53 protein-coding genes and 1 pseudogene (2 of these 54 cut by a window edge) are annotated in these 55832 nt (G+C 62.1%); 29 read left to right on the top strand and 25 right to left on the bottom strand.

Features of this window, described 5'->3' with window-relative positions; genetic code table 11:
- Window positions 1-241: the 3' portion of an aspartate aminotransferase family protein gene (locus AC2CQI_RS05965; RefSeq protein ID WP_484579506.1), read on the top strand. Its footprint begins 1106 nt before the window's first position; 241 of the gene's 1347 nt are visible here — the last part of the coding sequence; its start codon lies beyond the left edge, outside the window; its stop codon occupies window positions 239-241.
- Window positions 242-330: 89 nt separating this feature from the next.
- Window positions 331-519: a PDZ domain-containing protein gene (locus tag AC2CQI_RS05960; protein WP_484579505.1), complete on the top strand. Its 189-nt coding sequence runs from the start codon at window positions 331-333 to the stop codon at window positions 517-519.
- 97 nt (window positions 520-616) lie between these two features.
- Here AC2CQI_RS05960 and AC2CQI_RS05955 read toward each other — a convergent pair whose 3' ends face one another.
- Both AC2CQI_RS05955 and AC2CQI_RS05950 read right to left on the bottom strand, forming a co-directional pair.
- Window positions 617-1531 carry a LysR family transcriptional regulator gene (locus AC2CQI_RS05955; protein ID WP_075803380.1) on the bottom strand — a complete coding sequence of 305 codons (915 nt, stop codon included), beginning with the start codon at window positions 1529-1531 and terminating at the stop codon, window positions 617-619.
- A 125-nt stretch (window positions 1532-1656) separates the two neighbouring features.
- Window positions 1657-2649 (bottom strand): LLM class flavin-dependent oxidoreductase, encoded by a 993-nt coding sequence (locus tag AC2CQI_RS05950; RefSeq protein ID WP_484579504.1) that lies wholly within the window; start codon window positions 2647-2649, stop codon window positions 1657-1659.
- 250 nt (window positions 2650-2899) lie between these two features.
- Between AC2CQI_RS05950 and nemA the strand changes: the two genes are divergently transcribed.
- Window positions 2900-4003 carry an N-ethylmaleimide reductase gene (gene nemA / locus AC2CQI_RS05945; protein ID WP_484579503.1) on the top strand — a complete coding sequence of 368 codons (1104 nt, stop codon included), beginning with the start codon at window positions 2900-2902 and terminating at the stop codon, window positions 4001-4003.
- Window positions 4004-4068: 65 nt separating this feature from the next.
- On the opposite strand, the gene AC2CQI_RS05940 is transcribed toward nemA, so the two are convergent.
- Both AC2CQI_RS05940 and AC2CQI_RS05935 read right to left on the bottom strand, forming a co-directional pair.
- Complete coding sequence (locus AC2CQI_RS05940) at window positions 4069-4371, bottom strand: AzlD family protein (protein WP_484579502.1); 303 nt, start codon at window positions 4369-4371, stop codon at window positions 4069-4071.
- On the bottom strand, window positions 4368-5087 hold the full coding sequence (locus AC2CQI_RS05935) for an AzlC family ABC transporter permease (protein WP_484579501.1): 720 nt from the start codon (window positions 5085-5087) through the stop codon (window positions 4368-4370). Before AC2CQI_RS05935 ends, AC2CQI_RS05940 begins: the two co-directional genes overlap by 4 nt.
- Before the next feature lie 118 nt (window positions 5088-5205).
- Here AC2CQI_RS05935 and AC2CQI_RS05930 point away from each other — a divergent pair, with 118 nt between their 5' ends.
- The 4 genes from AC2CQI_RS05930 (at window position 5206) to AC2CQI_RS05915 (ending at window position 9810) form a co-directional block, all read left to right on the top strand.
- Window positions 5206-5670, top strand: a complete 465-nt coding sequence (locus AC2CQI_RS05930; protein ID WP_484579500.1) for an Lrp/AsnC family transcriptional regulator — start codon at window positions 5206-5208, stop codon at window positions 5668-5670.
- Window positions 5671-5950: 280 nt separating this feature from the next.
- Window positions 5951-6670, top strand: coding sequence for a gluconate 2-dehydrogenase subunit 3 family protein (locus AC2CQI_RS05925; RefSeq protein ID WP_075803378.1), 720 nt, complete (start codon window positions 5951-5953; stop codon window positions 6668-6670).
- Window positions 6671-6706: 36 nt separating this feature from the next.
- A complete protein-coding gene (locus AC2CQI_RS05920) occupies window positions 6707-8476 on the top strand; it encodes a GMC family oxidoreductase (protein ID WP_484579499.1) in 1770 nt (589 codons plus the stop codon).
- An 11-nt stretch (window positions 8477-8487) separates the two neighbouring features.
- Window positions 8488-9810 carry a c-type cytochrome gene (locus AC2CQI_RS05915; RefSeq protein WP_484579498.1) on the top strand — a complete coding sequence of 441 codons (1323 nt, stop codon included), beginning with the start codon at window positions 8488-8490 and terminating at the stop codon, window positions 9808-9810.
- Between the two features lie 73 nt (window positions 9811-9883).
- Here the strand turns inward: AC2CQI_RS05915 and AC2CQI_RS05910 are convergent, their stop codons facing one another.
- Window positions 9884-10927 (bottom strand): hypothetical protein, encoded by a 1044-nt coding sequence (locus AC2CQI_RS05910; protein WP_075803375.1) that lies wholly within the window; start codon window positions 10925-10927, stop codon window positions 9884-9886.
- A 108-nt stretch (window positions 10928-11035) separates the two neighbouring features.
- On the opposite strand from AC2CQI_RS05910, the gene AC2CQI_RS05905 reads away from it, so the two are divergent.
- Both AC2CQI_RS05905 and AC2CQI_RS05900 read left to right on the top strand, forming a co-directional pair.
- Window positions 11036-11587: a hypothetical protein gene (locus tag AC2CQI_RS05905; RefSeq protein WP_484579497.1), complete on the top strand. Its 552-nt coding sequence runs from the start codon at window positions 11036-11038 to the stop codon at window positions 11585-11587.
- A gap of 302 nt (window positions 11588-11889) precedes the next feature.
- The gene (locus AC2CQI_RS05900; protein ID WP_484579496.1) at window positions 11890-12858 is read left to right on the top strand and encodes a DNA-binding protein; all 969 of its coding nucleotides are present in this window, start codon (window positions 11890-11892) and stop codon (window positions 12856-12858) included.
- Between the two features lie 3 nt (window positions 12859-12861).
- Here AC2CQI_RS05900 and AC2CQI_RS05895 read toward each other — a convergent pair whose 3' ends face one another.
- A complete protein-coding gene (locus tag AC2CQI_RS05895; protein ID WP_484579495.1) occupies window positions 12862-13365 on the bottom strand; it encodes a GNAT family N-acetyltransferase in 504 nt (167 codons plus the stop codon).
- A gap of 123 nt (window positions 13366-13488) precedes the next feature.
- On the opposite strand from AC2CQI_RS05895, the gene AC2CQI_RS05890 reads away from it, so the two are divergent.
- Window positions 13489-13695, top strand: coding sequence for a hypothetical protein (locus tag AC2CQI_RS05890; RefSeq protein WP_086937223.1), 207 nt, complete (start codon window positions 13489-13491; stop codon window positions 13693-13695).
- A 35-nt stretch (window positions 13696-13730) separates the two neighbouring features.
- Here the strand turns inward: AC2CQI_RS05890 and alkB are convergent, their stop codons facing one another.
- On the bottom strand, window positions 13731-14378 hold the full coding sequence (alkB, locus tag AC2CQI_RS05885) for a DNA oxidative demethylase AlkB (protein ID WP_075803370.1): 648 nt from the start codon (window positions 14376-14378) through the stop codon (window positions 13731-13733).
- Between the two features lie 184 nt (window positions 14379-14562).
- Between alkB and AC2CQI_RS05880 the strand changes: the two genes are divergently transcribed.
- Both AC2CQI_RS05880 and AC2CQI_RS05875 read left to right on the top strand, forming a co-directional pair.
- Window positions 14563-15624: an MBL fold metallo-hydrolase gene (locus AC2CQI_RS05880; RefSeq protein ID WP_484579494.1), complete on the top strand. Its 1062-nt coding sequence runs from the start codon at window positions 14563-14565 to the stop codon at window positions 15622-15624.
- Between the two features lie 195 nt (window positions 15625-15819).
- Window positions 15820-17160, top strand: coding sequence for a diguanylate cyclase (locus AC2CQI_RS05875; protein WP_484579493.1), 1341 nt, complete (start codon window positions 15820-15822; stop codon window positions 17158-17160).
- A gap of 1 nt (window position 17161) precedes the next feature.
- On the opposite strand, the gene AC2CQI_RS05870 is transcribed toward AC2CQI_RS05875, so the two are convergent.
- From AC2CQI_RS05870 to pmrG, 3 genes are read right to left on the bottom strand one after another with little or no spacing between them, the layout of a single operon-like run.
- Window positions 17162-17881 (bottom strand): TorF family putative porin, encoded by a 720-nt coding sequence (locus AC2CQI_RS05870; RefSeq protein WP_484579492.1) that lies wholly within the window; start codon window positions 17879-17881, stop codon window positions 17162-17164.
- On the bottom strand, window positions 17796-18722 hold the full coding sequence (locus AC2CQI_RS05865; protein WP_484579491.1) for a phosphatase PAP2 family protein: 927 nt from the start codon (window positions 18720-18722) through the stop codon (window positions 17796-17798). The genes AC2CQI_RS05870 and AC2CQI_RS05865 overlap by 86 nt, the downstream gene beginning before the upstream one ends.
- Before the next feature lie 2 nt (window positions 18723-18724).
- On the bottom strand, window positions 18725-19414 hold the full coding sequence (pmrG, locus tag AC2CQI_RS05860) for a lipopolysaccharide core heptose(II)-phosphate phosphatase PmrG (RefSeq protein ID WP_484579490.1): 690 nt from the start codon (window positions 19412-19414) through the stop codon (window positions 18725-18727).
- A 281-nt stretch (window positions 19415-19695) separates the two neighbouring features.
- On the opposite strand from pmrG, the gene hflK (AC2CQI_RS05855) reads away from it, so the two are divergent.
- The 4 genes from hflK (AC2CQI_RS05855) to AC2CQI_RS05840 are packed head-to-tail and all read left to right on the top strand — an operon-like array spanning window position 19696 to window position 25647.
- Entirely contained in the window at window positions 19696-21666 is a 1971-nt protein-coding gene (gene hflK / locus AC2CQI_RS05855; protein ID WP_484579489.1) for a protease modulator HflK, read from the top strand.
- Window positions 21663-22676 carry a protease modulator HflC gene (hflC, locus tag AC2CQI_RS05850; RefSeq protein ID WP_484579488.1) on the top strand — a complete coding sequence of 338 codons (1014 nt, stop codon included), beginning with the start codon at window positions 21663-21665 and terminating at the stop codon, window positions 22674-22676. Before hflK (AC2CQI_RS05855) ends, hflC begins: the two co-directional genes overlap by 4 nt.
- The gene (hflK, locus tag AC2CQI_RS05845) at window positions 22669-23700 is read left to right on the top strand and encodes a protease modulator HflK (protein ID WP_484579487.1); all 1032 of its coding nucleotides are present in this window, start codon (window positions 22669-22671) and stop codon (window positions 23698-23700) included. Before hflC ends, hflK (AC2CQI_RS05845) begins: the two co-directional genes overlap by 8 nt.
- A 9-nt stretch (window positions 23701-23709) precedes the next feature.
- Complete coding sequence (locus AC2CQI_RS05840) at window positions 23710-25647, top strand: heavy metal translocating P-type ATPase (protein ID WP_484579486.1); 1938 nt, start codon at window positions 23710-23712, stop codon at window positions 25645-25647.
- 98 nt (window positions 25648-25745) lie between these two features.
- On the opposite strand, the gene AC2CQI_RS05835 is transcribed toward AC2CQI_RS05840, so the two are convergent.
- Together AC2CQI_RS05835 and AC2CQI_RS05830 are read right to left on the bottom strand one after the other, a co-directional pair.
- Window positions 25746-26360: a class I SAM-dependent DNA methyltransferase gene (locus AC2CQI_RS05835; protein WP_484579485.1), complete on the bottom strand. Its 615-nt coding sequence runs from the start codon at window positions 26358-26360 to the stop codon at window positions 25746-25748.
- Window positions 26361-26557: 197 nt separating this feature from the next.
- Window positions 26558-27142 (bottom strand): aldehyde dehydrogenase family protein, encoded by a 585-nt coding sequence (locus tag AC2CQI_RS05830; RefSeq protein ID WP_484579484.1) that lies wholly within the window; start codon window positions 27140-27142, stop codon window positions 26558-26560.
- Between AC2CQI_RS05830 and AC2CQI_RS05825 the strand changes: the two genes are divergently transcribed.
- From AC2CQI_RS05825 to AC2CQI_RS05815, 3 genes are all read left to right on the top strand, one after another.
- Entirely contained in the window at window positions 27123-28007 is an 885-nt protein-coding gene (locus AC2CQI_RS05825; RefSeq protein WP_484579483.1) for a LysR family transcriptional regulator, read from the top strand. The two genes, AC2CQI_RS05830 and AC2CQI_RS05825, sit on opposite strands and share 20 nt — an antisense overlap.
- Window positions 28008-28133: 126 nt before the next feature.
- Window positions 28134-29069 carry a coiled-coil domain-containing protein gene (locus AC2CQI_RS05820; RefSeq protein ID WP_484579482.1) on the top strand — a complete coding sequence of 312 codons (936 nt, stop codon included), beginning with the start codon at window positions 28134-28136 and terminating at the stop codon, window positions 29067-29069.
- A 22-nt stretch (window positions 29070-29091) separates the two neighbouring features.
- The gene (locus AC2CQI_RS05815) at window positions 29092-29403 is read left to right on the top strand and encodes a hypothetical protein (RefSeq protein ID WP_484579481.1); all 312 of its coding nucleotides are present in this window, start codon (window positions 29092-29094) and stop codon (window positions 29401-29403) included.
- A gap of 228 nt (window positions 29404-29631) precedes the next feature.
- Here AC2CQI_RS05815 and AC2CQI_RS05810 read toward each other — a convergent pair whose 3' ends face one another.
- From AC2CQI_RS05810 to AC2CQI_RS05800, 3 genes are read right to left on the bottom strand one after another with little or no spacing between them, the layout of a single operon-like run.
- Window positions 29632-30621 carry a hypothetical protein gene (locus tag AC2CQI_RS05810; RefSeq protein WP_484579480.1) on the bottom strand — a complete coding sequence of 330 codons (990 nt, stop codon included), beginning with the start codon at window positions 30619-30621 and terminating at the stop codon, window positions 29632-29634.
- A 3-nt stretch (window positions 30622-30624) separates the two neighbouring features.
- Window positions 30625-32589 (bottom strand): hypothetical protein, encoded by a 1965-nt coding sequence (locus AC2CQI_RS05805; protein ID WP_484579479.1) that lies wholly within the window; start codon window positions 32587-32589, stop codon window positions 30625-30627.
- Between the two features lies 1 nt (window position 32590).
- The gene (locus tag AC2CQI_RS05800) at window positions 32591-34840 is read right to left on the bottom strand and encodes a sugar kinase (RefSeq protein WP_484579478.1); all 2250 of its coding nucleotides are present in this window, start codon (window positions 34838-34840) and stop codon (window positions 32591-32593) included.
- Between the two features lie 357 nt (window positions 34841-35197).
- Between AC2CQI_RS05800 and AC2CQI_RS05795 the strand changes: the two genes are divergently transcribed.
- The gene (locus AC2CQI_RS05795; RefSeq protein ID WP_484579477.1) at window positions 35198-36358 is read left to right on the top strand and encodes a PDDEXK-like family protein; all 1161 of its coding nucleotides are present in this window, start codon (window positions 35198-35200) and stop codon (window positions 36356-36358) included.
- Between the two features lie 122 nt (window positions 36359-36480).
- Complete coding sequence (locus AC2CQI_RS05790) at window positions 36481-36660, top strand: hypothetical protein (RefSeq protein ID WP_484579476.1); 180 nt, start codon at window positions 36481-36483, stop codon at window positions 36658-36660.
- A 60-nt stretch (window positions 36661-36720) separates the two neighbouring features.
- Here AC2CQI_RS05790 and AC2CQI_RS05785 read toward each other — a convergent pair whose 3' ends face one another.
- From AC2CQI_RS05785 to AC2CQI_RS05765, 5 genes are read right to left on the bottom strand one after another with little or no spacing between them, the layout of a single operon-like run.
- A complete protein-coding gene (locus AC2CQI_RS05785) occupies window positions 36721-37425 on the bottom strand; it encodes an NAD(P)H-dependent oxidoreductase (protein WP_484579475.1) in 705 nt (234 codons plus the stop codon).
- Between the two features lie 9 nt (window positions 37426-37434).
- The gene (locus AC2CQI_RS05780) at window positions 37435-39069 is read right to left on the bottom strand and encodes an ABC transporter ATP-binding protein (protein ID WP_484579474.1); all 1635 of its coding nucleotides are present in this window, start codon (window positions 39067-39069) and stop codon (window positions 37435-37437) included.
- Between the two features lie 2 nt (window positions 39070-39071).
- Window positions 39072-39899: an ABC transporter permease gene (locus tag AC2CQI_RS05775; protein WP_075803352.1), complete on the bottom strand. Its 828-nt coding sequence runs from the start codon at window positions 39897-39899 to the stop codon at window positions 39072-39074.
- A 3-nt stretch (window positions 39900-39902) separates the two neighbouring features.
- Entirely contained in the window at window positions 39903-40862 is a 960-nt protein-coding gene (locus AC2CQI_RS05770) for an ABC transporter permease (RefSeq protein WP_075803351.1), read from the bottom strand.
- 51 nt (window positions 40863-40913) lie between these two features.
- Window positions 40914-42515: an ABC transporter substrate-binding protein gene (locus AC2CQI_RS05765; RefSeq protein ID WP_484579473.1), complete on the bottom strand. Its 1602-nt coding sequence runs from the start codon at window positions 42513-42515 to the stop codon at window positions 40914-40916.
- A gap of 181 nt (window positions 42516-42696) precedes the next feature.
- Between AC2CQI_RS05765 and AC2CQI_RS05760 the strand changes: the two genes are divergently transcribed.
- Entirely contained in the window at window positions 42697-43137 is a 441-nt protein-coding gene (locus AC2CQI_RS05760; protein WP_075803349.1) for an RrF2 family transcriptional regulator, read from the top strand.
- A gap of 473 nt (window positions 43138-43610) precedes the next feature.
- Here the strand turns inward: AC2CQI_RS05760 and AC2CQI_RS05755 are convergent, their stop codons facing one another.
- Together AC2CQI_RS05755 and AC2CQI_RS05750 are read right to left on the bottom strand one after the other, a co-directional pair.
- On the bottom strand, window positions 43611-44363 hold the full coding sequence (locus tag AC2CQI_RS05755) for a class II aldolase/adducin family protein (protein ID WP_075803348.1): 753 nt from the start codon (window positions 44361-44363) through the stop codon (window positions 43611-43613).
- A gap of 62 nt (window positions 44364-44425) precedes the next feature.
- Complete coding sequence (locus AC2CQI_RS05750; RefSeq protein WP_484579472.1) at window positions 44426-45469, bottom strand: ABC transporter substrate-binding protein; 1044 nt, start codon at window positions 45467-45469, stop codon at window positions 44426-44428.
- Window positions 45470-45620: 151 nt separating this feature from the next.
- Here AC2CQI_RS05750 and AC2CQI_RS05745 point away from each other — a divergent pair, with 151 nt between their 5' ends.
- Window positions 45621-47573, top strand: a complete 1953-nt coding sequence (locus tag AC2CQI_RS05745; RefSeq protein WP_075803346.1) for an oxidoreductase — start codon at window positions 45621-45623, stop codon at window positions 47571-47573.
- Window positions 47574-47618: 45 nt separating this feature from the next.
- A complete protein-coding gene (locus tag AC2CQI_RS05740) occupies window positions 47619-48224 on the top strand; it encodes a cupin domain-containing protein (protein WP_075803345.1) in 606 nt (201 codons plus the stop codon).
- Between the two features lie 98 nt (window positions 48225-48322).
- Here the strand turns inward: AC2CQI_RS05740 and AC2CQI_RS05735 are convergent, their stop codons facing one another.
- Window positions 48323-48847 carry a hypothetical protein gene (locus AC2CQI_RS05735; protein WP_144443570.1) on the bottom strand — a complete coding sequence of 175 codons (525 nt, stop codon included), beginning with the start codon at window positions 48845-48847 and terminating at the stop codon, window positions 48323-48325.
- Window positions 48848-49270: 423 nt separating this feature from the next.
- Here AC2CQI_RS05735 and AC2CQI_RS05730 point away from each other — a divergent pair, with 423 nt between their 5' ends.
- From AC2CQI_RS05730 to dapA, 4 genes and pseudogenes are all read left to right on the top strand, one after another.
- On the top strand, window positions 49271-50818 hold the full coding sequence (locus AC2CQI_RS05730; RefSeq protein WP_075803343.1) for a tail fiber protein: 1548 nt from the start codon (window positions 49271-49273) through the stop codon (window positions 50816-50818).
- Window positions 50819-50956: 138 nt separating this feature from the next.
- Window positions 50957-51559: pseudogene (locus tag AC2CQI_RS05725) on the top strand (histidine phosphatase family protein); the annotation flags it as partial.
- Between the two features lie 356 nt (window positions 51560-51915).
- Complete coding sequence (locus AC2CQI_RS05720; RefSeq protein WP_484579471.1) at window positions 51916-52320, top strand: ACT domain-containing protein; 405 nt, start codon at window positions 51916-51918, stop codon at window positions 52318-52320.
- Between the two features lie 270 nt (window positions 52321-52590).
- Entirely contained in the window at window positions 52591-53454 is an 864-nt protein-coding gene (gene dapA / locus AC2CQI_RS05715) for a 4-hydroxy-tetrahydrodipicolinate synthase (protein WP_075803341.1), read from the top strand.
- Here dapA and AC2CQI_RS05710 read toward each other — a convergent pair.
- The gene (locus AC2CQI_RS05710; protein WP_484579470.1) at window positions 53451-54647 is read right to left on the bottom strand and encodes an N-acetylmuramoyl-L-alanine amidase; all 1197 of its coding nucleotides are present in this window, start codon (window positions 54645-54647) and stop codon (window positions 53451-53453) included. The two genes, dapA and AC2CQI_RS05710, sit on opposite strands and share 4 nt — an antisense overlap.
- A 123-nt stretch (window positions 54648-54770) precedes the next feature.
- Window positions 54771-55523, bottom strand: coding sequence for an SDR family NAD(P)-dependent oxidoreductase (locus AC2CQI_RS05705; RefSeq protein WP_075803339.1), 753 nt, complete (start codon window positions 55521-55523; stop codon window positions 54771-54773).
- Window positions 55524-55626: 103 nt separating this feature from the next.
- Between AC2CQI_RS05705 and AC2CQI_RS05700 the strand changes: the two genes are divergently transcribed.
- Window positions 55627-55832, top strand: the 5' portion of a protein-coding gene (locus AC2CQI_RS05700; RefSeq protein ID WP_484579469.1) for a LysR family transcriptional regulator. The gene runs 715 nt beyond the window's last position; only the first 206 of its 921 coding nucleotides appear in the window; the start codon lies at window positions 55627-55629; the stop codon falls past the right edge of the window.

The following is a 55832-nucleotide window of genomic DNA, read 5'->3' as shown; positions in this document are numbered from 1 at the left end:
CGGGGTCGAACTGGTCAGTGATCGCACGACCCGCCAGCCGGCAGCCCTGGAGGCGCGCAGGGTGGTCAACAGCATGCGCGAGAACGGCGTGCTGATCAGTGCTGCCGGCCCGCTGGAAAACGTCCTGAAGATCCGCCCGCTGCTGACCTTTACCCAGGAACATGCGGACTTGCTCATCCAGGCGGTGGATGTTGCCCTGGAGGATCTGCACAGCGGTTTTCAGGCGCCAGAAAACAGGTAGTGGCAAAACGCCTATGCTTGCTTTAGCTTTCCGCGCAAAGCCCGATAAACAGGGCACTTGCGGTTTGTTGAAAGGGGAAGGGTGCCTGGGTGGTTGCGGTTACGCCAGGCAGCGCGGCGGCGAAGGCGGGGATCAAGCCGATGGATGTGATCCTGGATATCTCCGGGCAGATGGTGGCCGGGCCTGACGAGGTGATGGCGATCAGCGGCAAGATGCGTGCGGGGTATGCGGCGAAGGATGTGTGGCGGGCGCGCAAGGCGCAGGAGTTGCGCTGGTGATTCCGGCCGGTTGAGAGGACATGACGCGGACTATGTGGGAGCGGTTTCACATAGTCCGCGTTGTGTTTTAGTACTGAGCTATCTGTAAGCGTTACGATCAATCACACACCCAGGGAACACCGGCGGACCAGCGCTCTACCAACAAATCAATGAACGCTCGGGTGCGTGGCGAGAGATGGCGCTTGCTTGGATAGATCAGGCGAATCGGATCGGGCTCGGCACGGTAGGGCTGCAACACTTCTACCAACTTTCCTGCCCGCAAGTCCTCACCCGTGATGTAGGTCGGCAGGTGGATCAACCCGAAGCCTGATAGTGCCGCTTCCCGCAGCGCTTCTGAACTGTCGATGTGCAAACGCCCCGGACCTTCATGGAGGTAGAGACCATCGTCAGTCTGAAACCGCCAGGGAGTAGGACGCTGGCTACCAGAAACCAGAATCGTGTCGTGTTCGGCAAGGTCCCTTGGCGCCAGAGGTATCCCACGCTGCTCAAGATAAGCCGGTGAAGCACAGGTCACGAACTGCTGCCAGCCAATGGTCCGCGACAGGATCAGCGAGTCATCCTTGAGGCCGCCGATCCGGATAGCGACGTCGATCCCTTCCTCGATCAGGTCGACGAAACGGTCATTGAACAGGATATCTGCACGCAGCGCCGGCCATTGTTTCAGGAAGTGGTCGATCACCGGCAGGATGTGTCGTTGCCCAAACGACAGTGGTGCGGTCAGGCGCAAAGTCCCGGTGGGCTGGTTTTTGCGCTGAGCCATGGCCGCGTCCACTTCCTCCAGATCGTCGAGGATTTGCCGCCAGCGATCGTAGACCACCGCACCTTCATCGGTGAGGCTGAGTTTGCGGGTCGTACGGTTGAGCAAACGCAAGCCCATGCGAGACTCGAGCCGCACGATACTTTTGCCGACGGCCGAACGCGTCAGGCCCAGCGACGTTGCAGCTGCGGTGAAACTCCCGGTTTTGGCCGAGGCAAGAAAAGCGGAGATGTCACCGAGGCGGTTGGGTTCCATAGGGCGTTCCGGGCCGTAGCGGAGTAGGTGTGGACGATTACTGTAAGCGGGAATACCGTTCCCTGATTGTTGGCGAATCTTAGCTATTTGCTCGATCCACTGCTCGGATCTGGTTAACCCTACTTTTATCGGTTCATCTCCAGCTCCTCACCAAGCGCTTGTGCGGCATAACCGTGAGAGCGCATGCGCGCTTGCACATCGTAGATCCGCGCATCGATCACCAACTCATCCGCACCCGTTTCCCGGACAAGGGCTCGCATCCAATCCCCCACGACGGCCTTCTCGCCGGCCACGGTGCACGCGAGTACCGCATTGACGATTTCCCGCTCGTGCGCTGACAAGCCTTCCATGAAACCTTCGACGGGTTTCTGCAGCAGGCCTGGACGCCCCATGTGCAGATCGAGCATCCAGCGGCGATGAGAGCTTGCCAGGTAGTTCGCTTCCTCGTCGGTGTCCGCAGCAAACACGTTGACGCCTATCATTACGTAGGGCTTGGCCAGGTACCTGGACGGCGTGAAATGCTTGCGATAGTGGGCGATAGCCTGATGTAAATAACGCGGGGCGAAGTGCGAGGCGAACGAGTAGGGGAGGCCGAGGCGAGCCGCCAGGTCTGCACCCATCAGGCTTGATCCCAGAATCCACAGCGGTACGGCGCGTGGCTCGGAGAGCGCTCGAGCAGGTCGCTGGCCGTTGTCCTGTAAATAGTCAGTCAGCTCCTGAACATCCTGCTCGAAGTCACGCTCGGGTGCACCACGCCTAAGCGCCTGCACTGCGGCCCCAGCGCTACCGGCCGCCCGGCCCAGGCCAAGATCGATACGCCCGGGGAACAGTGTGTCCAGCGTGCCGAACTGCTCGGCGATGGCCAGGGGTGAGTGGTTCGGCAGCATGATGCCACCAGCCCCCACTCGCAGCGTCTGGGTGGCTGAAGCAATCTGGCTGATGATCAGCGCAGTTGCCGCCGAGCCGATGCCGGGAAGGTCATGATGCTCTGCGATCCAGTAACGGGTGTAGCCCTCCTGCTCGACGTATTGAGCCAGCCGTCTGGTCTCGTCGAGAGCAGTGGCAAAGGTTTTGTCCTGACCGATCATGACCAGATCGAGGACGGATAATGCAGTCATGAAATGCTCCTTGAATCAGGGAATGGCGATTTGGTCGCGCGTGCAACATATGAGAAGGATATCGACAGGAAAGGGGAATGTGCTTCCCCTATTAGGGGCGACAATTGACCAAAACCTCCCCACCCTCAGGATCAAGATCGTCAGCGACGCGGGGACTAATGAGCCCATGACTGTAGCGGCCCATTCCCGAATCGCTTCTGTAAGGTGCCCATTCGAAATTTATTGGCACCCACAGATCGGGGATTTCACGATGTCACTGCAACAGCTTTTTCAACCTCTCGCGATTGGGCCGCTCACCCTTCGAAATCGGATTTTCATGGCACCGCTTACCCGTTTGCGCAGCACCGAGCCAGGTGATATCCCAACGGCGTTGATGGCTGAGTACTACGGCCAACGTGCCAGCGCAGGCCTGATCATCAGCGAGGCGACCCAGATCTCGTTCCAGGCCAAGGGCTACTCTGGCGCGCCGGGCATTCATACCCCGGAGCAAATTCGTGGTTGGCAATCGGTCAACAAGCGCATTCATGATCACGGTGGTCACAGCGCCGTTCAGGTGTGGCACACCGGACGGGTCTCGCACAGTTCGCTGCAGCCTGGAAACCAACAGCCCGTCGCACCTTCACCACTTGCTGCGCAGACACGGACCTCTATCCGCAATGAAAAGGGTGAGGTTGTCCGAGTCGAGACTTCGACACCACGAGAGCTCACGCGCGACGAAATTCAGCAGATCATCGCTGACTTTGCACAAGCGGCTCGGAATGCCGGAGAAGCAGGCTTCGATCTGATCGAGTTGCATGCGGCTCATGGCTACCTGCTGCACCAGTTCCTTTCGCCGGGCTCCAACATCCGTACCGACGAATATGGCGGCAGCGATGAAAATCGGGCCCGGATCGTACTCGAGGCTGTCGATGCCGCCATCGCCGCCTGGAGCGCGGACCGTGTGGCCATTCGTATCTTCCCGCTGGGGCCGTTCAATGGCGTGGACAACGGCGAAGACCAGGAGGAGGCCGCTCTTTATCTGATAGGGGAATTGGCCAAGCGCAAGCTCGCTTACCTGCACATCTCCGAGCCGGATTGGGCGGGGGGCAAGTCGCTGCGCAATGAGTTCCGCCAGGCTATCCGGGCAATCTACCCGGGCATCATCGTCGCCGCCGGCGGCTACACCCCTGAAAAGGCAGAGAAGCTGATCGCCAGCGGGCTGATCGATGCGGTTGCATTCGGCCGGATGTACATCGCCAACCCGGACCTTGCCGAGCGTCTTCAATCCGGCGCTGAATTGAACGTCCATCGCCCTGAGTATGACTATGCCAACGGTCCGGTCGGTTATACCGACTATCCCCCGATGAGTGCCTGATCCGAGGCTTCGTTGCCATAACGGGCCGCCATGCGGCCCGTTTCGTTTCGAAAAGAGCCACTGATTCAGCCGGGAAACAGCATCCGTAGAGTCCCCGTGATCACAACGGCAAATAGCACTACCGGCAAGATCGAATAGCGCGTAGCGGCATAGAGTGTAAGACCTAGCGCGAGCAGGTCTGCCGGGTGGCCACTAACGAATTTCGGTGCGATAACGGCAATGAGCACGCAGCCCGGCGCAGCTGCCAGCACCTGAGTGAGTTGCGGCCCCAAGGTGCGATTTCGCAGTAGCAGGAAACCCGTCACCCGAGTGAGGTAGGTCACCGCAGCCATGCCCAGGATGGTCACCAAGGTTGCACTGTCGATCATGGCTTGCTCCAGAGGTAAGCGCTGACCAGGCCAGCGATCGTACCCGCCAGCACATACCAGCCGCCAGGAATCAGCAGATAGAAGGTTGCTGCCGCGATCAGGCTGAATAGCCAGGGAACGGCGGCATGAACGCCTTTCCACATGCCTTTCAACAGCACCAGGAATACGGCAGCGAACGCCATGTCGAAGCCGTAGTCACGCAGATCTCCCAGTAGTGGACCGATCATTGCGCCGAGGGAGGTGAAAGCAACCCAGGTACTCCAGAGGCACAGCGATATGCCCATGAAGTACCGAAGACTGAAGTGGCCACGCTGCCGAGTATCGGCCAGCCCCATAGCCCAACTCTCGTCGCACATGAAGAACAGGGCACCCAGGGCTTTTCGCAGCGGAAGGTGACGCAGGTGGGGCGCCAGGGTTGCGCCCATGAGCATGTGGCGACTGTTGACCAGCAGGGTCATGGCCACGATCACCAGGATGGCCGGGGGAGAGGTCCACAGCTCGATCGCTGCGAACTCCGAGCCTCCGCCGAAATTCAGGCCGGTCATCAAGGCCACTTCGACAGCGGCGAGGTGGTGCTGTGACGCCTGAGCGCCAAGCACCAGTGCGAAAGGAATAAATCCCAACAGCACGGGTACAGCCGCCGTGGCTCCACGACGGAACTCACTGAGATCGTTCTCGGCGGGAGCGTGATTTGAAACGGTTTCCAGCACATTCATGACAGCCTCCTGTGGAGGCAAATTATTTCAATTATTCAGTGGAAGTTGATTGCGTAATTGCAGGAATACCAGGAGCATTTGGCACCCAATGCCAGTAACCACCAAATCGGAGTTTTCAATGCCAATCAAGCTCGACGCTATCGACCGTCGCATTCTCCGCGCGCTGCAACGGGACGGGCGCTTGCAGAATCAGGAGTTGGCCAAACTGGTGGGATTATCGGCTTCACCCTGTTTGCGGCGGGTACGGCTCCTGGAAGAGGCGGGCGTGATCCAGCGTTACGTGGCGCTGGTTGACCCGTCCAAAGTGGCGCTGGGCCTGACGCTTTTCGTGCGCGTATGGCTCAAGCGCCAGGATCAGGAAACCACTGATGCCTTCGTTCAAGCCGTGCTTCAGTTGCCCGAGGTCGTGGAGTGTCATGTGATGGCCGGCGACTGTGACCTGCTCCTGCGGGTTGTGTCAGCTGATCTGGAGGCCTATCGCCGGTTTCAGATCAGCCACCTGAATAGCCTGAGCATGGTGCAGAACGTGAAAACCGAAGTGCCCATGGAGAAGATCAAGCTCACGACGGAATTGCCGGTCTAGCCAACGGCGATGTGTCTACCACAACTGTTTCCAGACAGGGCCTGAAACCTGAAGGACATCACGCCCCTGCGACACTCGTACCCTTGACACGACCCTTGAAATAATTTGTTACCTAATCGATAGGCTGCTACCATTCCCTTTCCCGTGAGGTACGACAACTGATATGCGTATGCGCGGATGAGTGCTTGCAATGCATTCCAAGCCGTCGCAGTAGAGCAGGGCACAACCTGCCGTCCCCTGGATTTCACGGGTTTGAGTGATTAGCCATAGGTAGACCTGCATGTTGTTAACCAAACCGACTTCGCGACGGAAGTTCCTGCTTTCGTCGCTGATCGCCTTGCCCGCGATGGGCATCACCGTCAACGGCCTCAGTGCCGCGATGGCGGCGGAAATGGCGGCGCCGAGCCTCGACAGCTACACCCCGATCTTCTTCACCCCGGCGGAATGGACCTTCATCCTCGCCGCCTGCGATCGCCTGATCCCTGCGGATGGCCGTGGCCCTGGTGCACTGGAGACCAACGTGCCGATCTTCATCGACCAGCAACTGGCCGGTGACCTGGGCAGCGAGATCTATCTGGAAGGGCCGTTCGACCTGAATGCGCCGGCCACGCTTGGCTATCAGCTGCCGTATACCCCGCAGCAGATCTACCGCAAAGGCATTGCCGCACTGGAAAGCTGGTGCCAGGCCACCCATGGCCAGCACTTCGCCCTGCTCGAACTGGGCAAGCGCGATGACGTGCTGAAGAAACTGCAAGCCGGCCAGGTCGACTTCGCCGCGCATGGCGAGGAAGTCCTCAAGGCCAGGCTGTTCTTTGGTGAACTGCTCAACCACACCCGCCAGGGCTGGCTCGCCGACCCTATCTACGGTGGCAACAAGGGCATGAAGGCGTGGATCGCCATCGGCTTCCCCGGTGCCCGGGCCAGCTACCTGGAATGGGTTGCCCAGCACAACGTCCCGTACCCCCTCGGCCCGGTCAGCCTGACCGGCCAGCGCGGTTGATCCTTTCGCTTCGCGTTACAGCATTCAAGGTTTCTTATGCCACACATTACCAATGACGAAGTCGACGTCGCCGTCGTCGGCCTGGGCTGGGCCGGCTCGCTGATGAGCATCGAGCTTGCCCAGGCAGGCTTGAAAGTGCGCGCCTTCGAGCGCGGTGAAGACCGCAGCAACGCCGATTTCGCTTATCCGAAACCGGCCGACCAATACGCCTACGGCGTGCGCAACAAGATCATGGTCACACCAAAGGATGGCGCGCTTACCGTTCGCCATAACCTCAACGGCACGGCCTTGCCGACCCGCCAGTGGGGCGCCTTCGTGCCCGGCACGGGCGTGGGTGGTTCGGGCCTGCACTGGACCGGCGTGCTGATCCGCCCGACACCGACCGACATCAAGCTCAAGACCTACGCCGACCAGGCGTATGCCCCGGGCGTCCTGCAAAGCGACATGACCATCGGCGACTTCCCGTTCACCTGGGACGAGATCGAGCCGTACCTGGACAAGTTCGACAAGATCTGCGGCCTGTCGGGCAACACCGGCAACCTCAACGGCCAGATCCTGGTCGGCGGCGATCCGTTCGAAGGCCCGCGCTCCAACCCGTACCCGTTGCCAGCGCTGGAAGACACGCTGAACAACAAGCTGTTCGCCGATGCCGCGCGCAAGCTCGGCTACCACCCGTTCCCCAACCCGTCGGCCAATGTGTCGCGGGCCTGGAGAAACCCGTACGGCAACCAGATCGCGCCCTGCAACTACTGCGGCTACTGCAGCAAGTACCCGTGCCTGAACTACTCGAAGGCCTCGCCGCAGACCGCAGTGATGGATGCGCTCAAGCGCATGGACAACTTCGACTACCGGGTCAATGCCAACGTATTGCGCGTCGAGCTGCACGCGGACGGCAAGACCGCCAAAGGCATCACCTACATCGATGGCCAGGGCAACGAAGTGTTCCAGCCGGCGAAGATCGTCGTGCTGGCGGCGTTCCAGTTCGTCAATGTGCGCCTGATGTTGCTCTCGGGCATCGGCCAGCCGTACAACCCGGTCACCCGCAAGGGCACCATCGGCCGTAACTACGCGTTCCTCAGCAACGGCGGTGCCACGCTGTTCTTCAAGGACAAGCACTTCAACCCGTTCGCCACGGCCGGTGCCACCGGGCAGATGTTCAACGACGTCTCGCCTGGCAACTACGACGGCCCATCGCTGGGCTTTATCGGCGGCGCCAAGATCCACAGCTCGCAAGCCACCGGCACGCCAATCGGCACCGCGTTGCCGTCCGGCACCCCGGAGTGGGGCCAGGGCTGGAAGGAGGGCATGCAGGACTGGTATGGCCACTCGATGAAGATCAGCATCTCCACCGGCTGCATGTCGTACCGCGACCACTATGTCGACCTCGATCCCACCTACAAGGACCCGTGGGGCCAGCCGCTGCTGCGCATCACCTTCGACTGGAAGGAGAACGAGCTCAAGCTCCAGCAGCACCTGCGCAAGATCGTCCTGGACATCACCAGGGAGTTGAACCCGGACAGCTACAGCGAAAGCTTCCTGGGCATGGATTCGCACTGGGACATCACCAAGTACGTGTCCACCCACAACGTCGGCGGCGCGATCATGGGTGACTCGCCGGAAACCAGCGCGCTCAACCGCTACCTGCAGAGCTGGGACGTGCACAACGTGTTCGTGCCGGGCGGCAACGCCTTCCCGCAGAACTTCCAGGCCAACCCGACCTCGATGATCGGCGCACTGACCCTGTTCGCGGCCCAGGCCATCAAGGACCTGTATCTGAAAAACCCGGGCCCGCTGGTGCAGGCGTAAGGAGCGAGAGCATGACAAACAAATCCCGTTCCATCCTCCCGGTAGTGCTGGGTCTCGCTGTGTTGGCCGCGGTGCTGGCGTGGATCGTCGCCAGCCTGCTCAACCGCTCCGGCGACGCCGAGGCCAGGCTGACCCAGGCCATCACCCCGGCATTGATCGAGAAGGGCGCCTATCTGGCCCGTGCCGGTGACTGCGTGGCCTGCCACACCAGCCACGACGGCGGCAAGCCGTTCGCCGGCGGGCTGGGCATCGCCTCACCAATCGGCACTATCTACTCGACCAACATCACCCCGGACAAGCAGACCGGCATCGGCAACTGGACCTACGGCGAGTTCGAGCGTGCGGTACGTCGCGGCATCGGCCACGATGGCAGCGCGCTGTACCCGGCGATGCCGTTTCCGTCCTATGCCAGGGTCAGCGATGCCGACACCGAGGCGCTCTATGCGTACTTCATGCAGGGCGTGGCCGCGGTCGAGCAGCCGAACAAGGCCAACGACATCCCCTGGCCGCTGTCGATCCGCATGCCACTGGCCTACTGGCGTGCGCTGTTCTCGCCTGCCCCGGAAGCGGTCGTGGCCAGCGCCGCAGACACCCCGATCGGCCGCGGCGCCTACCTGGTGCAAGGCCTTGGTCACTGCGGCTCGTGCCACACTCCGCGTGCGCTGACCCTGCAGGAAAAAGGCCTGGACCAGTCCGCAGCTACCTACCTTACCGGTACCGAGCTCAACGGCTGGAACGTGCCGGCCCTGCGTGGCATGCCGCACTGGAGCGAAGAAGAACTGGTCGAGTACCTGGGCAGCGGACGTAATGCCAAGGCCTCGGTGGCTGGCGAGATGACCGACGTGATCGCCAACAGCACCTCGCACATGAGCGACGCCGACCTGCAGGCCATGGCGGCCTACCTGAAGTCGCTGACACCGGCGAAAGGCCCGGCGTACCAGCAGTTGGCCGAGCGCAGTGCTGCGACCACCGCCAAGTTGACCGCCGCAAAGGACCTCACCCTGGGTGAGCGGTTGTACATCGACAACTGCGGTGCTTGCCACTTCGTCTCGGGCGAAGGTGCACAGCGCGTGTTCCCGCGTCTGGACGGGGCTTCGGTGGTCAACGCGGCCAACGCCGATGCGTTGCTGCACGTGATCCTCGCCGGCGCCGCGACGCCGTCCACCGAGCGAGCACCGTCGGTGCTGCCGATGCCTGGCTTTGCCGAGCGCATGGACGATGCCGAGGTGGCGGAACTGGCGACCTTCCTGCGACAGGGCTGGTCGAACAATGCCTCGGTGGTAACGGCTGAGCAGGTTCGCGAGATTCGGGCTTCGATCGCACGCACTCATTGAGTGAGCATCCCGAAAGGCGGCTGCAGGCCTTTCGGGATTTCTGTCTTTTATTGTCAAGAAAGCCCTGAAACCCTCAGTTCTTCCAGCACTTGGCGAAGCGAGCGCACACATCATAGCGGCGATCAAGATCGGCCATGCGCGCGATATGCATGTTCAGGTCCCGCTTGAGGATGTCGTTCGCCAGCTCGTTGTAGTAGCCCAGCATGGCCGCGTTGTCACTGAGCGTAGTCTTCGCATCGGTATCGTCACCCTCCGGCAGACGCTTGCGCAGGTGCTCGGTATCGAGTTGGCTCAGGCGCGAACGGTACTCCTCCTTGTAGCGCTGCAGAATGCGCGCCTTGCGGTCGGTCGACTCGTCGGCGGTTTGCTTGAGGTTGCGCGTGTACTCATCCCAATAGGCTTGCGGCAATGTGAAACCCAGCCGTTTCTTGCGCTCGTCGACCGACACTTTCTCCAGCAAGGCGCGTAGCACCTGGTTGTTGTCGCTGGGTTTGGGCTGCATGGCGTCGATCAGGCTGTCGGCGATGATCTGGTCGATCATCGCCGTGCGTTGCGGGGTGTCGGGTTGGCCTTGGGGTGTCACGGGGAACATGGCATTGCTACCTGCGCAGCTCGGCAGGCCGTCGCGAACCACCGGCAACGGGAATCTCGAAACCTCGCCATTGACCTTGTTCAGGCTGGAAAGCGTCGTCACACAATGATTGCCGGACCAGTTGAAGGTGACCTCGTATTCCGCGCCAGGCTGTGGTGTCAGGTTGAATCCTGTACCGCAGACCGAACCGTAACCCAGCGAGTTGGTGGCCAGGTACTGCTCGCGCCCCGGCGTCATACGAATCTCGATATACGCCTTGGCATCATCGGGAGGGGGCACGGCCATGCCAACGCGTCGCTTGGTGTTGGCGGTGAGTGCGTTGTTAAGCAGGCCGGTATTGCGCCCCATGCAGTGTTGAGCATCGAACACGTTGAGCGTGGCGCTTTGCATTTTGCTGATGAAGCGAAGTTTCGCCGCGTCGGGCTCGGCAACTTCGGGATAGTTACCCGTGATGCTGCAGCCGCTCAGCAACATCGAGGCCACGACCATCATTGGCAACGTACGCAAGGGGAGAAGAGTGGACATGATGCGCTGGAATCCTTTCTGCCAGGGAGTGCGGGAGGCGGGTATAGTAGCCATTAGCTATCAACCCTGCCATCCACCCGACACCGCTTGAGGTCATGAATGTTGAAGATGCATCGCGCACTGATGTTGTGTTCCGTGCTGCTGATTGCCAGCTGCGCGCAGATGCCGGAAGAAATGGCGCTGGACTCGAAGGTCTATTCGGCAAATAACGCCGGGCTTGTGACGGGTGCGCTGGCCGACACCGGCCCATACGGGACCTGGCTGGAGTTTCGTGACGTGCGGACTGGCAAGTCCTTTGGCTGGGCTGCCAAGGGCTATTACTCGGCCTGGTTGCCCGCCGGTGACTACGAGGTCAGTGGGCTCGGCTCTCGGGCCGGCGCGTTGGGGGCTTTTGGCGACCCGCTGCGCTTTACCGTAGAGCAGGGCAAGGTCAATTACCTGGGCGAATTGGTGAATGGTTGTCCGTACCCGGCGGTACCGACCGCGCGCTATGGGCTGAAGAACTGCGGCGCTCTGGCGCTGGGCACCTGCTCGGTACCACAACCGAGCATTGGCCTGTGTGTCGTCGACCGACAAAAACAGGCCATGCGGGTTTTCCTCAAGGAGCATCCAGGCTACACCGGCCTGCCCGTGCGCACAGCGCTGATGGGCGTGCGTTGAGCCGCTATCACGGTTGACCCTCCCTCTGGCTGATACGGCTCCTCGCCCGGCTACCGCAATGGCTGCCGGGCCATCCCTCTCAATACCCCCTGATTGCTCATCACGCCCCCGACCACTTTTGTGGCCGGGTGAGGGCGTCTGTACACCTTTTTTGCCTTTTAATTCGTTCAGAACAGCCTTTAGATTTGATAAGTCGTGATTATTTCATCTTATATTTCAGCGATTTCTCGCTTTGCCATTGACCATTTTGGTATGTAAATACAGAATACGTACCACATTATGAAATTGCAGGAAAAAGCAACATGGCGCGTGGTGGTATCAACAAGGCGGTCGTGCACAAGGCCCGTCAGGCGATCCTTGCCCGGGGTGACAACCCGAGCATCGACGCGGTGCGTATTGAACTCGGAAATACCGGCTCGAAAACCACCATTCATCGCTATCTGAAAGAGCTTGAGATCCAGAAGCCGCCGGTTACCACCAGCGTGCCGGACCTCAGCGAATCCATCAGCGGACTGGTCCGGCAACTGGCCGAGCAGTTGAAGGAAGAAAGCGACACGAAGATCGACGAAGCACAGAAGTCCTTCGATCTGGAGAACGCCGCGCTCAAAGCGCAATTGCAGGAAAGCCAGCAAGCCCTGGCCGCCGCGCAGCAGCAGTTGCAGATCCAGGGTGCGGCGCTGGCAGCCGAGTCCGCCGAGCTGGCCACCACCCGCAGCACCCTGCAGAGCGAACACACGCGCAATGCCACGCTGAGCCAGGCGGTCGGCGAATTGAACGTGCGTCTGGCCGACAAGGACGAGCAGATCGCCTCGCTGGAAGACAAGCACCAGCACGCCCGCGATGCCCTGGAGCACTACCGTGCCGCCAGTCGCGAGCAGCGCGAGCAGGATCAGCGCCGGCACGAGGCACAGGTGCAGCAACTCCAGGTCGAGCTGCGCCAATTGCAGCAGACCCTGATCGTCAAACAGGACGAAACCACCCGGCTCAACCGCGACAACGAGCGCCTGCTGGTGGAGGCACGGCATATCCAGCGTGAATCCCAGCAGCTCAAGGATCAGTGCGAGCAGCATGTCCTCGAAGGCCGCACCCTCAGCGCCAACCTGGCCCAGTCCCAGGGCGCGCGGGAGGAGCTGCAGCGGCAGATGCAGGCGCAGACGGCTCAACTGGAGCAGGTCAATGGCGAACGGCGGCAATTGACCAAGCAGGTCAAGGCGCTGGAAGCCAGCGTTGCCACCTTGCAGGCGGCACAGCAGAAGCCGGCTGCCGAGTAACGGCTACAGCACCTTGCGCATGGCGCAACGGTCCGGGAGGCCGAGCGCCTGTTCATGGCGCAGTTGTTCGTGAAGGAAGGCGCTCGCTTGCCGGGCTTCCAGGCGCTGGAAGCCCAGTCGGGCATAGAAGGGCGCGTTCCAGGGCACCGCGGCGAAGGTGGTCAGGCTCAAGGCTTTGTAGCCGGAGGCGCGTGCCCGGTGTTCTGCATGCTTCAATAACTGTCGTCCCAGCCCCCGACCTTGATGGGGCCGAGCCACTGACAGCTCCTCTATATACAGATCACCGCCTTGCGCGCTCGCACAGAGAAAGCCGCAGGGCTGGTCGTCGCCATCCACCGCTACCCAGAGCAGACCACTGGCGATGAAGCCCAGGTGCTGCTCGAGGCTCAGCACGTCATGCCTGGCCAGCCACGCCAGGCAGTCGATCACCATGAATGACTGCGCTGCCGAACGCTCGATGGCGGGAAGCAAGGTGGCGTCGTCGGGGCGGGCAGGGCGGATGCGCATCGGTACCTCGCAAATCGGGCGGTGGGGCACACCTTAGCAGGATTGCTCCGTTGATCGGCTGTGGGGCACTTCACCTGCGGGGCCCCTCTCGAATGAACAGGCCCGACAATGGAGGATGGCAGCATGAACACCCCGCAACCCCATGACGACCCACTGTGGAAAGACCCACTGGCCAACCCGCAGCGCGAGCACGATCCGGTGACCGATCCAAATGTCAACGGTGACCCCAAGCGGCAGCAGGACATCAAGCGTGAACCCTACGAGCCAGAGCAGGGGCGCATCGTACCGGAGCCGGATAAGCCGACGCCTTTGTCGGATGAGCGGAGGTAGTGCGTCAGGCTCGCTGCCTCGATCAAGACCCAGCCTCACCCTGCCTTGCGCAGGGTAAAGTTGATGCGCCGCGCACCGAGCAAGGGATGACGACCGTCCTGCAGCGGCAGGACGCCGTGAAACCGCAGGCGGTCCTCACCGCCCCAGACCATCACGTCGCCATGCTGCAATCCGACTTTCCGGGTGCGTTCGGCGCGCTCATGGCCACCGAGCAGGAAGATCGCCGGCAGGCCGAGGGATACCGAAACGATTGGTTGGCTGAAATCCCGTTCGTTGCGGTCCTGGTGCAGGGTCAGGCGGTTGCCCGGGAGGTAGCTGTTGATCAGGCAGGCGTCCGGGGTGAAATCGGCAAAGCCGGCGGCTTGCGCGGCGCACCGGGCCAGGTCGATGAACACCTCCGGCAGCGCAGGCCAGGGCTGGCCGCTGAGGGGATCGACAGGGCTGTAGCGGTAGCCGCGCTGATCGCTGATCCAGCCAAGGTCGCCGCAATTGGTGACGCGTACCGAGATGGTCCGGCCCCCCGGGGTGGTCATGTTGCGGAAGGGGGCGGCGAGGACGATCTGGCGCAGGGCAGGGAGCAGGCGTTCGACCTGGCTCAGGGCGAAGCCGGGCAACAGGGCCACCTGCTGGCCAAGCCATTGGGGATCGCTGGAGGGTGCAGGAGTGAACAGGTCGATTTGCATGGGGGGATATTACCCCGGTTGGGGTGTCGCTGTTGATGACCTCGTCGCTGGCACCTTCAGCGCCATTGTGAACTTGCCTGTTTCTCCAGGCTCTTTGCCTGATCCCCGCCGGTTAATCTTCCTTCACTTGAATCCGCCGGCAGCCCGGGTAGATTGGAAACCTTGCCCCCGGAGGATTCCGCCCTTGAAACCCGAGCATGCCCAATCGCCCCAGGCCCGGCAGGGACGCTTTCACAACCTGACCCCGCGTCCGGCCAATTCGCCGGAGCCCAACGCCAAAGTGCTGTGGAACCTGCTGTTCAACAAACCGCGCGCCACCGTGCCGCGGGTCGCACTGCCGGTACAGCCCGTGACCCGCCAGGACCTTGACCAGGCCGCCGATGGCAGCCTTTACCGCCTCGGCCACTCGACCTTGCTGTTCAAGCTCGAAGGTGGCTGGTGGCTGACCGATCCGGTGTTTTCCAAGCGCGCTTCACCCTTCACCTTCGCCGGCCCCAAGCGGTTCCATGCACCGCCCATCAGCCTTGCCGAACTGCCGGCGATTCGTGGCGTGATCCTCTCCCACGACCATTACGACCATCTCGACCGCGCTACCATCAAGGTCCTTGCGCCCAAGGTGGAGGTGTTCGTCACCCCGCTGGGCGTCGGCGACCGCCTGCTGGCCTGGGGCGTACCGGCGCACAAGGTGCGTCAGTTCGACTGGTGGCAGGGCACCGAGGCCGGCGGCCTGCGCCTGACCGCCACCCCGGCCCAGCACTTCTCCGGCCGCGGCCTGCGCGACGGCAATCGCACCCTGTGGTGCTCGTGGGTGATCGAAGCGCCGCAGATAAAGGTGTTCTTCAGTGGCGACACCGGCTACTTCGATGGCTTCGCCGAGATCGGCCGGCGCTTTGGTCCGTTCGACCTGACCTTGATGGAAACCGGTGCCTGGAACGAACACTGGCCTTACGTGCACATGCATCCCCGGCAAACCGTGCAGGCCCATGTCGACCTGGGCGGGCGCTGGCTGCTGCCGATCCACAACGGTACCTTCGACCTGGCCATGCACGCCTGGTACGAGCCGTTTGAAACCGTGCTGGCGCACGCCGCCGAGCAGGGCGTGAGCGTGACCACGCCGGGCATGGGCGAACGCTTCGACATGTACGCGCCACACCCTGGCAAGCGCTGGTGGCGCGAATCGGTCGCCGAGGAACAGCGGGAAGCGAAGGCAGGCCCGCGTCGTTGCTGCCTGCATGAAGGTCGTTAATCCGCTATCCGCCCCTGGTTCAAAGACTTTCATGTTCAACGTGCAATAGAATGCGCCCCTGGCGAGTGCAGCAAGCCCCGCCAGCAACTGAACGCCCCTTCAGGTCCGGAGGGGCGTCACGCTTTCTGCTGAACTGAAAATAGGCCAGACATGCCAAGCGTTTCTCCAGAAGTACAAGCCAGGGAATGGCATTCCATGGTCGCGCAGTTCCCGCCTGCGTTGACCCAAGCCTTGAAGCAGTTGGTCGAGACCCACAAGGTCATGCTTGCCGCACGCTTCTACGAACAGATGCTGGCGGACCCCAACGCCTCGCTGATCCTCTCCCATGACGAAGTCAAAAGCCGCCTGGGCAGCTCGATGCAGGCCTGGCTGGTGAAGGTCTATGCGGCCGGCGCCGGCGACGACTTCCTGCCTCTGGTCGCCCTGCAGAAGCAGGTCGGCGAGGTGCATGCGCGGATCGACGTACCGCTGCACCTGGTCCTCAGCGGTGCGCGCTACCTGAAAAAGCAGCTGTTCCAGCTGATCGTCGAACAGGGCTGGGCCGCCGAGGAACATGCGCAGATCTTGCGCCTGTCAAGCGAGACCATGGACCTGGCCATGGAGATCATGAGCCACGCCTACAGCCGCTCCCACGACCGCAACTCGCGCAACGAGGAAGGCTACCGGCTGTTTTCGGTGCTGCAGAACATCACCACCGAGCGCGAACGCCAGCGCGGCGCTTTGCTCGACTGGGAAAACAGCCTGATGTTCGACCTGGCCATGGGCTCCAGCGGAGTCAACCTGCCGCGCCTGGCCGCGTCTGACTTCGGCCTGTGGTTCCGCCACAAGGGCGCCTACGCCTTCCAGAACACCAAGGAAAGCGAGCAGATCCTGGCGATCATCCGTCATATGGATGACCAGTTGCTCCCGCAATTCCTCGCCGCCAAGGGCGACGAAGCGGCGCGCATGGGCCTGCTTCGGGAGATACGCGACCAGACCAAGAGCCTGATGTTCAACCTCGACAGCCTGTTCAACAGCGCCAACGAACTGGAAAGCGGGCGCGACGTGTTGACCCGCATGCTCAATCGCAAATTCCTCCCGGTGGTGATCGGCAACGAGATCACCATCGCGCAGAAGACCGGGCAGAGCTTCTCGGTGCTGTCGGTGGATATCGACCACTTCAAGACCATCAACGACACCTTCGGCCACGACGCCGGCGACCTGGTTCTCCAGCAGACCGCGGAAATCCTCAGCAGCCACAGCCGTGCCGGGGACTATGTGTTCCGCATGGGCGGCGAGGAGTTCCTGATGATCCTGGTGGATATCAACAATGCCAACGCGTTGAAAGTCGCGGAAAAACTGCGGCGCAAGATAGGCGAGGAAGCACTCAACCTCACCGAGGGGCGCAAGCACCGGGTCAGCGTGAGTATCGGCGTCGCGACCTACAACGGCCATCCGGACTACCAGCACCTGCTGCGCCAGGCCGACCAGGCGATGTACCAGGCCAAGCAGGGTGGACGGGATCGCGTGGTGTCCTATGACACCGTGGCCGGTTGACTCAAAAGAAACTGCGCTGGGCCTTGAAGGTGATCATGCTGTCGCAGTAGGTATTGATCCCCGAATAGGCCTCGCAACCGCCACCGCTCAGGTCCGAACTGCTGTAGATCAGGTCCAGGTCCATGCCCAGCCAGGGCCGCGACAGTTGCAATGACCAGTCGCTGAAACCCTGGACCTGGCGGCCGTCGCCGATGGTGAACGGTGTGCCCAGTTGATGGTGGGCAACCTTGAGGGTGATCCCGGCATCCAGCAGCGGCAACTGGCCGAAATCGGCGAACAGGGTGCCGGTGCGGTTGTCCGGGTTGTTGCGCAGGGCGCCGCCGATACGGCTGCCGAAGATCGACAGGCCGCCATACAAGGCGAAGCTATCGTTGCCGGCAACGTTCGGCTGGCTGTAGTGGATCAGCCCGACCTCGTAGCCAAGGCTGTCGTTGAAGCGTTGCTGGGTGCCGAGGTAGCTGTCCAGGCGCAGGGTGGAGTTTTCCGTGAGGCCCATGCTCGGCGCGTACTGGCCGAAGTACCAGCCGCTGTCATGGCTGACATCCAGGCCGCCATGGAAGGCGCCCAGGGGGCTGGGGGAAATCAGGCCCTGGGCCATGCTACGGGAACTGGAGGTGCCCAGGCGAAAGTCGAAATCACCCAGCTGGCGCTGGATCTGCTGGGCCTGCGCGATTGGGCTGAAGGCCGTGGCGGCCAGCAGCAGTAGTAGGGGCCTGGTCATGGTCGCTGCCCTGGAAAGCTTGCACTAGAGCAGCAGAGCTTACCGGTAGCGGATGACGGTTTAAACCCTGTTGTCCCTGCAAGGCCAGGCGTCCATAGAAGAACAGGGCGGTGACCCAGCTCGCCAGCCAGACCACGATCCCGGCCCAGAAGGTGTGCGACATGTAGTGCCAGCCCTGCAGTACCCGGGTGCTGCCGTAGACCGTGCCGATCAGCAGGGTCGCCAGCAGCAGCTTGCGTGCATGGGGCCAGCGGTGGCGCAGGGCGACAAAATACAGCGCCAGCAAGGTGAAGCCGCTGGACGCATGGCCACCTGGCCAGCAACGACCGGGCCCGGCCTTGTCGACCAGGGAGAAGTGGCTGAACCACTCCAGGTGCGGTTGATCGCCGCCGTACAGGGTGGTCTCGACCGGGCAATACACGCCGGTATGGCTCTTCAGGTAGTGGATGAGCGTGGTGCTCAAGGCGAAGGCAGTCACCACGTACAGCAGGTCGCGACGCTGCTGTGCGGTGAAGCGCAGGAGCGGGGCGATCCGGGCCATGTCCAGCAGGCGGACGGCCCGTGGACGCCTGGCCAGCAACGGCCAGAGGAAAGACAGCAGGGTACCGATGATCGCCGCCTCACCGGTCCAGTCCGGCAGGATCCGCGGCCACTTGTGGGTGACCTTCTCGAACAGCTCGCTGTGCTGCAGCACGTATTGCTGGGTCACCGGGTTGTAGAACAGGTCATTGATCATCCGGTCCAGGCGGGTCAGGTCGAAGAGCAGGAAGGTCGCCGCCGCCAGCAGCAGCGGCACGCCCAGGTTGATCAGGTAGAAATCCTTTCGCGAAGCCGTCCGCATGCTTATTTCCCCGCACTGGCGACGACTTTGCGCCATTCGTTGGCATTCATCTGGCCGAGGATCCGTGCCTTGCCGTCACGATTCATCGACACGAACAGGGCACTGGCGTACTCGCTGGAGCGCTCACCGCCGGGGACTTTGAGCTGGCGCTCGACGTGGTCGATGCAACCGCTGTGGGTCACCAGTACCAGGTTGACCCCGGGTCGCTTGCTTTGCAGGGCGGCATGGGGGAAATCGTGATCGCACTCACCGATCCAGTCGCGGCTGGCGATCTCCTTGCCGAAGATAAAGTGTGCGGTCTGCCGGGTACGGTACTCGGGGCTGGTCAGTATTTCGCTGTTATCCAGGCCCAGGTGTTGCAAGCCGGTACCCACGTCGACGGCGGCCTTGCTGCCTTCGATGGTGATGCCGCTCGGGTCGCCGAGGCAGGGATTATCGGAACGGTCGCAGCGCTCGGCATGGCGGATCAGCACGATCACCTTGCCCTTGGCCCAATCGGCATAAACCCCACTGTCGAGCAGTTGCTGCTCACTACCCAGGCTCATGACGTGTGTCCTCGTGGAAAGCCACGTGGCGAACGCGGCCAGAAGCAGAAGGGCGCACAGGCCCGGGACCAGCAGTTTTCGTGACAGGGACGGACGTCGCTTGGGACGGGAAGGGAGAGCGGGATTTTCTAAAACGCCTTGCAGCATGGCTGTCACTCCGAGACAAGCACTACGGGAATGGCTGCACTTTAGGGAGCGGTGTGTTCCAGAGCGGTGAAGGAGATGTCAAAAAAGAGTTGTAACCAGGATTTTCGGCGCGGCTGGCTCACCAGCGATTTATGGATCTACGCTGATTGAGCCATTGGATGAAATTTGAAATACCCTGTTACATTCACACGACTTTTTCACAAGCTCCGCTATAACATTACGGCTCCGTGTATCCGCCTTCAGGCCCCGTCAAACAAGCCTTCCGGAGTTTCCGCATTGCCATGAGCGTCAACCCAGCCAACACGAATCCGGACCTCCACGAAACGCCCCGTTTTCAACAGGCCGCCCTGCATACCCGGCGTCTGGCCCGTCTGGTTCAAGGCGCGGCCATGGGCGCAGCTGTGCTTTGGCTGGGGGCGCTGTTCATCGGTGTATTCAACCCGACGAGCCAGTGGGTTGTGCTGCTGGCGATGAACGCAGCGGCGCTGTTGTTGCTGGCTGCCGCAGGGCGCTCCGCCTGGGCCGTGGCCAAATGGCGGGCCGAACGCATTGGCCATGGTGTACAGCGCCTGGCCCTATGGACCGCTACGCGAGACCCCGAAGACCCGCCCTTGAGCGTTCTGGAGCGTGGTCTGTTGCGCATCGGCCTGGCCGGGCAGCGCCAATTGCAGCGCCTCGGCAGCGAAGCGCTGTGGCTGGCGAGCCTTGCCAGCCTGGCGCTGCTGATCGTCGCCAGCGCCTGGCGTTTCGACCTGCCGGCACCGACGGCGGCAGGGCAGTTGCACTGGTTCGCCGCAGGCGTGCTGGCCTTCGTGGCGTTTGGCCTGTTGGTGGTGGAGCGTCATCAGGTCAACGAAAGCCCGGCTGTCTGGCCGGAGGCCGCTGCCCTGGCGGCGCAGATCCGTCTGCTGGTGGCCGTCCAGTTGCTGTCGATCGCCTGCCTGGTGTTTGCCGACGGCGAGCGACTCTGGCCGGCACGCCTGGCGGTGCTGACCGGCCTGCTGCCGGCGGCGCTGGCCATTGAACTGCTGCTGCGCGCCATTTTCTCGGTCTTCAGCCCCCGTCGCCCCGCACAGGAACCCGCCTTGCTGGCCCACAGCATGCTCTGCGGCCTGCTGCAATGGCCGCCGCGACCGCTGGCGTTCCTGCGACATGAACTGCACCAGCGCTTCGGCATCGACCTGCGTCAGGTCTGGGCCTTCGATTTCATGCGCCGCGCCGCCTTGCCGGTGCTGGGCCTGGTCGCCCTGGTCGGCTGGTTGTTGACCGGCGTGACGGAAGTGGCGATGAACAATCGCGGAATCTACGAGCGCTTCGGTAATCCGCTGGAGGTCTGGCAGCCCGGCCTGCATGTCGGCTTGCCCTGGCCGCTGGGCAAGGTCCTCGTCGTCGACAATGGCCAGGTCCATGAGCTGGCCACCACCGGCGATGCCGCATTGGCCGACCCGCTGGCCGCTGCGGAAGGCCCGGCACCAGCGGCTGCGAACCGTTTGTGGGATGCCAGCCATATCAGCGAAAACGCCCAGGTGATTGCCGGCGACGATGGCGGCCGGCAGAACTTCCAGATCGTCAATATGGATGTGCGCTTCATCTATCGCATCGGCCTGAGCGATACCGCGGCCCTTGCCGCGACCTACCACAGCACCGATGTCGCTGTACTCCTGCGCAACATCGCCAACCGCGTGCTGGTCCGGGATTTCGCCAGTCGCAGCCTTGACGGCGTGCTCGGCGCCGAGCGCGAAGCCATCGGCAAGGATATCGGCACGGCTGTGCAGGTCGATCTCGACCGCCTGGACAGCGGGGTGGAAATCCTCGTCACCTCGGTGGAAGCGATCCACCCGCCAGCCGGCGCGGCGAATGCCTATCACGGCGTGCAGGCCGCGCAGATCACCGCCCAGGCCCTGATCGCCCGGGATCGTGGCAAGGCCGCCGAGCAGCACAGCCAGGCGCGCCTGCAGGCCACCAGTCTTGATCACCAGGCCACCGCCAGTGCCCATGAAACCGAAACCAGGGCACGAATCGCCGAACTGCGCTTCAACGCCGAACGCAGCGCCTGGCAGCAGGCCGGGCAGGCCTTCATCCTCGAGCAATACCTGGATCACCTGGGCAAGGGCCTGGGCAAGGCCAACAGCCTGGTCATCGACCACCGTCTCACGGCAGAGCAGGCCCCGACCCTGGACCTGCGCAGCTATTCATTCCCCCTGGACGCGGCCAAGTCCGCCAGCCGACCTGACCAGGAGCGTGCCCATTGAGTCACGATCACCCCGATCATTTGCACGGCCATGACTGCGGCCATGATCATGCCCACGAGCCTCGTCACCACGCCCATGAGCAAGCCGCCGCTCGTCCCGCCTGGCGCCGGGTGCTGGTGGCCGGCCTGCTGGTCCTGGCCATGCTCGCTACCGCTAGCCTGGTCCAGGTGCGTACCGGCGAAGCCACGGTTGTGACCCGCTTCGGCAATCCGGCCCGGGTCCTGCTCGACCCCGGCCTGGCCTGGCGCTGGCCGTTGCCGTTCGAAGCCACGGTGCCGGTGGACCTGCGCCTGCGCACCACCTCCAGTGGCCTGCAGGATGTCGGCACCAAGGACGGCTTGCGGATCATTGTCCAGGCTTATATCGCCTGGCAGGTGGAGGCGACGCCGGAGAGTATCCAGCGCTTCATGCGCGCGGTGCAGAACCAGCCCGACGAAGCGGCCCGACAGATCCGCACCCTGGTCGGTTCGGCCCTGGAAACCAGCGCCAGCGGCTTCGAACTGGCCGACCTGGTCAATGTCGATGCGAGCAAGGTGCGTATCGAAGCGTTCGAGCAACGTCTTGGTGAGCAGATCACCCGGCAGTTGCGCGACACCTATGGGGTCAAGGTCGTCCAGGTCGGCATCGAGCGTCTGACCCTGCCCAAGGTAACCCTTGAAGCCACCGTCGATCGCATGCGCGCCGAGCGCGAAACCATCGCCACCGAGCGCACCGCCGAAGGCAAGCGCAAGGCCGCCGAGATCCGTTCCGCGGCTGAGCGCGATGCGCGCATTCTAGAAGCGGATGCCAGCGTCAAGGCAGCGGACATCCAGGCCCGGTCCCAGGTCCAGGCCGCGCAGATCTACGGCAAGGCCTACGCCGGTGCGCCCGAGCTGTACAACCTGCTGCGCTCGCTGGACACCCTCGACAATCTGGTCAACCCCGGCACGCGCCTGGTCCTGCGCACCGATGCCGCGCCGTTCCGGGTGCTAGTGGATGGCCCGGCGGCTGCGGGACGAGCCCATGAGTAAGGACGGGCAGGGCACTAGCGCCCCTTGGCTGCAGGCCGGGCGCATCGGCTTTGTCGCGCTGTACGCGGTGACCCTGCTGGCGGCGCTGGGCTGGCTGTTCGGCAACGTCCGTGAAATCGGCCCGGAAAGCCGTGCGGTGGTACTGCGCCTGGGCGCCGAGCAGCGCATCCAGAATGCCGGCCTGCTGCTGGCCTGGCCGCGGCCGTTCGAGCAGGTCGTGATGTTGCCCTCGGCGGGCCGGGTGACCGAGCGCCGGGTCGAACTGCTGCTGCGTTCGGAAGCAGCGATCAAGGCCGACCACGACGTGAAGCTGGCCGGCGATGCCACCGCCGGCTCCGGCTATCTGCTGACCGGGGACGCCGGCATCGTGCAGCTCGATGTACGGGTGTTCTACCAGGTCAGCGAGCCTTACGCCTTTACCCGCCAGGGCAGTCATGTCGAGGCGGCACTCGATCGCCTGGTAGAGCGCAATGCCGTGCAGATCTGTGCCTCACGGGACATGGACACCATCCTCGTCGCCCGGCCCGAGCTGGTCGGTGCCGACAGCCAGCTGGCCGAGCGCCGCGAACGCCTGCGAGGTGATCTGCAACAGGGCATCAACCGCAGCCTGGCCGCGCTGAAGACGGCCGGTACCGACCTGGGGATCGAAGTGGTCCGGGTCGACGTGCAATCGGCGCTGCCGCAGCCGGCGGTCAACGCCTTCAACGCGGTGCTTACCGCCAGCCAGTTGGCCGAACAGGCCGTGGCCAGCGCGCGTACCGATGCGGCCCGGCAACTGCAACAGGCCACGCAGAACGCCGACCGCACCGTCCAGGTGGCAGAAGCCGAGGCACGCGAGCGGTTGTCCCGGGCCCAGGCCGACACGGCAACCATCGTCGGCCTCGGTCGCCAGGACGATCCCGGCCTGATGCTGCGTCTGTACCGCGAGCGGGTGCCGGCGATCCTCGCCCGCGCCGGCTCGGTGACCACGGTCAATCCGCAGGACAGCGGTCGTCTGATCCTCGACGGCCCAAAACTTGATTGAAGGACTCCCATGAGCGCCCATCACCACCACCATGGCCACGATCATCATCACCATGGCCACCTGCACCTCGGCACCGGCCTGCTGTCCGGCGACGAGCGCCGCCAGGCCGCCCGGCAACTGAGCCTGGCCATGATTGCCTTGGGCCTGCTCGGTCTCGGGCTGGTCTGGCGCTGGCTGGCCCCGGGTCAGGACAGCGTGGCCCAGATCCTGCTCGGCGTGGCCTCGCTGCTGGTGGCGGTGCCGGTGCTGCGGTCAGCCTGGCACAGCCTGCTGCACCCGAGCCTGCACGGCATCACCGACCAACTGATCGCCCTGGCCATGCTCGGTGCCTGGGCCACTGGCGACCTGGCCACCGCGGCGCTGCTGCCGATCATCATGATCCTCGGACACGTGCTGGAAGAGCGCAGCGTGCTGGGTTCCCAGGAAGCCATCGAGGCGCTTGGCCGCTTGACCCGCAGCCAGGCGCGCCTGCTCGATGCCGACGGCCAGGTGCGTGAGGTCGACAACGCCAGCCTGGTACCGGGCAACCTGGTGGAAGTGCGCGCCGGCGACCGGGTGCCGGCGGACGGCCGGGTGGAGGAGGGCCAGGCCAGCCTCGATACCGCGCCGATCACCGGTGAAGCACTGCCCCAGGAAGTCGGCCCGGGTACGGATATCCATGGCGGCGCAATCAACCTCGACGGTCTGCTGAAGGTGCGTATCAGCCGGGTCGGCGACGACTCGACCCTGGGCAAGGTCATCGCCCTGATGCAGCGCGCGGAGCAGGCCAAGCCGCCGATCACCCGACTGCTGGAGCGTTATGCCGGGCGCTATCTGTTGCTGGTGTTGCTGATCGCCGCGGCGACCTGGTTCGTCACCAGCGATGCCCAGGCCATGCTCGCGGTACTGGTCGCGGCCTGTCCTTGCGCCCTGGTGCTGTCGGCCCCGGCCACGGCGATTGCCGGCATCGCCGTGGCGGCGCGGCATGGCATCCTGATTCGCGGCTCGGCTTTCCTCGAAGAACTGGCGGACCTGTCGTCGCTGGTGATCGACAAGACCGGGACCCTGACCCATGGCGCGTTGCATCTGCGGCAGATCGTTGCGCCAGACACGGAACTTACGGAACAGGAAATCACCCGACTCGCTGCCGGCCTCGGCGCGGCCAGCAGCCACCCGGTCAGCCGTGCATTGGCGCGATTGGTGCCGCACGATCAGTTGATGGTGTTGCGTGATATGCACGAGCGCCAGGGGTTCGGCGTGGTGGCTTTGACCGAGCGAGGGGAGGCTGCATTGGGGCGTCCGGAGTTGTTCGAGCGACTGGGCATTGCCATTCCGGCGGTTCCCGAGCATGACGGCCCGATCGCCGGCCTGGCGCTGAACCAGCGTTTCGTCGCCTGGCTGCTGCTGGCCGACACGCTGCGTCATGAAGCTCCGCAGGCCTTGGCACAACTGCGCGAGCTGGGCCTGCACCGGCAATTGCTGCTGACCGGCGACCGGCAAAGCGTGGCCGACGCAGTAGCGGAGCAGACCGGCATCACCAGCGTGGTCGCCCAGGCGTTGCCGGAAGACAAGCTGCATCATGTGAACCAGGAGCTGCAGGCGGGTTTCAGGCCGATGGTGGTAGGCGACGGCATCAACGACTCCCTGGCACTCAAGGCCGGCGCGGTTGGCGTGGCGATGGGGGCAGGGGGCGCGGACATTGCCCTGGCAGCGGCGGATATCGTGCTGATCAATGGCGATTTGCGACGGTTGGGGACTTGCGTCCGGTTGAGTAGAGAATGTCGCCGGACCTTGCAGTGGAACGTGGTAATAGGGCTCGGCTGGACCCTGGCGATCGTGGTGGCGGCGGCGTTTGGCTTGCTGGGTGCGGCGGGGGCGATGATCGCGGCGCTGCTACATAACCTGAGCACCTTGCTGGTGTTGGGGAATGCGGGGCGGTTGTTGCGGTATGACGAGACGGGGTTGTAACCGCTTGAAAGAGCAGGGCTCCGGGAGCCGTTTCCAGGCGACTCATATATAACTATACTAAATAGTCATTTAGTGTAGTTATATATATTAGTGATAATTCAGGGCAGGAGGGCGCGGCACAGCCAGACCGTCAGGCCGCCGCTCTGTGGATCCTCGACGACATGCTCCAGTACCTCGAACCCGTGCTGCTGCAGCAGACTCACGTATTCCTGCGGGTCGAGACTGGCGTGATACAAGGTCTCGCCCTCGAATTGACCGAGGGCTTCGCCCAGTCCGGTACCGCTGGTGAACATCAGCAGCGCACCAGGAGTCGCATGGCGCTGGAACACCCCGAACATCCCGCGCTGATCGTCGGGGTGCAGATGGAAAAAGCTGTTCCAGGCCAGGATGCCTGCGAACTGACGGCCCAATTCAAGGGTGCGCATGTCGGCATGCACCCAGGTGTGCCCGGTGAAGCGCTTGCGACACAGAGCGATCATTTGCGCTGAGGAATCCACGCCGGTCACAGCATGATCCGCTTCGATCAGAAAGCCCGCAACGGGCTGGCCGGCACCGCAGCCCAGGTCCAGCACGCGTGAAGATGCCGGCAACGATGAACAGAAGCCCTCGATCCATTTGCGGTCGGTGAAATGCGTGCTGCGCAGGCGATCCCAGGTGCTGGCGTGGCGGTCGTAGAGATCGATGATGTGGTTGGCGGACGGGTGATGGGGCATGGAGGGCAATCCTTGGCGAGGTATGGAGGCTGAATTCTAGCCTCCACTGGGGGCCGAGAGTTAGCATGATGGTTCGTATAATGTATATTATGTTAAATCATATAATAGGACCGACCCCCAGGCCACTTCCTCACACTGGCGGCAACGATCACTCTCTCGATCGCTGCCACCCGTGGATGCTCATTCCGATCTACTACCTACGAAACGGTCCGCACCGACTTCTTGTGCGTAAACGTCAGGTAACTGAACTCCCCGTGATAATCCCCCATCCCTGAAGCACCCACGCCGCCAAACGGCAGATACGGCGAGAACGCGTGCACCATCACGCCGTTGACCTGTGCATCTCCCGACTGAATCCTGTCGATGATCCCCTTGGCTCGTTCCACATCCTTGCTGAAGACATAGACTGCCAACGGTTTCGGATGATGCCGGTTAACCAGGTCGACCGCTGCCTCCACATCCTCGAACTCCAGCACCGGCAGGATCGGCCCGAACAGTTCTTCAGCCATCAAGGCGTCACCCCAGTCGACGCCATCCACAACCGTCGCGCTGGACGCACGCTTTTCGGCATCCGCCCTGGCACCGACCAGCATCTTGCCGCGACTCTGCTCCAGCAAGCCGGCCAACCGGGCCACCTGGCGCGCGGTCACCAGCTTGCCGGTGGAATCAACCTCCGGCAGATCACGCTGCACACGCTCGACCAGCCTCACCTGATCCACCGTCTGCTCAAGGTCCGGATCCGGCAATAGCAGCAGCGGGCACTTGCCGCCGAGTTCCAGCACCACTAGCGTCAGGTGCTATGAAACCGGAAGCGTCAGCGGCGCGGCCGAGCGCCTGCATGTCACCCAGCCCTCGGTCAGCTATGCCCTCTCCCGCTTGCGTGACCAATGGGGCGATCCGCTGTTCAAGCGCACCCGCGACGGCATGCAGCCCACGGTGCTGGCCTCGCAGCTGTATGCCGCGTTCCGTTCCTCGCTGACCGATATCGAACGTGCCGTAGCGCTGACCGGCAAGTTCGAGCCGGAACACTCCACCCGCCGCTTCCGCCTGGCGCTCTCCGACCTGGGCGAAGTCTTCCTGCCGCACATCCTGCGTGGCTTGCAAGCAAAGGCCCCGTTGGTGGAACTGGAAGTCATCCAGATCGCGATCGATCGCATGGACGAATGGCTGCGCACCGGCAAGATCGACGCCGCGGTGTGCAACCGCAGCTACCTGCCGATCCAGGCCAAATGCGAGCTGATGTTCATCGAGCGGTATGTCTGCATGGTGCGGGAGGACCACCCACGCATCGGGGATAGCGTGTCGATGGAGCAGTTCGTCAATGAGCGGCATGTGGTGGTGTCGGCGGGCACCGGTCACCACTTCGTCGAGGATCGACTGCGTGAAGCCGGGATTGCCCGGACCGTGAGCTTGCGGGTGCCGCACTTCAGCGTGTTGCCGGACATCATCTCGTCCAGTGACCTGCTGGTGACCCTGCCAGAACGGGTTGCGAAGGTGTATGCCGAACGCAATGGGCTGAAGACCATGGAGCTGCCGTTTACCGTGCCGGAGTTTGAGGTGAGTCTGCACTGGCATGAGCACAGTGGTGATAGTTCGGCGCAGCTTTGGTTTTGCGGTTTTTTGAAGGAGACGATTTCTCGGTTGTGAGCGATTGATGGCGTCTGGGTGTAAGTGACGAAAATGCAGGATTGATTGGGTATTGCTCAGCGTTCTGCAGTAATGGTGCTAAATTGCCATCTACGTCATTGTGGTCTGTGAACAAAGGAGTGCATCTTGAGAAAGGATTTACTAATCGCCTCTTTGGCTCTTTCGCTTTCGGGGTGTGGAGATGGCGGTGAGGCATACAAGAAACAGGCCGAAAGCCTTCGCTCCGACGTCAAATCCTTGCAAGCGGAAATTAGCGCTGCCAAAGACAGGATTACACAGCTCGAGCAGGAAAACAGGACGCTCAAAGAGACTCCGGCCGTATTGCTGGCTGATATAAGGAAAGCTTCTGACAGTGGTGACGAAGCCGCTACCAGAGCAGCCTTGGCGTCGTTGACGTCCCGCTACCCTGACTCATCTGAAGCATCGACTGGAAGCGGCCTCCTGCAGAGGATGGTCAAGGATCGTGAGGCCAACGAACAAGAAGCACACCGACTGGCGGCGCTTGGTATGAAGGCGATCCCGGTCAAAGGCTCATTCGCAGCGGACGACAGTTCTGTATCGCTTCAATCTGCCCAGATCGCCGGCCAATGGAGCTTCAACGATTACGGTGATCAGTATGAGTACCGATCTGCCGAGCGTGGTTCCAAGTACATCACGGCAAAGGTTACCTACTCATCCAAGAGCAAAGATCCTCGTCTCGCACCCTTGGTCGTCTATGCGTCAAACGGTGGCGAACTCAAACGACTCGGCGTCATGGGTTTCGAGTTCGTCAGTTGGAGCAGCTATGCGACATTCCTGGGTAATTACCACGACGAGGCGAATGACTTTGCTCACAAGGCAAGTATCCGATTCTCGATGGGGCTCCAGGTCCCCAATGAGGCAATAACCAAGCCACTGTACATCGTTGCCTCATCCTCAGGTTGCGCGGATCGTAGCTCTGATCGATTTGGCAACCCCCCTGTCCGCTACTCGACCTACAGTTGCGATAAGGCTGCCCCCGATATACTCCGTGCCAGCGACTTTAAAGAAGGTCGGTTCGGTATCGTCAAACGCCTGGACTGAATCCGGGAAAGGACTCTTACTCATGAAAAAGGCTTTGATTGCGGGGGGCATTGCCGCGCTCTGTTTGGTGGTATACACCCAGATTACTATATTCGCCGTACCTCCAATCGGAGCAGTACCCGAGGGCAGGACAGTCATCATGCTCCGCCTCAACAAGACGAACTTCATTGATAGCGCTGACGCCATGTGTGTTCGTATACAAGGCTACGTCAGTCTGCTTTGCAGAGGGATGACCATGGCGGCAGTAGTGAACGCTACTACCATCATTGCGCGCCTGCCTTACTCGGAAACCCTGTACAAAATCAGCACTGGTGGTGAGACCTACGAACGATAGGCCTGAAGACGCTACTGCCGACCATGCGCTCACCTGCAGGACGAGCACGAGTGCTCTACCTTACCTAACTCAGCGCCGGTGCCATGGCTCTGTACGAGCATCGGTTCCGCCCCAGCATCGAGACCCACAGCGGTCGGCCGTCGACTAGCGGATGTCCATGATTGCGTGGGGCAATTTTATTCGGTGTGTCGCTCGATGATTCGCTTGTTGCCATTCCTGCCTGCTCAATCAGAGCAAATTCCGCCAGATATCATACCCCACATACAGCAGCATCGATCCGAAAAACACGCTGGTGATGACGGTCAGTCTTTTCACATTGCGCTGGCCGGATGAGAGCTGTGCAACCAAGCCCGCATTCTGCTCCTTCAGCAGCGCGACGAGTGCGGTTTGCTCACCCGCGGCCACTGCCGAGAACTGTTGCACAATGCGTTGGTTTTCAGCAGCCACGGCCTCGACTTGCGTCGACAGTTGTGTAACTACACCTACCACGTCCGTGCCCAGGGTGTTGACTTGCGCAGCCAAGGTCGAGTTGATTCTCTTGCTGAATTCCCGGCTCAACACAATTTCTTTCAAGACCTTTTCCATCACCTCGGCCTGCTCGACCTTGGTTGCCTGGTCTTCACGCCCGAGTACTTCCAGGAGGGCTTCCTGCGAAGCTTTCTGCTGCTCGGCGATGCGAACGCCGATGTCGACGACCACCGCCTTGAAATCAGTGACACTTGAGCTATGCGATGACGACAGCCGGCGCGACACTTCAGCGACCGAACTTTCGATATGCGGATGCAGCGCTTCGATCGACCGCGCCAGCTCCACCTGCTGCTGGGTCGTCCCAGCGAGCGCCTCGAGCAGCACCATCTCAGTCGAGCTCACGCTTGAGGTGTGGACGGCCGTAGATCGTTCGAGCAAGGCCTCGACTGCATGAGCGTCAACTGCGCTCTGATCGGTGATGTGTTTTTGAAGCTTGGCGAGCAACGAAGGGACGTCCTCTTCGCGTATCTTGCGCAACGCCTGCAGCAAGGACTTCGTGGCTGATTCCGCATCAGCTGCGGAGGCGCCCAAGGTGTCGTTGATCTCTGTTATAGAGTCCCGTGTGTCCGCAAGGTCTCCATTCAGTGCCTTGATCGAGGCTTCGAGTGGATTGAGAGGCTCCTTCAGGATCTTGACCATCAACTCGGCAAGGGACTTTTCTTTGTTGTGAATTTCTGTAGCTGTACTCATTTTTCAGGCCCGGCCATCTTGGCTTAGTCTCATCAGTTCTACCCGCTGGTTGCTCAGCTGCGTGCAGGCCAGCAGTTGCAGTAACGCGTCACAATCATCCTGCTCGTTCATCGCCAAACTCATACGCTGACTGAGTTCGGCAAGGTATTCCTCGTCGAGCAAGTGAACGAAACGTTCGCACCGCTCGAGGTCTTGTTGCGAGGTTTGGGCAATGCGCTTCAACTCTCCGTACTTGAGGGCAGTCTCGTGCTCGACTCGCTCGCGCTGCTTGATCAGAAGCATCTGCTCATGCCGCTGTAGCTCGAGTTTGGTTTCGAGCGTCTTCATGTCGCGCTGGAACGCTTGGTCAAGTGCTGTCAATGCCCCGAGCCAGTGCCGCTTCCACAAACAGACCAATTCGTGCCGGGCTTCGCTGCCTGCACGGTGAACCTTCCTCAAATCTTCTTGATAGTTTGACGAGAACAGATAGGTGTCGAAGGTGTAGTCTGCGAGGGTGTAGCGAATGGAGCTGAACGCGTCGTCGATAATTTCCTCGATCACACGTAAGCCAGGCTCATTCACGAGCCTGCGCACACCTTCCCAATACGCGCAGGACTTCGGCAATTGGGTATTACCCTTGACCTCTAGGCGCATCCCCTTGAGTAACCTGTAATAGTCATTAACCAGCGTCCTGAGCGTCTCGCAGTCATCCTTGACCGCCCCCTCCTTGGGAGGATATTTACCGGAAGCAGTGAATACGGGGCTCGACGCTGCGTGCTCGATCAACGTCATGCCATCTACCAATGTATTGGTCTGCAAGTCCTGCAGTGCCGTCCTCAACTTATCCTGCGACTTGTTGATCGCTGCGGTCCAGATGGCGATCTCGCTCACAAGCGTGGTGCTTTTGCTTTCCAGTCGTTCAATTGTCTGCTCAACCGCCTCGGTCTTTTTCTTCTGGATATACCTGACGCCCAAGTGACTATCGAGCGTACTACGCAGGCGGCCAACCGGACTTGTTGATTGCGAGATCTGCTCCAGCAACTCGCTGCGCAGTCCCGCAATCAATGGCGCGATCCGGGCATGCAGTTCCGGCTCTTTTTTTTGCATGCTCATCCAACTGGTGCCGAATTCCAGTGGAAAGTACAGGCGCTCATCCCGGGCCTGATCGCTCAGGCGACCGAAAAGCTCGATCTGCTGGATGAGGCGGCGCCGAGACTTGGAAGCATCGAATTTCGCATCCTCGCGAGCAGCGTCCTTGATCGACTGCGCGAAGTACGAATAGGTTGTGACAATGCGAAAACGGTGCGGCATGGCCTGCCAGTCTTCAATTCCAGGCAGCGTCAGCGCCTCAGGCCGCAGGAAGCCCAGGTCATCGCCCCGGCCAACCAGCAACACCAAGTCGGCGAAGGGCAGATAAGTCTTCGCCATATGGTTCACATGCGCCTGCTCTGCAGCGTTGGCAGGGTTGTCGCCTGGCAGGTCCAGAATGCGGATGCTCGGCCCCTCTGCGACCTGGCTGGCAAAGAAAGACGATGGGATATGCACCACACAGGGCGACTCGGCAACCAATCGCCCGCTCTCCATGTCTTCCCTGAGCTGGCCTAGTGCCCGGGTAACGTCGGCTTCGGCCTCGAACCAGCGCGTTGTCGAGCGCAGAGTCAGTCCCCAGCGGCCGTTGGCCGAGCGGCAATACTCCATGGCGGTGGCCGTCGCCGACTTGCCAGCCTCGCGCCCACCGCGCATGATCTGCGAGACCCTTCCCATCTGGGCCGGGTCGATGCCCATCAGGTCGAGCAGCAGCGTGGTCTTGCCGACCTGGGTCTTGCCGAATATGACCACATAGGGCTCGGCCACTTCCTCCTTGAGCTGCAGCTTTTCCTGAACGTCCTTGCTCAATGTCTTGATCAACCGCGCGTAGGCACGAAACGCCCAATCCGACTGATGAGCCTGCAGAGCGTGCCAATGGTCCATCACGGCTTGCCTGGTCATGTCAGACACCACGGTCAGCGATGAACAGTTGCAAACCAGAAGCTGACGAGTCCAACTCGTAACGCAAGTCACTGGTGATCGAGGTGACATCGGCAATGGCTTTGGCAAGCCGGTCCTTGCGCATCATCAGTTCGTCCATGCGGTAGCGGGCACGTAGCCTCGTGCAGACGCGCGCACGCGCCACGGCCATGGTCTCATCGAAGGACGTGCGAAGATTTTCAACATGGTGGTCATGGACGTTGCCGAGCATGACCCTCGCCTGGGCGCTTGCTGCTTTCTCGATGCTGCGAATCCGCGTTACCGCCACACCTGTAAGATACGCTGCGGTGACGACCGCAGTGGCCGCCACTGCAGCGGGGTGCAGCGTGAGCGGCATCGGGAGCTTGGTCTCCGATCCTGGATTGCCTGAATCGCCTGCATCAGTCGTATCGCCGGGATCCCCGGCATCCGCGCCAGCCGTCTTGCCGAAGAGCGCACCCAGTATGTCAGAGTCTCCATCGCTAACGACGTCTACCGCCAGCACGGTGGCGAGCGAGCGAATAGCAGTCTTGCCAAGCTCGACGCCTGTCCTGAGGTTCTCGACACTCGCTGAGACGACATTGGCGCCAGGCACGTTGTCGATAGGTACGAAGTCCTGCTTGACGCCAACGACCTCAGGCACAGCGAAGAGAAGCCGGGTGTATTCCAGCGACATTGCAGGTATCAACTCGGCACTGGCACCCACCTGCTTGCTGACGTCCTGGTTAGCCTGCCAGTCCTCCCGACGGCCATTGCCCAGAAGGATGTTGATATCACTGACCGCTTCAGGGTTCAGCTTCTCGAAACGAACGGGTTGACCCGATGCGTGCACGAAGCCCATCTGGATCAGATTCTGGGATTTCGCCTGTGGCAAACGCGCGGGAGAGCCCTCCCCGGATTTCTCTACAGGCACTCGCTCAAGCTTGCTCCCCGTTAATGACGATACACCTTGCGAGTACTTGTGAAAAAACGCCGGCGCCGCTTCGCGCCAAGATCCCTGCACGAGATCCTGCATCTTCATTCTGGTCTGGCTGGTGGTATCGAAGACATTCGACAACCAGTTACCGAAACCCTCGTGATCGGCAATAAGCCGAGCGCTCATTGAATCGGACGCTTTGGAAAAGGCCTCCCCTGCCAGCTCGCTCACAAGCTTATTATGCTGGCTCCGAAGCTCCGCTGCTGCCTCATCGAACCTGCCCAAAACCTCTTCCAGCACTTCGGCGCCATCGACTCCACTCGCCTTGTCGCTCGTGAAATACAGTCGCGCCTTGCTGCGGATCGCATTCAACACCCGTGTCAGATCCTTGCCCACGATTTCAGAGAGATGGTTCATCTGGAACTGGCGATCCGATTCCCCGGTGAAGTTGAGATCTTCTATGGCACGACGCAAGTGGGGCATCCACTGTTCAATGTACTCAGCGTCATCGGTGCCGCTCAGAATGATGTTTTTTTCAGCCAACTCGGGCGCCACCTGGAACGTCGCCTGGGCGCTTGAGCGTAGATCGGCCTGCCGCTTGGGATCGTTGCGATGGGCCTCGGTCTTGGAGACCACGATGTACGGCTTACAGCCTTTGAGCTCATTGTCCAGCATGTCCCGGACAATCTCGAGCTGCTGCTGGTTGGCCATACGCGTCTCGTCGGTTACGATGATGCAGCCACCTGCCGCGATCATCGCCTGGCGCATCAGTTCTTGCCAGGAGCGGTTGTCGCGTTCCTGCTTCTCGTATCCCGGAAGCAGCAACCACGCCTGATTATCGCGTTTGAAGTAGCGGCGAGGCACTTTCAGGACCGGCAGCAGATCCTCGGCATTGGGGTCGCATATGGCACGCTGGAACTCCGGAACATCCACCTCGAAGTCATCCAGACTGTAGCCCTGCGACGCCGCATCCGGAACCAGCCTGCGAACGTATCCCTGAGCGCGCTCAAGGCCCTCTACCTCAAGTATGAGCACCGGCATTTTCTCGCCACGGCCCTCATTGCTCTGCAGCCACCTCGGCCCATCACCGCGCAGGTCATGGATGCTCGCCATCAGCGTTGTCTTGCCCGCACCCTGAGAGCCGCCCATCACAACGACCCAGGTATTTCCCAGCACCTCGGCGAGTAGCAGGCGGCGCATCACTTCAAGCAGTTTTTCGTCGATTTCCTCGTTACCAAGGTCGGTGCAGGCACCGCGCAGACGACGCAGTGCTTTGTTCAGATCGGTCAGCAGGAGCGCTGGTGATTCCATCGCCATTGTTTCTTCCTCGGTTCATCTTTGAAGTTAGACGCCAGATCCTTGCGACGGACGTTCGTCTGCCGCAAAGGTATCGGCGGACGCGAGAGAAGCTTGACTGGGAGAAGCTCCGACTCATGAAGGTGTGAATTTGTACATTGCGCAGGTCTCGCTCAACGCATCGCCCTCGGCAAACACCAATAAACCTGCTCAGGGAGAGCATCATCACAATACTGGCCATTTGCCCTAAAGCGCGGCAGAATTCTACAGCTTGCTCCGCCTCAAGAGTCAACCACCGTCATTCGCACGAAGACACTTTGGGCATTGCCCGCGCAGACAAGATGGACTGCGCAGGCCTCATTCATAGAGAAAATCGACATGGACGCCCCTGAACATCTAGCAGCAATGGCCGCATCTGAAGCGTTCAATACCCTGGCGGGCTATACCAAGGCTTTTGATCTTTTCAAAGCCATGGGCGTGAGCACAAAGGAACTGGTCCACTCGAACATCATTGCCTCGCTCTTGAACGATCGGGAAGCCCATGGCATGGGCAGCGCCTTCAGAGATGATTATGTCAAATCACTTCTCTACTGCCGTTGCGAGGGCAATCCCCTGCCGGCAGCCGTACTTTCGAGCGCTGCTGACGTTCGCGCGAACGTGACGCGGGAACTTGAACAAATCGATATCGTGCTCGATTACCCATCCCTAAAACTGGTGATCGCAATCGAAAACAAGATATGGGCCCTGGACCAGAGCCGTCAGGTCGCCCGCTACCAGAAAGCATTGCAGGACCTGTTCCCCCACTATAACCATAGGGCGTTGGTGTACCTGACGCCGAAAGGCCGGGCGTCTCCGACGATTGATCCAGACTCCCCAACCCCAGTCTACTACCAATCCTACGGACAACTGGCCGAACTGCTGCGTCAGCAGACACGCATAGATCCAAAAGCCCTCCCGTTTATCCATCAGTTTGTCACTCACATCGAGAAGACCATGTCGGGAAACACCGAGCTCAAACAGCTGTGCTGGGCGATCTTCCAGCAAAACGAAGAGGCGTATCGTCATATCCACGACCATTTCGTTTATTGCCAGAATCGCAAGCTGCAAGAGCGCTTCGAATGGCTGGATACCGAGGTTAAAACCGCGCCTATGTTTGCCTACTGGGCCGACAGAATCGAAACGAGGCGGACATGCAATGTCGACAAAAAGCAGTATGACTTGGACGTGCGGGTAAAAGAATGGCCCGACGGTCTCTGGATCAAACTGTACAAGCACACTTGGCTTGGTGTTTTCCCTTACTTCCTTGCCGCTGATGCCACCAGGTTGGCGAGGCACCTACCCGACTTCACCTCAAGTCCGCGAGAGGTTCCTGACTGGGCAGGGCATTACATGGCTTCAAGCGGCTACCAGATTAAACATGAACGGTGCATTTTTGACCTGGGAGACAGGGCGGCGGATGCACATTACAACCAGGCGCTGAGCAAGATCCGGGAATGCCTTGAAGAGATCGATCATGCTCTGGACGCTGCCCTCCGCTGAAGACTACCCAGGCCGCGCTTGCGGACCTGGGCGCGGGGCCTGACCGGTTTTATGCATCGCGGATGCTGCGCCGAAGCTCGTGCTGAGTTGCGTCGACATCGAAGGCAACACTGCAGAGCGTGGTGGTTGACAGCTCCGCGGAAAGCAAGGTGCTGGATATCAGCAACACCTTCCATATCCACGCAGTGATCAACGGTGTCACCACAGCCACCCTGACCACCAACAACCCGAACGCGACCACCACCGCAATGAATGACACTTCGAACCTGCAAGCCGGTTACTACGCCTTGATCGAGTCCTGATACACCGGTGAGCAGGCCGAGTCTGCCTCAACCTGCCCACAGGGCACCGCCAAGCCATCATCAACGCCGCAACGGATACAACCCCTCATCGAACTGCTCCAACCGCGGAAAACTCATCGGCAAATCATCCGACAACCGCTCCAGCCGCTGCTGATAACTGTGTAAAAACCCCTTGCGCGCCTCGTCACTGATATACGGCACATGCCACGCCACAAACGGCTCCAGCACCTCGAACCCGACATACGCCAGCGTCCCGCGCAGAATCGGCCGCAGCATGTCTTCCAGCGGCCCATGGATCGCACCCTCGCCGAACATGTGCTCACGCCCGCCGAGGGTCACCGTCACCAGCGCCCGCTTGCCGGCCAGGCCACCCTGGTCATAGAAACGCTTGCCGCCATAACACACCCCCGACACCAGCACCCGGTCGATCCAGCCCTTGAGCATCGCCGGCGCGGAGAACCAGAAGATCGGGAAATTCAGCACCAGCAAGTCGGCCCACAGCAGCTTCTCCAGCTCCTGCTGGATATCGGCGGCGATGGAACCGTCCTTCACCCCCAGCCGCTGCTCCAGCGCATACACCAGGTATTCGGGGTTTTCCCGATGGCTGAAGTCGTCGGCACTGGCCACGGGATTCCAGCCCATCGCATACAGGTCGCTCACCTGCACTTCATGCCCCTGAGCACGGAAGGTCTCCGCCGCCTGGTCACGCAGCGCGGCAGTAAAGGATCCAGGCTCGGGATGAGCGTGAACGATCAGCACTTTCATGGGCAATCCTCAAACCGTCGCCAAAGGGGAAGTGGAATCACGCGTCGCCAACAGCCGGTCGAGCCAGTCCGGGTCCATCTCTGGTTCGCAGGAGAACAGCAAACCGGTGTAGTCACGGAACGGCGGGCGGAAGATCGCTTCGCGGCTGCCGTGGTCAACCACCCTGCCCCGCTGCATCACCAGCACCTCGTCGGCGATGGCGCGCACCGTGGCCACATCGTGGGTAATGAAGAGATAAGCCATGCCCAGCTCGCGCTGGATGCGGTCGAGCAGTTTCAGTACGCCCTCGGCCACCAGTTGGTCCAGCGCCGACGTGACTTCGTCGCAGAGGATCAGTTGCGGCTCCGCCGCCAGGGCGCGGGCAATGCAGATTCGCTGCTTCTGCCCGCCCGACAGTTCCCGCGGCAGACGGTCCATGTACTTGGCCGGCTCCAGGTCGATCATCCGCAGCAGCTCGGCCACCCGCTCGCGCAGCGCCTTGCCCTTGAGGCCGAGGTAGAAATTCAGCGGCCGGCCGATGATGTCGACGATGCGCTGGCGGGGATTGAGCGCGGTGTCGGGGATCTGGTAGATCATCTGGATGCGCCGCAACTGCTCCTTGCTGCGCTGGCGATAGTCCGCCGGCAGCGGCTCGCCGTCATACAGTACCTGCCCGGCAGTCGGCTGCAGCAACCCGCTGATCAGCCGCGCCGTGGTGCTCTTGCCGCTGCCCGACTCGCCGATCACCGCCAGGGTCTGGCCGCGATAAAGCTTGAGCGACACATCGTGCAGCACCGGCTGATGGCCGTAGCCGGCGTCGGTATTGCGCACTTCCAGCAGCGGCTTCTCGTTGCCCGGGCACACCTTGGCCGAGGTATGGAAATTACGCACCGCCCACAGCGACTGGGTGTATTCCTCCTGCGGCGCACTGAGCATGGTGCGGGTCTGCGCTTCCTCCACCAGGCTGCCGTGGCGCAGGACCATGATGCGGTCGGCCATCTGCGCCACCACGGCCAGGTCATGGCTGATGTACAGCGCTGCACTGCCAAAGGTCTTCACTGCATCGCGGATCGCTGCCAACACCTCGATCTGGGTGGTGACGTCCAGCGCGGTGGTCGGTTCGTCGAAGATGATCAGGTCGGGGTGGCAGGCCATCGCCATGGCCGTCATCACCCGCTGCAACTGGCCACCCGACAACTGATGCGGGTAACGCTGACCTATGTTTTCAGGGTCTGGCAGACGCAGGATGCGGTACAGCTCCACCGCCTCGGCCTTGGCCTTGGCGCGGTCGATACCGCCATTGGTCACCGCCGTTTCCACGTGCTGGTCGATCAGCCGATGCGCCGGGTTGAACGAGGCTGCGGCGCTTTGCGCGACATAGGCGATGCGCAGGCCGCGCAGCGTGCGCAGGGTCTCGGCGCTGGCCTCCAGCAGCTGGATGCCATCGAAACACACGCTACCGCCAGTGATCCGGCAGCCATCGCGCACATAGCCCATCGATGCCAGGCCCAGGGTGGATTTGCCCGCCCCGGACTCACCGATCAAGCCCAGCACTTCGCCGCGCTTCAGGGTCAGGTCGATCCCCTTGATCAGCGGGTGCCAGGCGCCTTCATAGTGGCCTTCGATCTTCAGGCCACGGATTTCCAGCAAGGTATCATTGCTCATGCTCAGCACTCCTTCAGGCCACTGGACAGGTGCAGCACCCAGTCGACGACGAAGTTCACGCTCACCGTGATCAACGCCACCGCGAGGGCCGGAAGCAGCGGGCTGACGTCACCGAAGGTGATCAGCACCGCGTTGTCGCGCACCATGCTGCCCCAGTCGGCGGTTGGCGGCTGGATGCCCAGGCCCAGGAACGACAGGGCGCTGATGAACAGGAAGACGAAGCAGAAGCGCAGGCCGAACTCGGCGATCAGCGGCGCCGCGGCATTGGGCAGCACTTCCCGGCTGACCAGCCACCACAGCCCTTCCCCGCGCAGCCGCGCAGCCTCGACGAAGTCCTGCACCACTACGCTCATCGCCACCGCCCGCGCCAGGCGGAACACCCGAGTGGCATCGAGCAGCGCGATCACCAGCACCAGCGAGGTGGCCGTGGTGCCGACCACGCTAAGGAGCAGCAAGGCGAAGATCAGTTGCGGAATGGCCATCAGGATGTCCACCACCCGCGATAGCCCCTGGTCAATCCAGCCGCCCTTGATCGCCGCCACCAGTCCGCACAGGCCACCTAGCAGGAACGCCAGGGTGGTGGTCAGGAAGGCGATACCCAGGGTATTGCGGGCGCCATAGAGCAGGCGGCTGAACATGTCGCGGCCGAGATTATCGGTGCCCAGCAGGAACTCCGGGCTCCACGGCGCGAAGCCGTCGCCCACCACCTGGGTTTCGCCGTAGGGCGCCAGCAGCGGTGCGAACAGCGCTACTACGACGTAGGCAACAATCACCAGCAGGCCGAACTTGGCGCTCAGCGGTGCGCGCAGCAAAGGTGTGATCAGGTTCATGGTCTACCCCTTCGGATGCATCAGGCGTGGGTTGCTGGCAATCGACAGCACGTCGGCGCCGGTATTGAGCAGGATGTAGGTGCCGGCGAAGATCAGGCTGCAGGCCTGCACCACCGGGATGTCGCGCTTGGCCACCGAGTCCACCAGCAACTGACCCAGGCCGGGGTAGACGAACACCACCTCCACCACCACCACGCCCACCACCAGGTACGCCAGGTTCAGCGCCACCACGTTGACGATCGGCGCCAGGGCGTTGGGCAGTGCATGCTTGAAGATGATGCGCGACGGCGCTACGCCCTTGAGCCGGGCCATCTCGATGTAAGGGCTGGCTAGGAGGTTGATCAGCGAGGCGCGAGTCATGCGCATCATCTGTGCGATGACCACCAGGCTCAGGGTCGCGACCGGAAGCACCGAGGCTTCCAGCACCTCGCCCAGCGAGGCGTCGGGCGACAGGCTGGAGATGCCCGGCAACCATTCCAGCTTCACCGCGAACACCAGGATCAGGATGTAGGCGACGAAGAACTCGGGGAACGACACGGCACTGAGGGCACTGGTATTGAGCAGCCGGTCGAACCAGCTGTTGCGGTACAACGCCGCGAGCATGCCCAGCAACAGCGCGGTCGGCACCGACACCAGCGCCGCCAGCAAGGCCAGGCTGAAGGTGTTGCCCAACCGCGCACCGACCAGTTCGGCAATCGGCCGCTGGTTCGCCAGGGAAACGCCCAGGTCACCGTGCAGCAGGCGCCACGCCCACTGTATGAAACGTTGCAGCGCTGGCAGGTCCAGCCCCAGTTGGGCGCGGAACGCTGCCACGGTTTCCGCAGTCGCCGACTGGCCGAGCATGGCCTGGGCGATGTCGCCCGGGAGCATGCCGACTGCCAGGAAGATCACCACCGAGACCGCAAACAGCGACAACAGGCCCAGGGCCAGTCGCTGCACAAGCAGTTTGCCAAGATTGTTCACCGTACAACTCCTCGACTGGATGCAGGGTCAGCCCTTGAATGCGCTCGCGGATCAGGCTTGCCACCAGCGTTCGATCACCCGCAGGCCGTCCAGCTCGCCGTAGGGGGCGGTGAGCGGACCATGGGCCACGCGGCTGGAACGGGCGGCCACGGAGCTGGCGAACAACGGCACGATCGCCCCGCCATCGTCGCGGCACAGCGCCTGCATTTCGTTGTACATCTCGCGGCGCAGCGGCTCGTTCATCTCGCCGCGAGCGGCATTGAGCAACTGGTTGAAACGCGGGTTGTCCCAGTGGGTCTCGTTCCAGGCCGCGCCTTTGGCGTAGCCGATGCTGAACATGCGGTCGGCGGTGAGGCTGGAGTACCAGAACGAGGTGGTGAAGGGCTGTTTCATCCAGACATTGGAGAAGAAGCCGTCGGCCGGCTCGCGCACCACGTCGATATCGATTCCGGCCTGGCGTGCCTGCTCCTTGAACAGCACCGAGGCGTCCACCGCGCCGCTGTAGGCGGCATCGGAGGCCTGCAGGCGCACCTTGAGGCTGTCCATACCGGCCTGGCGCAGGTAGAAGCGCGCCTTGTCCGGGTCGTAGGCGCGCTGCTCCAGCGCCGGGTTGATGAAGCGGTTGGCCGGCTGCAGCGGATGGTCGTTGCCGACCTGGCCGTAGCCGTAGAGCACCGAAACCAGCAGGTTTTCGCGGTTGATTGCATGCTTGAGGGCGAGGCGCACGTTGTTGTCACGGAACTGCTGGCTGTCGCAGAGCATCGGGAAGGTGTAGTGCTGGGCGCCCTTGGTTTCCTCGATCACAAGCTTCGGGTTGCGCTTGAGCAGGGCCACGGTCTTGAGGTCGACCTTGTTGATCACGTCGACCTTGCCGGTAACCAGCGCGTTGACCCGCGCGGCACCGTCGCTGATGGCCAGCAACTCGGCGCTGGCGAAATGCGCCCTGCCCGGCTTCCAGTAGTCAGGGCTGCGCTCCAGGTCCATGCGCACGCCAGGCTCGAACGACTTGATGCGGTAGCCGCCGGTGCCGACGCCGGCCTGCCAGTCGGCCTGGCCGTCCTTGGCCGGCATGATCACCAGGTGATAGTCGGCCACCACGTAGGCGAAGTCGGCGTTACCCGCGTGCAGTTCGAACACCACGGTGTCCGGGGCGGAGGCACGCACCTGGGCGACGTCGCCCAGTACGGTCTTGGCTGCTGAGGTGGATTTCTCGCCCAGGTGGTGCTGGATCGAAGCCACCACGTCGTCGGCGCTCAGGCTTTTGCCATTGTGGAAGGTCACGCCCTGGCGCAGGGTGAAGGTCCAGACCCTGGCGTCCGGGCTGGATTCCCAACGCTCGGCCAGCTCAGGGATGGCGGTGCCTTCGACGGAGATTTCGGTGAGGGTGTTGTAGACCGCCGAAAAGCCGATGAAGGTGAAGGTGTCGACCCAGGAGCCCGGGTCTTTGGAGTCGGTGGTGCTGGCCCCTGCCAGGCCCAGGCGCAGGGTGCCACCCGGTTTCGGCGTCGCTTCGGCGGCATGGCCGCGCAACGGCAGGCCGAGGGAGAAGGCCCCGGCAATGGCCGCTGCGGCGGCACTGTACTTGAGGAAATCCCGACGCGGCAGGCCGCTGTCGAACATCGCTTGAGGATTCTTGTTGTTCTTATCGCTCATTGCACTGCCCCCTGTGAACCGTGAAGAATGGTTATTCGGTCAAGCGGATTGCGTCGAAGCTGCTTATTTGTAATTGTTACCGTAACAAATACATTATCGGCCCGACAAGCTGTTTTCCAGCGTCCGATGACGGGCGTTCAACGGTGTAGAATTTCCATTTTCGCAGGGAGCTTTTTCCTCCATGAGCCAGTCGACCCGCCTTATCACGGCTTCGTACATCCTGTCGTTCGTCGCGGCCAACGCACCGCACAAGCTGCGTACCGAAACCATCGCCAAGTGGGTCAAGGTGCACCCTACCCGCGTGCGCGGACTGGTGTCGCAGATGGTCAAGGCGAACATCCTCACCTCCTATCGCGGGGCGCAAGGCGGCGTGACGCTGGCGCGCGCGCCGCAGCTGATCACCCTGCGCGAGGTGTATGACGCGGTGCAGGAAAGTTCGCTGATCGCCGAGAAGATCGACAATCCGTTTGCCGGGCATGAGGATCACTGCAAGGTGTACGAGGTGTTCACCCGACTGTTCGCGATGCTGGAGCAGAACATGCGGCTGGATCTGGGGACGATTACGGCGGATCAGTTGTTCGTGGCGTTCGATACGCCCAGGGAACTGGCAGAGCTCGGCTGAGCCTGTACAGGCCTGCCCTCGTGGAACAACACATTAGCAGGGTCCTTGTGGGAACGGGGTTACCCGCTCTCATAGAACAAATCGTAACTTTTTGATTTACATGGGACCTGTGTGCGGGTTCACCTGCGATTGAGATGGTGAATTCACTACCGCAATCGCTGGCAAGCCAGCTCCCACAAGGTCCACGCCGGGCACAAATGTTGCGACTGACCCAGAACCCTGTGGGAGCTGGCTTGCCAGCGATGAGGCCCTCAGCCCCACCCCGGATCCGGCAGTGTCCCCGGCCCTGAGCTTGCTCGCGAAGGGCCGCGAAGCCGTCGTAAAACCTGAGTACGCGCCCTTCCTGACACACTTAGGTGGATGGCTTTGGGACCGCTTTGCGGTCCTTCGCGACGGTTCGGCGCTCCGACAAGCTCGCTCCCACAGGTGGCGCGCCGAGCTCAAGAACGGTTCTCTGCGCGACCGGCCTGTGTTCAATCGCGATACCCCGGCGCAACCTTTTCCAGCAACCGTAAAAGCGCCGTCCACGCCAGTTGCATCCCGTCCGGGTCCGCCAGTTGCCCCTCCTCCAGCGGCCGCCCCGGGTCATTGAACTGCCGCTCGGTATGCGCGCACACCTCGTGAGGCGGCAGCACCAGCTTGCCACTGGCCTGCGCCGCCAGCTGGATCTCGCAGGCCTTCTCCAGGTAATACATGCGCATGAACGCCTCGCTCACGCTGCGTCCGACCGCCAGCAAACCATGGTTGCGCAGGATCATTACCGGCTTGTTGCCCAGGTCGGCCACCAGCCGCTGCTGCTCGGCCATGTCCAGCGCCACACCTTCGTAGTCGTGGTAGGCGACCTTGCCGTAGAACTCCATGGACATCTGGTTCACCGGCAACAACCCGCACTCCAGCGCCGCCACCGCGCAACCGGCGCGAGTATGGGTGTGCAGCACGCATTGCGCGTCTTCACTGGCACTGTGGATCGCGCTATGGATAACGAACCCCGCCGGGTTCACCGGATAGGGCGAGGGTTCGACGGCATGTCCGGCCAGGTCGATCTTCACCAGGCTGGACGCGGTGATTTCATCGAACATCAGCCCGTAGGGGTTGATCAGGAAATGGTGTTCAGGCCCCGGCAGGCGCACCGAGATATGGGTGAAGATCAGGTCGCTCATGCGAAAATGCGCGATCAGCCGGTAGCAGGCGGCCAGTTCCTCGCGCAATTGCCGTTCGGATTTCATGATGGGGAACTCTCAGGTGGTTCAAGAGCGCCGGGCAAGCGCAACTGCCCGGCGGTTTCAGGTTACTTGCTGGCCCAGGCGTTGAAGCGTTCTTCCAGTTCATCGCCATGGTCGACCCAGAATTCGACATTCATCGCCAGTGCCCCCTCCAGATTCTGCTTAGCGGTCGGCACCCATTTGGCCAGCGTTGGATCAAGCTGCGCCGCCGCCTCGATGTTGGTCGGGCCGTAGGGAATCTGCGCGACGTAACGCACCTGTGCCTCCGGCTGGTTGGCATAGGCGATCAGGCGCTCGGCCTGCTGCACATGTTTTGAGCCCTTGATGATCGCCCAGTAATCCATGCCATACAGGCTACCCGGCCACACCAGCGCGAGCGGGCTGCCGTTCTGCGCCGCTGCCGCGATGCGGCCGCTGTAGGTGGACGTCATCACCACGTCACCGGCCATCAGCCATTGCGGCGGCTGGGCGCCGGCTTCCCACCACTGGATGTTGGGCTTGAGCTCAGTCAGCTTGGCGAACGCCCGGTTCACGCCCTCGGGCGTCGCCAGCACCTTGTAGACGTCCTCGACCTTGACGCCATCGGCCAGCAAGGCGAATTCGAGGTTGTACACCGCACGCTTGCGCAGGCCGCGCTTGCCCGGGTACTTCCTGACATCCCAGAAGTCCGCCCAGGAGGTCGGCGCCTGGGCCAGCTTGTCGCGGTCGTAGGCAATCGCCACGCTCCACACCAGAGCCGCCGAACCGCAGTCTTGCGCGGCGTCGGGAATCAACTGGTCCTTGCGCCCCAGGCGGTTCCAGTCCAGGCGCTCGTACATGCCTTCATCGCAGCCACGCAGCAAATCGGGGCCTTCGATCTGCACGACGTCCCAGTCGACATTGCCGGTATCGACCATCACCTTGATCCGGGCCATCTCGCCGTTGTATTCGCTCTGGATCAGCTTGCTCTTGTCCTGGGCACTGAAGGGCTGGAAGAACGCCACGTCCTGGGCCTTCTGCCCGGCGCCGCCATACCCCACCACGACCATGTCCGGTGCCGCCTGGGCGGTGCCCAGGCCGAGGCACAACCACAACGCGCACACGCCCGGTTTACGTGCAAAAGCTCTCATCGAAGTACCCTCGTTATTGTTTTTCTGAGGTTCGCCCCTGAGGCGGGGGTGCTATCGAAGCTAGTGCTCGACAAGTAAAAAAACAAGTTGATTTTTTACTGAAGGTACACTTTTATGGAAAAACAACAATAACAAGCCGGAGCCTGACCGCATGTCGACCGCCTACACGCACCTGTTCGAACCGCTGCAGATCCGTGGCAAGCGTCTGAAAAACCGCATCATGTCCAGCGGACACGACACCTCGATGCCCACCGACAACCTGGTCAACGCGCGGCTGATCGCCTACCACAAGGCCCGTGCCGAAGGCGGTGTCGGCCTGATCGTGTTGCAGGTGGCCGGGGTGCACGACAGCGCCCGCTACACCTCCCACGTGCTGATGGCCACCGACGACACCTGCATCGAGGGCTACCGCGCCCTGGCTGAGGTCTGCCATGCCCACGGCACCGTGGTGCTGTCCCAGGTCTTCCACCCGGGGCGCGAGATCATGGAGTCGGCCGACGGCCTGCTGGCGGTGGCCTATTCCGCCTCGGCGGTACCCAACGAACGCTTCCGGGTGATGCCTCGGGAGCTGGACCAGGCGATGATCGACGAGATCGTCGCCGGCTACGCCGCCGCCGCGCGGCGCCTGCACCAGGCAGGCATCGACGGCGTCGAGATAGTCGCCAGCCACGGCTACCTGCCGGCACAGTTCCTCAACCCCCGGGTGAACCGCCGCACCGACGGTTACAACGGCGACCTCGAACAGCGACTGCGCTTTTTGCGGGAAATCATCGCCGCCGTGCGCGCCAGCACTGACGAGCAGTTCATCGTCGGCCTGCGCATCAGCGCCGACGAGCGCGATGCCCAAGGCCTGACCGAAGACGAATCCCTGGCTGCCGTGCAAGCCTTGCAAAGCCATGTGGATTACATCCATATCGTGGCCGGCACCTCGGCGTCGCTGGGGGGCGCCATTCACATCGTGCCGCCCATGGCCATCGAGGCGGCCTACCTGGCCCGGGAAGCCGGTACCTTCAAATCACGCCTGCAAATTCCGCTGTTCGTCACCGGTCGCATCAACCAGCCCCAGGAAGCCGAGCTGATCCTTGCCCGCGGCCAGGCCGATGTCTGCGGCATGACCCGCGCGCTGATCTGTGACCCGCAGATGCCGAACAAGACCGACAGCGGCCGCGTCGAGGACGTACGCGCCTGCATTGCCTGCAACCAGGCGTGCATCGGCCATTTCCACCGGGGCTTGCCGATCTCCTGCATCCAGCACCCGGAAACCGGCCGCGAGCAGCAATATGGCCAACTACCGCCCGCCAGTGTGCGCAAACGCGTGATGGTGGTCGGCGGCGGGCCTGCCGGAATGAAGGCGGCCGCCGTGGCCGCGGCCCGCGGACACCGGGTGACGCTGTATGAGGCCAGCGCACAATTGGGTGGCCAGGTGTTGCTGGCGCAGTTACTGCCCCGGCGCAGCGAATTCGGTGGCGCCAGCACCAACCTGCAACGGGAAATGCAACTCGCCGGCGTCGAGGTGGTGCGCAACACCCGGGTCGACCGGGCCCTGGTCGAGCGCGAGCGTCCGGATGAAGTGATCATCGCCACCGGAGCGGAGCCTTACTGGCCGGTGTTCGAACGTGGCGGCGAACTGCAGGTGGTAGACGCCTGGCAGGTGCTGCGCGACGAGGTGAGGCTCGGCCGTTCGGTGATGGTCGTGGACTGGCGTTGCGACTGGATCGGCCCCGGCATCGCCGAGCGTCTGGTGCGCGCCGGCCACCAGGTGCAACTGGCGGTCAATGGCACCCACTGCGGCGAGAGCCTGCCACTGTACGTGCGCGACCAACTGGCTGGTGAGCTGCACAAGCTGGGCATCCCGATCACCCCCTATGCCCGCCTCTACGGCTGCGACGACAACACCGTCTATCTGCAGCACACCGCCAGTGGCGAGGCGATGATCTTCGAGGACATCGACACCCTGGTGCTGTGCCAGGGTCATCAGCCGGTGGACACCCTGGCCGGACAGATCAGCGACCTGGTACCGGTACAGCGCATCGGCGACTGTCTGGCCCCGCGCACGGTCGAGGAAGCGATCCATGAAGGGCTGAAGGTCGCCGCCGGCTTGTGAGCCTGTTTATACTCCGGGACTTTGCAAGGCCGACAGGAAAACGCCATGAACCGCCACAAAAGCAAAGCGCCACCCGCAGCCGAGGACGGCGGCAGCGCGCCGCAGTTTCTCGGCAGCCGCATTCGGGGCCTGCGCAAGCGCCGGAACATGACCCTGGCCGAGCTGGCCGAGCGTAGCGAGCTGACTGCCGGCTACATCAGCCAGCTGGAGCGCAACCTGTCCTACCCGTCAATCCCGGCACTGTTCAAGATTGCCCGCAACCTGGGGGTGACCATCCAGTGGTTCTTCGCCAGCGAAGCCAACACCGCCCCGGAGGATGAAGGCTACGTGGTGCGCAAGAACAGCCGGCTCAGCGTGCACTACGAAGACGGCATCGTCGACCAGTTGCTCACCCCGCAGCCCAACCGCGAGCTTGAGATCCTGCATTCGCGCTTTCCCCCGGGCACCTACAGCGAGGAAAGCTACAGCCATGAAGGCGAGGAAGCCGGGTATCTGCTGTCCGGACAATTCGAGCTATGGGTCGGTGAGCGGTATTTCCAGCTGAACGAAGGTGACAGCTTCAGTTTCTCGAGCCAGGAACCGCACCGTTACGGCAACCCTGGCAACGTCGACGCGGTGGTGATCTGGGTAATTACCCCGCCTTCCTTTTAAGCCTGCGACGGGAACAACAGGGGCGCCGTGCATGATCGACGGGATCAAGCTGCCTGGAGATCCGACGTTCAACCGGACCTGCCTGACTCTGTAGTGCCCTACCCCACCAACCTGAACACCAACAACCAAAACCCGGCCTGCAAATAAGAAAACACGAAGAAGAAGATCTGCATCAGGGTGAATCCCGCCAACACGCTCGCGCAGGATATGAGCAATACGGCCAGCCAGGACTTTGGAGGCTTGCGCTTCAGCAACCGGGCCGCATAGATCACGCCCAGCAGCACACCGGGCACTGAGAAAAGATGCACCAGGCCCAGCAGCCCCTCCTGGTGATCGGCGCGCCAGTTCATCTGCCAGAACAACAAGTATTCCAGCGCCAGTGCAATGGCCAATCCGCTTAGAAATCCGCTTCCCGAGTAGAAAAAAACCGCCACCAGCCAGGCCGCTAAAGGAATGACAAGGTAATACCACAGCCCTGCATAGAGGTAGTCGCCATAAATGATTACCAGCAGCGGAACGAAGGTGGAAATCAGTAGGAACCAGAGGCTGTCAATCTTGTTGATTGTTATTGTCATCACTTCCAGTCCATTGAAATTCGAGGGTTCCGAAAGACGTTCATCCACCCCGGCCCGTCGTCCGGATGACGGGCTTCATCAAGAGCTAAGGTGTTCGTCAGGACAATGTCAAGAAGCCAGCAATCAATCCCCGCTGCGCTCTCCAGGTTCTGTCTGAAATTGAGGGAAACCGACTTTCAGTGCCGCGAGCACTGAGGTTTTTCAAGATGTTCAGCCATCAATGTTGCCCTGGTCGCCACTGCATCGCCACTGACCGCTACCCGGATGATGCACTCCATAGTGAGCTTTTTACCCATTTTCAGTGATATCCAAGTGCCATTACCGAGTGCAGACTGGCCTCCTTCGCCCACTGCCGTAAAGGGCTGCTGACCCTTTTCATCCAGTTTGCCTATGCCGAAGGCGTTCGTACTTCCACAGGCCCGCGTTGACGTAACGGATGGCAGGTGCCGTCCTCATTTAAAGGAGCAACCTATGCAAAGCAAGGATATTTCCGTTCCGGTCGGCGCTGTTCTGCCTTATGCCGGCAACCTCGGCAACAACCAGCTCAACGAAATGGGGTGGTCCATCTGTGACGGCAGCGAGTTGCAGATTTCAGACTACCCGGCACTGTTCGCGGCCATCGGCACCTGCAACGGTGGCGACGGCAATACCCGCTTCAACCTGCCGGACTATCAAGGCTATTTCCTGCGCGGCGTCGACCCGAGCGGCACCGTCGACAAGGGTGCCAGCGACCGCAAGTCCCCGCGCAGCGGCGCGGCGACGGGTGCACGGGTCGGCAGCGTGCAGGCCTTTGCCACCGCCACGCCGAACACGCCGTTCCAGGCCCTGGTGCCGCACGTGCCCACGGATGACCATCGTGCCTACAGCGGCACCAACGCGGACATGCTCGAACCCGGCGGCGGCCAGACCTTTTACTCGAACGGTGGCGGCGACGCCGAGACCCGGCCGATCAATGCCTACGTCAACTACATCATCAAGATCGTCGACGGCGGCAGTATGCCAACCGGCGTGGTGGTTGCCTTTGCCGGCACCAGCAGCTCGGGCAGCATGATCCTGCGGCAGTCCTACCTGTTGTGCGACGGAAGCCGGCTCCCGATAAATCTGTATCCAGAGCTCTACCAGGACATCGGCACCGCACACGGCGGCGACGGCTCCGCATTCAACCTGCCGGACTACCGCGGGCGCTTCCTGCGCGGAGCTGACAACGGCACTAAGCGTGATCCCGATGCATCGGGCCGCACCGCCATGGCGGTCGGTGGTGCAACGGGCAACGCAGTGGGCTCGATCCAGGATTGGGCAACGGCGGCGCCGGTCAACCCGTTCACCCTGTCGATCAACCTGGGCAACTCGGAAAAAACCTCGGACCATTGCGCCGGCCACGACAACGCCGAATGGAACCAGAACAGCGTGACCGTTTCATTCACCGCCAGTGGCGGCGACAAGGAGACGCGCCCGGTCAACGTTGCCGTTGACTACTACCTGCTGCAAGGCAGTGTCCCGAATACCCCGGACCTTTTCCCCATCGGTGCAATCATCGGCTTCGCGGGTAACGTGGCGCCGCCAGCGACACAGTGGCTCCCCTGCGACGGAGCCAGTTACCCCAACAGCGACCAGTATCAGTATCTCGGCTTCGCCATCGCCGATGCCAATGGTGGAGATGGGATCAGCAACTTCAACGTACCCGACTATCGAGGCTATTTCCTCCGGGGCGCCGACCACGGCCAGGGCCGCGACCCTGACGCCACTTCACGCACGTCGGCAGCCTCCGGGGGAGATTGCGGCCCCAATGTCGGCTCGCGACAAGGCGGCGCCACCGGGCGGCCAAAGGCTGGCGATATCACCGGCCCGGTCGATCACATGCCCACGGATGACGCGGATACCGCTGCCGCCATTCTCTGCAGCAGCGTGGCGGAATGGGATGGTGCCCAGACGCCGGTGGTCGGGGGCGGAGACGCCGAAACCCGGCCGCTGAACGCCAACATTCTTTACTACATCAAGTATGCGACGGCCACCGTCTGAGTCATCCTGAGGCTGGCAGAGCAACCCGCCCGGCGTGATCCGGGCGGGTTTCGCTATTACCGTGTCAAAGGCCAGGAGCACTTTTGTACTCCAGCACTGAATTCGCACTCTTTTCCATTTCAAAAGTGTCAAAGATCCATGAAGAACATTCGACTCCTACGCCATGGACAAAGCGCCGCCAACGCCGGCGCCGCCTCCCGTGACCACGCCACTATCCCGCTGACGGACAAAGGACGTGAACAGGCCCGGGACATCGCGCAGTCCATCACCCAGGCCCCCGACCTGATCATTGTCTCGCCCTTTTTGCGAGCCCAGGACACCGCCGCGGTCACCGCCTCGCGGTTTCCTGACGTGCCGGTCGAGACCTGGCCCATCGAAGAGTTCACCTATCTCGCACCGGCCAGGTGCGTCGATACCACGGTCGCTCAACGCAAGCAGTGGGTCGATCAGTACTGGGCGGACGCAGATCCGGCCTACGTCGACGGCGAAGGTGCCGAGTCATTTCTGCAGCTCACCGGGCGCGCCAGCGCCTTCCTCGATCGACTGGCAGCCCATCCGGCACAGGCCATCCTGGTGTTCTCCCACGGCCAGTTCCTCAGCCTGGTCGCCTGGCTGATCGAGCGTGGCCCGGCGCCGATCGATGGCCAGGCCATGCGCGAATGGCGCCGCTATGAAATCGACAATCACCTTGCCAATGGCGGTAGCTACAGGATCTCCCGCACTCAGGACGATTCTGCGTGGGAAACCCATCATCCGCGCAAATCCTTCATCGATCGCAATCCCAAGGAAAAAGCCGTCGAGGCTGCGTTCGCTGCGTTGGCGCGCAACCACTACGAAAGCGATCGGCCAGACCCTGCGGACAATGCCTTTGCCGTCGTGGAGCGGTTAATGAGAAAAGGCCGTTGATATTACGCGGACCCTGTGGGAGCTGGCTTGCCAGCGATTGCGATGTTGGATTCACTGCCGCAATCGCTGGCAAGCCAGCTCCCACAGGGTCCGCGTCGCATCAGCGTTACTGATCCACCATAACCAACATTAATTAAACTTATGAAAATCCAGCCTGCACACTAGCCCCCTCCTCAACCAGGAATCACGTTATGTCAGGCGAAAAATCGATCACGGCCCTGCTTCTGGGCATGAGCCCAATCTTGAACGAAGGCGAGTTCGTCTTTTGCACCGTGGCGAATGCCGCTGCCCTGCAAGGCGTCGAAGCACTGGGCACCTTCCGCGAACAGGAAGGCCTGACCGCCATCATCGAGCGGCAACAAGCCGATGCGCTGGGCCTGGAATACAGTTTCGTCGCAGCCTGGATCACCCTGACCATCCACTCGGCCCTCGATGCCGTGGGTCTGACGGCCGCCTTCGCCACGGCACTTGGCAATGCCGGTATCAGTTGCAACGTTATCGCCGCGTTCTACCACGATCATATTTTCGTGAGTAAGAACGATGCCGCGAAGGCCATGGACGTTCTTCAAACGCTGTCGCGCTCGGGTGTTGACTAATCCGCTGAATCTTCCGCATTATCCGGAAACATTTTCTTGCAACAGAATCACCATGATCTTGAGCAACGACTCCATGCCAACTGCCCCGGGCCTTCACGCCCCGGTCAGCGCATGCCTGTCCGTTGCCAAGAAATCCAAGAAACAGCCGCTCATTTGACCGGGGCGCTGTCCCGTCAGATGAGCTGACAGGACAGATAGCGCAAGGTCTCCCCCCGCTTGATTCCCCTTCTCTCCTCTGACGTCCAGTTCGGTCTGCCTGAGGAGTAATGCATGTCTGATTTTCGCGGTATCTGGGTTGCACTGGCCACACCCTTTCGTTCCGGCCAGGTCGATTTCGAAGCACTTCAAGGCCTGGCGCAGAAGCTGCTCGCCGAAGGCGTGAGGGGCCTGGCCGTGTGCGGCACCACCGGCGAGGCGGCGGCCCTGGGCAAGGATGAACAGCTCGCGGTGCTGGATGCGGTGCTGCAGGTCGCCCAACCGCACCAGGTGATCATGGGCCTGTCGGGCTACAACCTGCAGGAGGTGCTGGCCTTCCAGCAGAAGATCCAGCAGCGCAACATCGCTGGTCTGCTGGTCCCGGCGCCGTGCTATATCCGGCCGTCGCAGCAAGGCATCGAATCCTTCTTCCAGACCGTGGCCGATGCGGCGTCCGTTCCGCTGGTGGTCTACGACATCCCCTACCGCACCGGCGTGCGCATCGAGCGGGAGACGCTGCGCAGGATCGTGCGTCACCCGAATATCGCCGCGGTTAAGGACTGTGGTGGCGATATCGAGACCACCCTGGCCCTGATCCAGGACGGCGATGCCCAGGTGCTGGCCGGCGAGGACCTGCAGATCTTCACCCATCTCGCCCTGGGCGGTGCCGGTGCCATCTCGGCCTCGGCGCATATCCGGGCAGACCTCTACGTGGAGATGATGCGGCATATGGACGAGGGGGATCTCGGCACAGCACGGGCGGTGTTCTATCGGCTGTTGCCATGGATCCAGACCGCCTTCTGCGAAGCCAACCCCGCGGTGGTCAAGGCAGCACTCAGCGTCCAGGGCCTGATCGCCAACGAACTGCGTGAGCCCATGCAGACCAGCGGTGCCGCGACGCTTGGACGCTTGCAGGCAGTACTCGAAGCGCTGGCCTAGGCCGGCTCGACACCCGCCGTTGCAGCGATCAGGCTGCCCGGCGGCGGTTGTTGGCGGAAGTAGCCCTCCACCCCGGCGAAGATCGCCTCGGCAACCTTGCGCTGATGCCGCGCGTCATGCAGGCGCCGGCAGTCGCCGACGTTGGAGATGAAACCGGTCTCGACCAGGATCGACGGCACCGCCGCCGACTTGAGCACGGCGAATCCGGCCTGCTCGACCCGCGACTGATGAAGACTGGAGACCTCGCCCAGTTGCGCCAGCACCTGATGCCCGAGGTTGAGGCTGGTGGAGATGGTCGCGTTCATCGACATGTCCAGGAGCACGCCGGCCACCATCGGGTCGTCCTTGCGCAGCTTCACGGCCAGGCCGCCGCCGACGGAATCGGCACCGTTCTCCCGTTGTGCCATCCAACGCGCCATCGAGGAGCTGGCGCCGTTCTGCGACAGGGCGAAGACCGAGGCACCGGATGCCGTGAGTCGAGGCGCGGCATCCGCATGCACCGAGACGAACAGGTCGGCATTCAGGCGCTGGGCCAGTTCGGCGCGCTTGCGCAGGGGTATGAAGATATCGTCGGAACGCACCAGCCGGGCCTTGTAGCCCTTCTGCGCATTGACCCGCTTGGCCAGGAGCGTGGCGATCTGCAGGGCGACCAGCTTTTCCTGTTCGCCCTTGGCCCCAACCGCACCCGGATCCTTGCCGCCATGGCCGGCATCGATCACCACCAGCAGGTCGCGACCTGATTTGCCTTTCGCCAGCGGTGCAGGTACCTGGCTACTGGCGACCACTGCCGCCTTCGCCGGCACACCCGAGAGGCGCAGTTCCAGACGGTGGCCAGTGCCGGGTACCGGCCGGAGTTCGCCGCGGACACCCGCGTCGGCCAGGTCCAGGACGATGCGCAGGTCACCGGTTGGCGTCTGCCCGCTGCGGATGGCGCGCACGGGAGTGCCATCGAGTACAAGGCTGTTCAAGGGCGCATCGAGCACCGCCTGGCGCAGGTCAAGGACCAGGCGTGGCGGCGACTCCAGGTTGAAACTGTTGGTCACCACCGGCCCGCTCAGGTCGAACAGGAAGGTCGTGGCGCCGGCCGATTGACTGACCGTCACCCGGCGCACGGCCTGGGAGGCCTGGGCCACGAACGAGGCCGGCAATGCCAGGCCGGCCAGGAGAAATTTCAACAAACTACGTCTATCCATACACTTTCCATAGGCGCCTCTGCTTGCCGAGGCTGCTCAGATCAAAAGTGTTACAACGTAACAATTATTCAGGCTGGCACTCAAGTGAATGTTTTGGGGCCGCTTTGCGGCCCCAAGGCCTGATCAGATTTGCGCCTGCCCACCATCCACGAACAACTCGGCCCCATTCACGAAACTCGAATCATCACTGGCCAGGAACACCGCCGCATTGGCAATCTCCACCGGCTCGCCAACCCGGCCCAACGGCACTTGCGACGCCAGATAATCCAGCAAGCCCTGCTGTTGCTGCGCATCAGGCCCGGCCAGATCGACCAGCCCCGGGGTCCGGGTGGCACCCGGGCTGATGGTATTGACCCGGATATCGCGCCCCTTGAGATCCAGGATCCAGCTCCGGGCAAAGGCCCGTACCGCCGCCTTCGACGCCGAGTACACACTGAACGCCGCCGTTCCCGAACTGCCCGCCGTTGAACCGGTGAGGATGATCGACGCTTTCGCCGCCAGCAGCGGCAGAGCCTTCTGCACCGTGAACAGCACGCCCTTCACGTTGCGATCGAAGGTGTCGTCATAGTGCTCCTCGGTGATCTCGCCCAGTGGCAGCATGGAACCACCGCCAGCATTGGCGAACAGCACATCCAGGTGGCCGTGGGCATCACGGATGCGGGCATAGAGTTCATCAAGCTGTTCGAGCCGGGTCGAATCGACCGCCACGCCCGTGGCATTGCCCACCAGGGCGACCGCCTTGTCCAGCTCGGCCTGGCGGCGACCGGTGACGTAGACATGGGCGCCCTCCTCGGCAAAACGTTGTGCGGTGGCCAGGCCGATGCCGGTGGTGCCGCCGGTAACCAGTGCGATCTTGCCTTCAAGTTTCTTGCTCATGGTGTTTCTCCCGGTTGGGTTGTGCGTTTGGATGGGAGAAGCGTATCGACCCCTGGTTATTTTCAAAATAGAATCATTCGAAACTCATCATTACAGAAATGAAATGGCAAGAATCCCCGATTTCGAAGGTCTGGCAATGTTCGCCAAGGTGGCGGAAGAAGGCTCCTATGCGGCGGCGGCCCGCGCCATGTCGGTATCGGTGCCCACGGTGTCCCGGGCCGTGGCGCGCCTGGAAGAGCGTCTCGGCGGTCGCCTGTTCAATCGCACCTCGCGCCAGTTGGCCCTGACCGAGTTCGGCCAGCGCATGGT

The sequence above is a fragment of the Pseudomonas sp. P2S-1 genome, from assembly GCF_057197725.1.
The sequence above is the reverse complement of the archived record's forward strand: the minus strand, read 5'-3'. Positions and strand labels throughout refer to the sequence as shown.

Excerpts from the sequence above, each read along its gene's own strand:
- AC2CQI_RS05955 (WP_075803380.1), bottom strand. The coding sequence starts at position 1,531 with ATGGAACCCAACCGCCTCGGTGACATCTCCGCTTTTCTTGCCTCGGCC.
- AC2CQI_RS05950 (WP_484579504.1), bottom strand. The coding sequence starts at position 2,649 with ATGACTGCATTATCCGTCCTCGATCTGGTCATGATCGGTCAGGACAAA.
- nemA (WP_484579503.1), top strand. The coding sequence starts at position 2,900 with ATGTCACTGCAACAGCTTTTTCAACCTCTCGCGATTGGGCCGCTCACC.
- AC2CQI_RS05940 (WP_484579502.1), bottom strand. The coding sequence starts at position 4,371 with ATGATCGACAGTGCAACCTTGGTGACCATCCTGGGCATGGCTGCGGTG.
- AC2CQI_RS05935 (WP_484579501.1), bottom strand. The coding sequence starts at position 5,087 with ATGAATGTGCTGGAAACCGTTTCAAATCACGCTCCCGCCGAGAACGAT.
- AC2CQI_RS05930 (WP_484579500.1), top strand. The coding sequence starts at position 5,206 with ATGCCAATCAAGCTCGACGCTATCGACCGTCGCATTCTCCGCGCGCTG.
- AC2CQI_RS05925 (WP_075803378.1), top strand. The coding sequence starts at position 5,951 with ATGTTGTTAACCAAACCGACTTCGCGACGGAAGTTCCTGCTTTCGTCG.
- AC2CQI_RS05920 (WP_484579499.1), top strand. The coding sequence starts at position 6,707 with ATGCCACACATTACCAATGACGAAGTCGACGTCGCCGTCGTCGGCCTG.
- AC2CQI_RS05915 (WP_484579498.1), top strand. The coding sequence starts at position 8,488 with ATGACAAACAAATCCCGTTCCATCCTCCCGGTAGTGCTGGGTCTCGCT.
- AC2CQI_RS05910 (WP_075803375.1), bottom strand. The coding sequence starts at position 10,927 with ATGTCCACTCTTCTCCCCTTGCGTACGTTGCCAATGATGGTCGTGGCC.
- AC2CQI_RS05905 (WP_484579497.1), top strand. The coding sequence starts at position 11,036 with ATGCATCGCGCACTGATGTTGTGTTCCGTGCTGCTGATTGCCAGCTGC.
- AC2CQI_RS05900 (WP_484579496.1), top strand. The coding sequence starts at position 11,890 with ATGGCGCGTGGTGGTATCAACAAGGCGGTCGTGCACAAGGCCCGTCAG.
- AC2CQI_RS05895 (WP_484579495.1), bottom strand. The coding sequence starts at position 13,365 with ATGCGCATCCGCCCTGCCCGCCCCGACGACGCCACCTTGCTTCCCGCC.
- AC2CQI_RS05890 (WP_086937223.1), top strand. The coding sequence starts at position 13,489 with ATGAACACCCCGCAACCCCATGACGACCCACTGTGGAAAGACCCACTG.
- alkB (WP_075803370.1), bottom strand. The coding sequence starts at position 14,378 with ATGCAAATCGACCTGTTCACTCCTGCACCCTCCAGCGATCCCCAATGG.
- AC2CQI_RS05875 (WP_484579493.1), top strand. The coding sequence starts at position 15,820 with ATGGTCGCGCAGTTCCCGCCTGCGTTGACCCAAGCCTTGAAGCAGTTG.
- AC2CQI_RS05870 (WP_484579492.1), bottom strand. The coding sequence starts at position 17,881 with ATGACCAGGCCCCTACTACTGCTGCTGGCCGCCACGGCCTTCAGCCCA.
- AC2CQI_RS05865 (WP_484579491.1), bottom strand. The coding sequence starts at position 18,722 with ATGCGGACGGCTTCGCGAAAGGATTTCTACCTGATCAACCTGGGCGTG.
- pmrG (WP_484579490.1), bottom strand. The coding sequence starts at position 19,414 with ATGCTGCAAGGCGTTTTAGAAAATCCCGCTCTCCCTTCCCGTCCCAAG.
- hflK (WP_484579489.1), top strand. The coding sequence starts at position 19,696 with ATGAGCGTCAACCCAGCCAACACGAATCCGGACCTCCACGAAACGCCC.
- hflK (WP_484579487.1), top strand. The coding sequence starts at position 22,669 with ATGAGTAAGGACGGGCAGGGCACTAGCGCCCCTTGGCTGCAGGCCGGG.
- AC2CQI_RS05840 (WP_484579486.1), top strand. The coding sequence starts at position 23,710 with ATGAGCGCCCATCACCACCACCATGGCCACGATCATCATCACCATGGC.
- AC2CQI_RS05835 (WP_484579485.1), bottom strand. The coding sequence starts at position 26,360 with ATGCCCCATCACCCGTCCGCCAACCACATCATCGATCTCTACGACCGC.
- AC2CQI_RS05815 (WP_484579481.1), top strand. The coding sequence starts at position 29,092 with ATGAAAAAGGCTTTGATTGCGGGGGGCATTGCCGCGCTCTGTTTGGTG.
- AC2CQI_RS05810 (WP_484579480.1), bottom strand. The coding sequence starts at position 30,621 with ATGAGTACAGCTACAGAAATTCACAACAAAGAAAAGTCCCTTGCCGAG.
- AC2CQI_RS05805 (WP_484579479.1), bottom strand. The coding sequence starts at position 32,589 with ATGACCAGGCAAGCCGTGATGGACCATTGGCACGCTCTGCAGGCTCAT.
- AC2CQI_RS05800 (WP_484579478.1), bottom strand. The coding sequence starts at position 34,840 with ATGGCGATGGAATCACCAGCGCTCCTGCTGACCGATCTGAACAAAGCA.
- AC2CQI_RS05795 (WP_484579477.1), top strand. The coding sequence starts at position 35,198 with ATGGACGCCCCTGAACATCTAGCAGCAATGGCCGCATCTGAAGCGTTC.
- AC2CQI_RS05785 (WP_484579475.1), bottom strand. The coding sequence starts at position 37,425 with ATGAAAGTGCTGATCGTTCACGCTCATCCCGAGCCTGGATCCTTTACT.
- AC2CQI_RS05780 (WP_484579474.1), bottom strand. The coding sequence starts at position 39,069 with ATGAGCAATGATACCTTGCTGGAAATCCGTGGCCTGAAGATCGAAGGC.
- AC2CQI_RS05775 (WP_075803352.1), bottom strand. The coding sequence starts at position 39,899 with ATGAACCTGATCACACCTTTGCTGCGCGCACCGCTGAGCGCCAAGTTC.
- AC2CQI_RS05765 (WP_484579473.1), bottom strand. The coding sequence starts at position 42,515 with ATGAGCGATAAGAACAACAAGAATCCTCAAGCGATGTTCGACAGCGGC.
- AC2CQI_RS05760 (WP_075803349.1), top strand. The coding sequence starts at position 42,697 with ATGAGCCAGTCGACCCGCCTTATCACGGCTTCGTACATCCTGTCGTTC.
- AC2CQI_RS05755 (WP_075803348.1), bottom strand. The coding sequence starts at position 44,363 with ATGAAATCCGAACGGCAATTGCGCGAGGAACTGGCCGCCTGCTACCGG.
- AC2CQI_RS05750 (WP_484579472.1), bottom strand. The coding sequence starts at position 45,469 with ATGAGAGCTTTTGCACGTAAACCGGGCGTGTGCGCGTTGTGGTTGTGC.
- AC2CQI_RS05745 (WP_075803346.1), top strand. The coding sequence starts at position 45,621 with ATGTCGACCGCCTACACGCACCTGTTCGAACCGCTGCAGATCCGTGGC.
- AC2CQI_RS05740 (WP_075803345.1), top strand. The coding sequence starts at position 47,619 with ATGAACCGCCACAAAAGCAAAGCGCCACCCGCAGCCGAGGACGGCGGC.
- AC2CQI_RS05730 (WP_075803343.1), top strand. The coding sequence starts at position 49,271 with ATGCAAAGCAAGGATATTTCCGTTCCGGTCGGCGCTGTTCTGCCTTAT.
- AC2CQI_RS05720 (WP_484579471.1), top strand. The coding sequence starts at position 51,916 with ATGTCAGGCGAAAAATCGATCACGGCCCTGCTTCTGGGCATGAGCCCA.
- dapA (WP_075803341.1), top strand. The coding sequence starts at position 52,591 with ATGTCTGATTTTCGCGGTATCTGGGTTGCACTGGCCACACCCTTTCGT.
- AC2CQI_RS05710 (WP_484579470.1), bottom strand. The coding sequence starts at position 54,647 with ATGGATAGACGTAGTTTGTTGAAATTTCTCCTGGCCGGCCTGGCATTG.
- AC2CQI_RS05705 (WP_075803339.1), bottom strand. The coding sequence starts at position 55,523 with ATGAGCAAGAAACTTGAAGGCAAGATCGCACTGGTTACCGGCGGCACC.